This window comes from Paenibacillus sp. LK1 (assembly GCF_002750415.1).
Classification (GTDB): Bacteria; Bacillota; Bacilli; order Paenibacillales; family Paenibacillaceae; genus Paenibacillus; species Paenibacillus taichungensis.
Map to the genome: position 1 here is coordinate 115,344 of NZ_PEII01000006.1, position 57,671 is coordinate 173,014.

Consider the following 57,671-nt stretch of genomic DNA (forward strand, 5'->3'; position numbering starts at 1 on the left):
GGGATCGATCATTTGGCTGAGCTGGGAATTACTCATGTACATCTGCTACCGGTATTTGATTTTGCGACAGTGGACGAATCGAAGGCAGATGACGGGACTTCCGATTGCTCACGTTATAACTGGGGCTATGATCCGCTCCACTACAACGTTCCAGAAGGCTCCTATGCATCCCGTGCAGATGAACCGGAGACAAGAATTCGAGAGCTCAAATCGATGGTGCTCGCCCTTCATGAGAAGGGTATCGGAGTCATTATGGATGTGGTGTACAATCATACGTTTGATACGGCAGCCAGTTCATTTGAGAAGCTTGTTCCAGGGTATTACTACCGTCAGAATCCGGATGGCACGTACAGCAATGGATCAGGTACAGGCAATGAAGTGGCAACTGAGCGCCCGATGGTGCGCAAGTTCATTATCGATTCCGTACGATACTGGGCAGAGGAATACCATGTGGACGGGTTTCGTTTTGACCTGATGGGTCTGATCGACACGACAACGATGAAAGAGCTCGCAGCAGAACTGCATGCCGAGGTTTCTCCATCCATTCTCTTATACGGTGAACCTTGGGGTGCGCTGGAATCACCCCTTGGAGATCAAATGACACTTAAGGGAGCACAGCGTGAAGCTGGATTTGCTGTATTTAATGATAACCTCCGTGGAGCGATCAAAGGGGATAGTGATGGAACGGGAACCGGATTTGCTACAGGAGCGGAGGAAAAAGAAGACGATATATGGACAGGCGTACGGGGTGCCATTACCGATTTTACCGCTGGCCCATCTGAAACGATTAATTATGTAACTGTACATGATAATCTCAACCTGTGGGACAAAGTCGCCCAGACACAAGGATTGCACGATACGCTGGGATTTATCACATATAGCGAGGATGGTCGTGTGAAAGGCAGCGCCAACGTGGCAGAGGCTGTACAGCAGGCGAAGCCGTATTTGCACGTTGACCCGGATCACATACTGGAGAACGAATCGGTCCGGCGCTGTCTGCTTGCTAATGGCATCGTATTGACTTCCCAGGGGGTCCCATTGCTTGCGGCTGGAGATGAACTTCTGCGAAGTAAATTTGGCGATGCCAACAGTCATGAGAGTGGAGATTCAGTCAATGCCATTCGGTGGGAGCAAAAGCAGCAGTTTAAGCCTGTTTATGATTATTATCGTGGCCTGATCCGTCTTCGGCGCGAGCATCCTGCTTTTCGTCTTCGCACCCGGGAAGAGATTGAGCTCCATGTTCAATTGCTTGAAAAAGGAAAAGGGCTGTTGGCCTATGAACTGTCAGGAACGTCTGTGGGAGATTCATGGGGACGGATAATCGTTATCTACAATGCTTCCAAAGAAACCCGTACAATCTGCGTTTCTTCAGGTACATGGAATGTGGTTGTAGAGCAGGGGCAGGCTGGCACCGAGACGTTGCGTACAACCAAAGAAGGCCAGGTCAGCGTTCCCGCTATATCCATGACGGTTATGTATTCAGGTGAGTGAACTTATTGCACCCTTTCTCCATTGTGGAGCGAGGGTGTTTTTCTTTTTCCATCTTTTTTTCATCAGGACAGGTACAAATGCTGTCAATCTATGGCGCTTGTTTACATATGCTGTATCTTGAAAGCGATTGCTGTGAGGATTTACTTTACATTCAATATGCTAATTGAAAGCCTCTGCTCAACCGATATGTTGAGTACAGACAACCCCGGGTTGACAAATGACGTCTCGCTCCGTAACATCGGGACAACACGAAATCAATGGATATAAAGGCGGTGGGAACGATGCCGGAATGGACATCTTTTCGTTATGAAGGCAACGATCTTGGCTTAACATATACGCGTACAGCAAGCACATTCAAGCTGTGGGCACCTACAGCTCAGCAGGTTTCATTACTCATTTTTGATAATGAGGGACATTATGATACAACTGGTAAAGTAACCGAACATGATGACGGACAGAAACGGTCGATGACCCGTGATTCGGATGGAATATGGAGTGTACAGCTTGAAGGGGATTGGGCCGGACATTATTATATGTATCACATTACCCATGATGATCAACTTATTGCAGTGGCACCCGATCCTTACGCTCGTGCTGTATCGGCGAATGGACAGCGAACAGCCATCATTGACATGGATACAACCAATCCAGTGGATTGGGAAGAGGATGTGAAGCCCGTATTTCTGCGTCCGGCAGATGCAGTTCTATATGAATTACATGTGCGAGACTTCTCCTCCGACCCCCATGCTGATATTCCATATAAGGGCAAATATTTGGCATTTACGGCTTCCGGGTTGACGGACAGAGGTGGAAATTCCATCGGTGTAGATCATCTTGTCGAACTCGGCATCACGCATGTACATCTTCTGCCTGTAGCGGATTATCAGACGGTTGATGAATTGGCAGTGACAACGGACGTCGGCTCGAATGCCAAATTGCCATACAACTGGGGTTATGATCCGCAGCACTATAACGTGCCGGAAGGTTCCTATGCGACCAATCCGCGTGATCCTGCGATTCGAATCAGGGAATTCAAGGCGCTCATTCATTCCTTGCACCGACAAGGCATCCGTGTTGTGCTTGATGTGGTTTATAACCATACGTACAGCGTGGATGATGGACCTTTTGAACGGATTGTACCAAGTTATTATTACCGTTACCGTGAGGATGGCAAATTGAGCAATGGTTCGGGTGTAGGCAATGAACTGGCTACGGAGCGCCCTATGGTGCGAAAATATATTTTGGACTCTCTCCTGTATTGGGCAGAGGAATATCATGTGGACGGGTTTCGCTTCGACCTCATGGGGCTGATTGATACAGACACGATGAACGAAGTGACCCGCGAGCTGAGAGAACAGATTGATCCGGCTTTTCTGATCTACGGGGAGCCGTGGACAGGCGGAGATTCACCTCTGGATCGAAAAACGTTAAAAGGAACACAACGCGGTCAGGGATTTGCTGTATTTAACGATCATTTCCGCAGTGCTATCAAAGGGGATAGTGATGGGATCGGTAAAGGTTTTGTTACCGGAGCAGACGGTAAGGAGTACGAAATAGCCATGGGTGTAGCCGGAGCGCTAGATGATTTCACATCTTCACCAGTGGAATCCGTCAATTATGTAACGGCACATGATAATCTCAACTTATGGGACAAAATCGCAACAACGATGTACCTCAGGCATGATCTCGGTTACCCGGTATGGAGAGACGGGCAGCCTGTAGAAGGAGGCAGTGCAGAATCGGCGGTTAAAGCGGCGGACCCTTATCGTTATGTCGATGCGGATGATGTACTTGATCATGAGATGGTTCGACGTTCCTTGCTCTCAACAGGGATTTTGCTTACCTCACAGGGTATTCCATTTCTTCATGCAGGAGATGAGATGCTGAGATCCAAAGCAGGAGATCACAATAGTTATCGCAGCGGGGACGCCGTGAATACGATCACTTGGGCTAACAAAGCTCGATTCAGACCTGTTTTTGACTATTATCGTGGCTTGATTCATCTGCGTCGCACACATCCGGCCTTTCGCATGATTAACGCCGAACAGGTAAGGAATCATCTTCGCATGATGCGAGCAGAAGGAAATGTGGTTGCATTTACACTGGATCACGGAGCGAATCAGGATACCTGGAATCAGATCGTGGTAATCTACAACGGAACGGGTCAGCAGCAGCAAGTGAGTCTGCCGGAGGGTGATTGGCATATTGTTGTGAATGATCACCAAGCAGGTACAGACCTCATTGAGACGGTGAGCGGGAACGCAATGGTAGAACGGTGGTCGTTGATGGTACTATACGACACGGAATATGCTGGTGGTACTGAACCGGCTGTGATTGAGATTCATTCGCCGCGTCTTGTGTACAGTGCCGGAGAGATTGCTGGTTTGCGAGCATCAGTCAGAGACCGTTTTGGTAATGTAGTGGAAAATGCATCTGTGACCTGGAGCTCTTCGAACCCACAGATTATTGCGATTCAATCCGCCGATGGGACAATTCATATGGGGGAGATTGGGGAAGCCACGATCAGCGTCCAATGTGGCACGATTACCACAGAGTGTACGCTGCAGGTTGATCACCTCCATCCGGAACGAATTGAAATTATTGGGGAATCTGTAATGTACACGACACGTGTCAGTCGATTCCGCGCCTTGGTTCTGGATCAATTCGGCCAGCCTCTGCAAGGTATGAATATACGGTGGAGCTCGTCTAAGGTGGATCATGCAGTGGTTAGTACAGCAGGAATTGTGCGTGCTTTAACACCAGGGTCTGCCCAGATTACCGCGGAGGCTGGAGGGATTCAGGCATCGCTGAATGTCAAAATCCACAAACCAATTTCGCGAATTGTCACTCTCCGATATGAACGGGAAGATCAGCATTATGAGGGATGGGACGTCTGGGTATGGGGCACAGGCATGGAGGATGGAGCTGTCCCATTTGAGCGAGTGGGTAATGCAGCAGAAGCCCGTTTTCGGGTGGCTGCAGGACTGCATCATCTAGGCTTAATTATTCGGTTGAATGAATGGGAAGCCAAAGATACCTGCGGAGATCGTTATGTTGATATCGGTCCTGAAGACGGAGATGTGCACATTATCGTTCACAGTGGGTCGGATCAAATGCAGGTTATCCGTGAAAGTGATGATGAGGATGATCGTAACAGCGCATAGCTGGCTAAGTTATAACTTCATACAAAGGTTGAAAATTATAGGCTTAAAAAGCGGTCGGAAGGTATTCCGACCGCTTTTTTGTTCATTAGAAAGCCCCTTTTTCACCAGAAAAATAAAAAAACTGAACATGTTAGTGTTTGAGATGGTCTTTCATTGGGGTAAATATAGATATGGCCCCAGATTCGGCCACGCACGAAAAGGCCATTCTGGTCTAAGAGAGAAGCTTACGGCTTCCTAACAAATATAAGTAAGGATCCCTTGAAGGAGGATGTTCAATCATGAAATCCAACGGAAAAATGGCTCAACTTACGGCAACACCAAGAACTGAAAAGAAAGGTGCAGCATTGCGCCTGTTAAGACAAGGCGGACGTGTTCCGGCTGTCGTTTATGGCCCGGGATTAGAAGGTGCCGCAATACATGTAGATGAAAAAGAAGTGCTGAAAGTAGCACGTACAGGTCGCTCCGAGATGTTCAACCTCAATCTTGAGGGTGGCAAAACGGTTCCAGTGTTGATCAAGGATCAACAGGAACGCAACGGACGTCTGCTGCACGTGGACTTCCTGCAAATTTCGAAGAATAAACCGATCAGCGTTAGTGTATCGATCGACTTCCAAGGTACCGCAGCCGGCTCCAAGGCAGGCGGTGTGTTCCAGACACAGGAAACTCAACTGGAGGTCGAAGGACTTCCGGCTGATCTGCCAACCTCCATTGAGGTGGATGTTAGCGGACTGGAAATTGGTGATCGTTTGACAGCTGGAGATATCAAGCTCGATAAAGGTCTGACTCTGGTGACGTCAGGTGATTCCATCATCGCTTCCGTGATGCCGCCACAAGCGGCTGAGGAAGAGCCTACGGCCTCTGCTGATGAAGCAGCACCGGCAGCACCAGAAGAACCAGCTAAAGAAGAATAGGGAGTCAGAATATTTATTATTCTGTATCTCAACCAAGCCCGGTCATCACGACCGGGCTTTTTATATTGGAAATGGACAAGTGGAGTCGCAGGAGATGCGCGATAATGAATGTCGTTTTGACTTATGAAAGATTGCTACATAGTCGCGTTATTCGGTATGATGACGGGGAGCTGTTTGCGTGAAACAACGTTACAGTATACTATGTTTCGGAGCAGCAACAATTCATTTCGGAATAATTTGCATAAGAAAGCAGGTTTCACAACATGTTTGATCCGACGATTTATGACAATTTGAAAGTAGGCTTCGAAAATTACCTATATGATCTCGATAATTTGGATGAACTTATTTCCATAACGGATCGGAAGGATCAGATTGAGTTGGCCCGTATGTCCAGAGAGTTGGTGCTGCAATTCTGCCTGCGAGATTGCCCTGACGTAACAGCCGAAGTGGTACTGAACACATCGCTTGAGGATCTCGCGGCTGAGATTCTGGAGACACCAGGAGTTCTATCAGGTTGCCGTTTGCGGTTGCGGTTCAGAATGGTTGTTAGGGAGCCTGAGACTCAATGTCCTGCAATTAGCTCCATATTACAAGAGAGCTGGTCGGAACAACGAAAATTGCAGCATATTCATTATATATTTGAAGATCAGCCAGCAACTTATGCTATCACAGCTGAAGTACATTTTGACCGCAGTGTGAATGAAGATCAGATGGGAGATATCCCTGATCTGTGCGATCATATGGTCAATGTGCTGACTAAATTATTGCAATTGCACAAATAAACAAGCGAAAAAGTCTTGTCTCTGGTCCAAGAGACAAGACTTTTTTTATTTTTTTTGAATGCTAAATAGGCTATCAGGCGTAGGTATAAGGACTTGAAGTTAATATTTTACGCAAGCAAGTAAGAGAATGTATATTTAATAAGCCGAATAAGTGCGATTGGACTATATACATAAGGTGAAATTGCGAAAATAAGTTTGGGACTAAAGATTTAGTACCGGACTAAAGGAACTAGTTTTCCTTGCCGATAAAATATCGAAGGGGAGAAACTACATGACAGAGAAATTAATTCGTCTTCTGCGTATACTTCAGGCTATACAAGCGAATCCCGGAATTTCCGCCAAAGAATTGGCGTTGAAATGCGGTACAACTGTGCGCACGATTTATCGCGATCTCCGAATTTTGGACAGGGTTGCCCCTATCATGAATGAAGGTTATGGCAAGGGGTATCGGTTCATTGGTGAATTTGCCATGTATCCTCTGGATTTTACCGAACAGGAAGCGATAGTATTCTCCATGCTTCCATCCGTGGTGGATACTTCGCAACTCCCGGCTGAATTTGATTCAGCCTTTGACAAGGTGATGACAGCCCATACGAAAATGAAATCGAGAAACAGTGACATTGTAGAAAATATTGCAGGCATTATTCGTATGGGTACACCTGCATACCGGGAAGAAGGGAAGTATCCCAACTTGCTTATCCCGGTCATTGAAGCCATTCTGGATCAAAAAACGATTCGAACCCAATATCACACGCTTACGAAAAATGAAATAACGGTCCGCGACATTGACCCCTATTACCTCATTCCGCGCGATCAGCGTTTCTACTTAATTGGTTATTGCCACTTGCTGCAGAAAGTCCGTTTGTTTCGGATCAGTCGCTTTCTGGACGTTATACAGACCAATACCCATTTTGTTATGGGTGATTTCAACATAACGCAGTTCATGAAAAACACATGGTCCATTGATCGTGGGGATAAACTTATCCATTTCAAAGTAAGATTCACTGAGAAAGTGGCCCCCTACATAAAAGAAGAAGAAATGTTTGTTCGTCCACGAATGACAGATACGCCTGATGGCGGATTGTTATTTGAAGTTACGCTGAACAGTAGTCGTGAATTTCTGAAATGGTTATATCAATTTGGCCCCGAAGCGGAGGTCCTTGAACCCCGCGAATATCGTAAAGAAATTCGTGAACAACTCATAGAGTGGATGAAACATTATGAGGAAGATCAATAATTCAACCCAACTAAATTAAAAAAATGTGTAAAAGGAGCTTTTGTGATGAGTACCAAATTATTTGCAGCCATGTATGGAATGGAGCATTATCATGGTGTAGAAGCTTTAAACGTAGGCGATATCCTGTTTCTGGTCAAAGACCCCGACAATCGGGTAGACTCTCGAGCCATCAAGGTAGTAGTTCCCCCCATTGGGACGGTTGGATATATTGTTAATAATCCACTGCTCGCTCCTCACGGCTGCTGGACTGGCTCGGGAATTTATGATGCTTTCCGCCAACAAACATGCGCTAAGGTGAGATTTGCCATGAAAGATATGATTATTGTGGAGTTAATTGAAATGATGTATGTTCCTGTTCCGCATATGGATAGCTTTATTGCAGACTGGCAGTCACGTGAAAAAGCTTAACAAAAGCACAGCATATACAAGATTTATCCTCGGATAAGTTTTGTATAGGCTGCTTCAAGATGCATGGCTGTCCGGGCCCAACTGAACTGTTCAACTGCACTGGCACGGCCAGCTTCTCCAAGCGAAAGAGCGAGAGAAGGATTGTCTGCCAGTTTAGACAGGTAAGCAGCGAAACTTTGGGGGTTGTGATACTGTCTTACAAGGTATCCATTACTCCCCGATACAATGATTTCACGAATGCCTCCATTGTCTGAAGCAATGACGGGTAGTCCTGAAGCCATAGCTTCAACATTAACCAGCCCGAAGGCCTCATGTTGTTGGGAAGGACACACCAGGCAGTCCACAGCCCTGTACAAACGGTCAATGTGCTCATGGGCGATCTGACCTCGGAAGGTGGCATCAACCTTTAATTTTCGGACAAGCTGTCGCAGCTTGCGGACGTAAACTGGAGGTCCCTTACCTGCAATGATCAGTTGCACGGATACCTGCTGCTGAATAAGAGCTACGGCACGAATCAGTACATCCACACCTTTGCCGGGAATTAGTCGGCCTACATACAGAATGGAAAATGGGCCTGTGATACCGAACTGCTTCCGCAGAAGCTGCTGCTCTCCTTTAGCTGCAGGCAAAAAACGGCTTAGGTCCACGCCCAGTGGTACAACACCCATCCGTCGTTTTAAGGATGGGAATCGGCGACCCAGCCTTTGTCTGAGGGATTGACTATTAACGGCAATCCAATTCGCTTTTTTTAACAGCGCTAATCTTGCTGGTCCTGGTTGTGCAAAGGTTAACGAATGAAGATAGAGCACCACAGGTAACGTAGGGAAAGCGCGTTTAATTGCAGCCATACTATGAGGTCTGTTGTCTACCTGAATAAGATCGAAGGGTTGGATTTTCAGAAAACGGATCACTGCCCTTGTGTACTCGCTGGGGCTGGTTGATGGTACACGACGGATCACTATGCCATCTATTTGCTCTGTAATGGCAAGACCGGGCATCTGACGGCTTATGATCGTCACCTGGTGACGGAGAGCAAGTTCACGAGCAATGCCGAGGATACAGATTTCGACTGATCCGTTACCTGGGACTGGCAATTTTTCAGGCGCTATCAGGGCTATTTTCATCAACAGGTTCCTCCTTGTCCATATTCGCAACAATCTATCTTGGTCATATATCCTATGTGCATCGGGTGGATTTGGCTCCTGTAGAACTGCGCGTGAGGGTAAATTTCGTTTTTGTGATATACTGTACGGGATGCAATGAAATCGTTGCGCGTATTTAGAAGCAGGAGGAAAAAAATGTTACATTCAACACTCAGCCGCTTTCGACTGCTGTTGTGGTTGCAGGGGCTTTCATATGTACTTTTGTTATTTGTTGCTTTTCCATTAAGAGAATCAGGGATCATGCCAAAGGCAGTCACGTGGTTTGGCAACATCTATGGCTTTTTATTTCTGATGTATTTATTATTTATGGTGAGTCTGTATACCACTCAAAAATGGCGTTTGCGTCGTCCAATTGCTTTGTTTTTTATCTCGTTTATCCCACTGGGTAATTTCATCTATGATTTGCTGGTCTTTCGCAAGCTGCTCCGCAGACAGTCAAATAAAGCTTGACTTTGCTTATCGTTATGAATATGATGAGAACAGATTATTGAACCTGTTTCAACTTAAAACTAAATATTCCTGATGTTAAAGGGGAGTAGCTTTCACAGTAAAGTCGTCAGTTCGGGATTACATCCCCGGCTTTATTGGCAGCAATTTTGTTGTTAGCGAGACCTTTACCAAGTTTTCATGCTGGGTAAAGGTCTCTTTTCGTGAATATAAAGGACCTTACCAGCGATGGTAAAGGTCCTTTTTTTTGTACATCATAAGGATAAGGATACTAAGGAGGAGTAAAATTTGGAGTTATCGTTATTATTGGAGTATGGGTGGGTTCTTGTCGTCTTAGTAGTCCTGGAGGGGTTACTTGCCGCGGATAATGCATTGGTTCTTGCCATTATGGTTAAGCATTTACCTGATGATAAACGCAAAAAGGCGTTGTTTTATGGTTTAATGGGAGCGTTCATTTTCCGATTGGGGTCACTATTCCTCATCTCGTTCCTCGTGGACGTATGGCAGGTTCAAGCAATTGGTGCCCTGTATCTGTTGTACATCTCCATTAACCACATTGTCAAAAAGGTGTTGGGTAGCCGAAACAAAACAGATGAAGCGGCTGATTCCGCTCCAAAAAAACCAAAAAAACAATCTGGTTTCTGGATGACTGTATTCAAGGTGGAAGTGGCAGATATCGCGTTCGCGGTCGATTCCATTCTCGCAGCTGTGGCGCTGGCTGTTGCATTGCCACCAAGTGGTTTGCCTCCGATCGGCGGACTTGACGGTGGACAGTTTATCGTCATCTTCCTCGGCGGATTTATCGGCCTTGTCATCATGAGATTTGCGGCTTCCTTCTTCGTTAAACTGCTTCATTCCCGTCCAGGACTTGAAGTTGCAGCCTTCGTTATCGTTGGCTGGGTTGGGGTTAAGTTGGCTGTGATTACACTTGCACATCCTTCACTGGGCGTTCTGGATGAGCATTTCCCGGAAAATAAAATTTGGAAATTTGGTTTCTACATTGTGCTGATTACGATTGCGGTATGTGGTTGGTTCCTGTCCTCCAAGGTGCCTGAAAAAGAAGATGAAAATCCTGTGGAAGAATTGGAAAAACAAGCAGGGAAATGATAAGATACAAAGTCAAATCTGTCAAAACATGTACCATCAATAATCGATATATAATCTCATAATATGCTTGAGTAAGCAGGGTCTGTTCCTTACAGACCCTGCTTTTTTTATATACGTTATTAGCACGAATTTAAATCTAATGCATATGCAAAATAGGGAATTTTCCAAGAAAAGGGTTGACACATCGAAACGAGTCCGCTTAATATAAACATAATATTAATGAAGGGAGGCCGAGAGATATGATGGTTGGTTATGATTTGAAATCCACAAAGACCCTACGAAGCACAGACACAATTGTATATCCAGTTCATCGTCTCTTTGGCCTCATACGGGCGACATAGGGGAAGATGCATATCGTTTATCCTTGGAACGTTATTAATCGATATGCTACTCTCGGCGTATATTGCAATGGAGAACAGACGCGGCATGTTCATGCTGATTTTGTTTTCTGTTATTGTCATGAAGAAGTCACGGGCGAACTGTCCTTGGCTTCTTTTTTTGTTGTACTGAAGATGGATATGGAATTCGGAATAACGTTAGGTTCATTTTTGAAAGTGAACCGAAATAGCTGAACGTACAGGAAGGAATAATAAACATTTATGAATACACAACCTAATTTATTTACGAGTCAAAATGAACTCACAGGAGGCTACCGACATGAAGTCAAATTGCCTGCTGGTGATTTAACGGTATATGCGGCACAACAGCTGTTCTCGTCATTAGACTATAAGGTGTTCGAGATGGCGAACAATAATCTTCAAATCCCGGGAATTTCCTATATGAGCTATACGCCTGACGTGCATGTCGGTGTAGGTACCTGCATTGGCACAACAGCGGTATGGGATGCCAAGAGTGGTTATGTATCTCCATCCATCGTAGGCAGTGATATCGGCTGTGGTATGCGGGTACATATGACCAATTTGCATAAGGACGACCTGAAAGACGTGAAGTTGCGCCGTAAACTCGTAAAAGCCATTGAGAAAGTGCTGCCGATGGAGGCAAATCAGCGCGGTCATTACTCGGACATTCGTTTGGAGCATATTGTGCGAAAAGGTCTGCACGGATTACCAAAAAAATATATCCCGGATAGCTATACACCGAAAAAATCAACTTCCATTACTCATGTAGAGAGCAGCAAATTTGCCTTTGATGAGGAAGTGCTGAATCTGGTACCGGATATGACTTGGCATCGGGCTCATCGCCAGTTAGGAACTTTGGGTGGAGGCAATCATTTTGCCGAGATTCAAGCGATAGAGATTGCCGAGGAAAATCGCAAGATTGCGGAAGCTTGGGGTCTGTACGATGGACAAATTGTTGTCATGATTCATTCCGGCTCCCGGGCCTGGGGCGGGTATGTAAGCCAAACCAGTTCATCAGCCATTGCGAAAGTGATGCAGCGAAATGGTCTGGGGACATCCGATCCAAGACTGGTTTTTGCTCCGCTTGAACATGCGGAAGGTCGCCATTACGTCAATATGATGTATTCTGCGCTGAATTATGCTGTGGTGAATCGCCATCTGATTGCTTATGCTATTCGCGAAGCTTTTCGGGATGTGTTTGGTCCAAAATGCGAATTCCGTACCCTCTATGATTTGATGCACAACTATGCATGGGAGGAATCCCACGTGGATCAGGGCTCTGTCTTTGTACACCGCAAAGGAGCTACACGTGCATTACCTGCCGGTCATCCCGATAATCCGAAGCCGTATCTGGCAACAGGTCATCCCGCACTTATACCCGGTTCAATGGGAACGGCTTCGTATATCATGGTAGGTCAACCCGAGGGGAAGGATAACTATTATTCGATCTGTCATGGAGCAGGACGCATTCGGTCGCGCACAGCAACAAAGCGCCTGGTTACTGTGGAGGATTTTGCCTCGGCGCTGGGTGTGGGAACTGAAGATGAGATTGTGGTGAACCAGCGTTCACTTGAATCCATTATTGATGAATCACCGCAAGCTTATAAAAATGTCGATGAAATTATTGATAGTGTTACCGGCGCAGGTCTGGCTCAAGTTGTAGCCAAATGTAAACCACTTGCCGCTGTGAAGGGAGCTAAGTAATGACCATAGATAAAGAACAATTGAATCATAATAGAGTCATCTATTCCTACGAAGAGCAACAAGACAGTCAAATCCGAAACGAAGGCTATGCCATATATGCCCGTTTGATTCGCGGCATCATTGAAGCGCTTGGCAATCGATACGGTGTTCGTTATGAACTTTATGCCAGCGATGATCCAAACAGTGAATACTGGGATCTGCTAAAAGAAGTTCTGCAAAGCAACAGCACCGAAGTGGAATTGGTTGCCCGGATTTTCGAAGATCTGGAGCTGCGTACACTGCATTATGAGGATGATGGAGATGCACCGACATATGGTGTACATTATTCGATTCGCAACAATGTATTTGCCTATCCCCAGTGGGGCGTAGCTCTCGTCCGCATTCCTTTCTTCCGGGAGAACGGAATCTACAATGAGGATTTTGTTTTTGCTACAGGAGAAGATGAATTGAAGCAATTTCTGGGCAGTGTAAGGGAACGGGAACGGCAGCAAAATATGAAAAAAGTCACGGTGTACACGGATGCCCGCAATGGCAGTGACCGTCATGTCGAATCGATTACCCGCTCTGTCGGGCGGGATGAGGTCGTGCTTTCTCCGCAAATCAAACAGGATATTTTCCGTTCGTTGGACCAGTTTTTCGAGGCGGATCGTTCCTTTTATCGAGACTATGATATTCCTTACAAACGTGGCATCCTGCTGTACGGCCATCCTGGAAACGGAAAAACGACCCTCGTGAAATCCATTGCAGGAAGCATTCCGGGGCCAGCAGCATATTGGCAAATTACCGAATACACAAACAGTGAATCGGTGCGTGAAGTGTTCGAAGCAGCCAAACGTTTGGCTCCCATGGTACTGATTATTGAAGATATCGATTCCATGCCGGATGAAGTGCGATCCTTTTTCCTGAATACGTTGGATGGGGCAACGTCTAAAGAGGGCATCTTCCTAATTGGCACCACGAATTATCCGGAGAAAATAGACCCAGGGCTCATGAACCGTGCCGGTCGGTTCGATCGGGCTTATGAAATACCGCTACCGGACGAAGGACTGCGCCTGCAATATTTAAATCAACGCGGCTTTGCTGTCTTTGCAGGGGAAGAAGGTACGCTGGAAGCTGCACGATTAACGGATACCTTTTCTCTTGCTCAACTTGGAGAGTTGTATGTCAGTGCAGCGCTGGAATGGCACCAGAATGGCCGGACGGACATTGTGCAGATCATTCAGTCAATGCGAGGAGAGCTGGACAAGAGTCATAAGCATAACTGGCTGACCCAGCCAGGCAAGGGGCGTGCAGGTTTTTATTAATACCTAAATATTTTGGAGATCTTAAAAATTCTGGACAGATGAGGACGATGTAGTGGAGGGTACGAAATCGATTCTGAAGAAGCGAAGCTAAAAGATTTCTGCAAGAAAGCTACTTCGTAAGCATTATCTTGCCTTTATCAACGGATTTTCCCTTCTATAAAGGGAATGCAAAAAAAATCCGGGGATAACAGCGATCGGAAGAACGATTCGTAACCGGAACGGCTGTTTTGATGTACGCTAACTTTTTAAAATAGACCAAAAATATTCTCACCTCAATTGGTTATACTAAGGCTGTCTGAATCAACATACAATGACTTTCGGGAGGTACATAACGCAGTCTTGAACTGTGTAAAATGCCCGGAAGTGACGCACTCTGTTTTTAATGCCTTGTTATAGGCTGTTGAACAGAGAAACGGGCATATGAACAAAAGGTAATATACAACAATTTTCATGCCAATTGTTTAAATGCTTCTGTAGCGGTTAATAGTAGACAGACAACAACAAAAACTTTAATTAGAGGTGAATGATATGGGTTGGTTATGGTCATTAATTATCGGTGGTATCATTGGATGGTTGGCAGGTCTGATTGTTGGTCGTGACATTCCCGGCGGCGTTATCGGTAACATCATTGCCGGTTTTATCGGCGGATGGTTAGGTGGAGTAATCCTGGGAGACATGGGTCCAGAAATGGGCGGATTCTACATAGTACCGGCATTAATCGGTGCCATCGTACTTGTAGCGATCGTGAGCTTGATCTTCCGTTCTATGGGTCGAAGCCGCGGGTAACGAATTCAAGATTTCTTGAATGAACAGTTAGTCGGCAACAGAGGTATGAATAGCTGTTAATATAACAGATGTTTCTGAAGAGGTTGATGGAAGTCCACGGACGTGGCTTTCCATCAACCTCTTTTTGTTTTAAGATATAGGTACAACAGAAAGGGATGAGTGTGCATGGAAAAAGCTACATTTGCCGGCGGATGCTTCTGGTGTATGGTTACACCATTTGAAGAGCAACCAGGCATTCATGGTATTGTATCAGGCTATACCGGCGGTCACGTCGATAACCCAACATATGAGCAGGTCAAAACCGGGGAGACCGGTCATGTCGAGGTCGTTGAAATTACATTTGATCCAGAGGTGTTTCCGTATGAACGTCTACTGGAGCTATACTGGCCCCAGACGGACCCAACCGATGATGGAGGGCAATTTCAGGATCGTGGAAGTCAGTACCGTACAGCGATCTTTGTCCATAATGCACGTCAACGCGAGCTAGCAGAACAGTCCAAGCAGGAGCTGGCAGCAAGCGGGCGATTCAATCAACCGATTGTGACGGAGATTCGGGATGCAGTTGTGTTCTATCCGGCAGAAGATTACCATCAGGATTACCACAAGAAAAATGAGAAACATTACAAGGAAGACCGTGCGATATCTGGACGGGATGAATTTATTGAAGAAAACTGGAATAATTAATTTCATTTACAATAGACCGATTTCCATCAGATCTTATTGAAAAAGCCGGGAGAGTTCCAACAGGAACTTCCCCGGCTTTTTTGATTGTTCAATGATTAAGAGAATGTTATCTCAATGGCTTCAGAACTTATCTCTGTTTTCCCACCAGTATTTCTAATCAATCGTAATCTGCGATAAGGACTCTTGAACGCTGGCTATGGCTGATTCCGTCCCATGCCAGAAGAGTGGTGTCATATGAATGAGTGAATTCATCATGATTTCCGATACGGGCAGAGTGTATGTTAGCCGAATGCTGTCTAAGAGATGTTGATGCTTGGTAAATCGGTCCAATACATACTCTCTGCTGTCTAATTGATGAGATCGGCCCCGAAACAAAAGCTCTCTCATTTCCATTAGATATCGGTCACGGGGAATTACTTTGATGATCCAGCCATCCTTTTTCATCACTCGCCCGAACTCTTCATAATTCGAAGGGGAGAGGATATTCAGGATCACGTCCAGTTGCCCCTCTGCAAAAGGACTATAAGCAAGATCACCAACAAACCAATTCTGCTGGTCGTAAGTAGAAGAAGCCATGGCAATACCCTCTTTGGCGATGTCGATCCCCCAGCCCACAACTGGAGTGTTCTGTGTAATCTGATGCAAAAGAGATCCTTCTCCTGCACCTGCGTCCAGAATATGCAAGGGCTGAATGCTGCCATCGGAGTAATCTTCAATCCAATGGCGAATGATATCGGTCAGAGGTGTATAGATAGCCGTATGAGATAAAATATTCCTTTTGGCTGTAAATAAACGTTTGTCATAGTTTCCCTTGAAAAATCGTGTCATGAAATTGATATAGCCTTGTCTTGCCAAATCAAACGAATGCCTGGAACTACATTGAATATTGTCCCGACTAATCGTTGTCATTGTGTGATGACAGACGGGACATTTAAGCATATGGATGTATGGATAAATAAGCGCAGCACTACGTTCTCTGCGTTGGATTGACATGGAATAACACCCCATTCATTCAGATATGGATAACTGAAGAAAAGGGCATAACAAATAAACCTCTATCGAACATTTTGAAAAAAGAGGTTTATGTTATGCCCTAAGTTATCTGTATCGAATGAATTGAATAATCATGGGAGGGCTACGCTCCTTGCCAATCAAGAGTAGGGTGAAAAAGTGAACGATACTATTATACCAGTTTGCGCAGAGAGGATAAAAGGGAGAGGGACTCTCATCGTTGTGTGAAATAACAGAGCGCCCTGTTAACCGTTAGTCGGTCAACTAGAGCGCTCCATTTACTATTTAGCTGAGGCTGTCTTCAATACATACTTGGATAATGCATCGTCATTGATCTGATAAATAATATGATCATTGTACGTCGAATATCCATCGAGCAATCCAGGAGAGGATGCAAACTCATATTCATGTACCGTATCCAATGTTTGTGGATCGAGAATATAACCCTTTTTAGCGAAATCAAGTTTGTATTGCCCGTCCTGTGTACGATCAACCTGCATGAGAATAGGCTGCTCTTCCTTAAATGTACGTTCGGTCACTTTGCCTTTCATGGTGTACAGCTCCAGCTTTTGGCCTGTAAACAGGGTATAACTGTTGCCCGCGGTCTGAACATAGGCATCACCGGCAATCGCACGGCCCCAGGCCAGTTTGCCATCGGTGCCAAAGCCCATCAGCTTGTTACCCGTGTTCGCAAAATTGGCACGCATGATCACGGAGCCATCTTCCAGAATGACCAGCGATTCACCACCGCCGTCTCCCAGAGTGTTGGCATTGCTCGGGAACTGGTAGAAGGAAAGACGATTCAGCGTACGATCGTAAATCTCCACTTTGGGGTTAGCGGCAGGCTGCCAGAAGCTGCCCACTTTGGTTTGCTTGCTTGCATCGACTACGATTCGATCACTGCCTGCTTTGAGTACAGCACCGTTGATCGTTTTTTCCGTAATCAGTTTTCCCTTTTTGTCATACAGCGAGATGGCTGATCGAACGGAACCGTTTGATTGAACACCAGGGCTCGAAGCGATCAATAACGTATCGTCATCCAGAAGGTACATGGAAGATGAATTACTCACGTTTTTGACCCAGTTGGTTTTGCCGGAAGTATTGAACGAGTATACCTTTTTGGTTCCATCCGAATATTCCATATATACATAGGCTGTGCTGTTGCTGGTATATAGTGAATTGGAGTAGGTTGTATAAGGCCCACTTTTCTCATGGAAAATAACGTTCCATTTCAATTGTCCGGTCGTGGCATCCAGCGCCTGAAGCGAATCCAGCTGCCAATCCAACTTCGTATTGCTGCTTGTTTTGGTCACGGGCTGGGAAGAATGCACATACACCAGATTTTTCGCGGGTACTGCGTTCACTTCGTTGACGATAACGTCTTTCTCCGTATTCACTTGCGTGAGTGAGAGAGAAGATGATGTCCATGAAGGTTTAGGCAATGGTGCATTTTGTTCAGCGGCCGCGTAGCTTGGTGTATGCAGGCTGAAGAGGAGCGTGCCACTGAGAAGAAGCGCAGCCCATGTTTTGGACTTTCGTTTGTTGGATGTATGCAAGTTATAAACCACCTTTCTTCGATTCAAAATAGAACCGATTGTTGAATTCTACCATTTCATACATGTGAAATTCAACCTGAGTGTCTGTAACCTTTTATGATTGAGGTATAAAATTATTGTTGTTTGGAGAAGTTCGAGGGTTACAGGGAATTCATCTTCTTTCTGTTACGAGAGAAGTCTGCTATATTTAGTCGGGTGATGAGGGCTAAGAGGGGTACAAGCCTGCCAGATTAGAGGAATGACAAGGAGAACAGACATGAATTGGAATGAAAATATGACCACTGTGGGTATAGGCGTTATTGTCCTTCTACTACTCATTGCCTGGATCATTCGCCGTGTAATTCGGCGAGGGCAGCGCATACGAAGTGAGGCCAATCCGCGTAAGATTACGATTAAGGATATCGATAAAATGCAGGATGGATCGGAATTTGAGCTGTACCTGTATCATTTATTCCAGCAGCTCGGTTATGCCGAAGTACATAAGACTACAAGCAGCCGTGATTTTGGTGCGGACCTTGTGTTTGTGGATAGAGCAGGAAGACGAAATGTCATTCAGGCCAAACGTTACGGAGCGAATCATCCGGTTGGACTCAGCGCAGTGCAGGAGATTTACACTTCAATGCGTTATTATGAAGCAGATCGATCCATCGTGCTCACTTCAGCCAGATATACGGAAGCATGCCGGACGCTGGCAGCGGTTAACGGGGTGAAGTTGCTGGACCGTGAAGATCTGATGGACCTGATCCTGCTGTTTAAATCGAGAAGAATGGAAGAAGCACTGGAGTTGATTGAGGAAGACGATCAGGAACCTGTCGAAACATGGCAATCACGGCGGAAAAGAGTTCCACGTTAATCACCTTCACTTGTCCGCCTGCACATGATATATTGAGTGCATACCAATCAAGGGAGAGTGTTCTATTATTATGGCACGTACACAAACACAAAAAGCATTGCGCAAAGCAGAGCGGTCAGGACAATGGTGTCCGGAGCAAAGTCGGAGAGTAAATGGAGATTATGGAGCGTTATCCCAGCATGTTCGACTCATGCCCACGAAACAGGAAAAATTGCAAAAGGTCAAACACAAGAAGCGGACCCAGGATGGTGGTGCTTCTTTTTATTTTGTCTTTGGTGTGCAGAGTGCTGCATAAGCTCAAAAATTTAATAAAAGATCTTCCTTCGATTGGTATGACATCCCTTGGACTGTTAAAATCAATGTATCTCTTTTGAATTGGATCAATTATAGCTATACATTCTCCTATCTTCGATGAAGGGAAGAATTCTACATATGACAACAGCGCTTCGCATGGATAAAAAAATCGTTCGGCGTTTTTTGCTGCAAACGCAATCTTTATTGGGACGTTGGCCCGCTGCTTCCTTGCCTTCGGGTCCTGAACAGGTCATGCAGCTGATTCGCACCCTTGGCTGCGTACAGATTGATCCTGTCGCTGCCGTAACCGGGAATCAGCATTTGGTGTTGGGCGCTCGTGATCCGGGCTATACCTCTGAGTACTTACATACCTTGCTAAGTGATCATAAAGTGTTCGAATATTTTGCCAATGCTGCATGTGTCATTCCGATCGAAGATTATGCGATGTTCGAACCTGTGCGTGCCCGATTACGGGAGCGTCTGGCTCCTTCCCTGCAAGGGCTGGAGAATACAGTGCAGCATGTGCTGAAGCGTTTGGAAGATGAGGGACCGCTCCCGTCAAGGGCTTTTCGTGCCGTCGAACGGGTGAGTGGATATTGGGACAGTGCAGATGTGCCTAAAACGAAGGACACCTCGTTAGCGTTGAACTTGCTACTGGATTCGGCTGCCATTCGTGTCGTGGCAAGGCGGGGGAATGAACGTTATTTTCATATTACTGAATCCGGACTGCTGGAGCAGGGCCAATCCATGACAGCGGAAATCGATATCTTGGCTCAGAGGCAAGCTTTGATGGACAAGTACATTTACGCATATCGGGTCGTGGATGCCCGAGATCCACGATTAGGTTGGATGAAATCCACGGCTGCTGAACGTCGGAGTGATCTGGCTGCACGTGTCGCAGATGGTCGCATGATTCCGCTGGAGGTAGAGGATGTTGCGACGCCTTATTATATCCGTGCAGAAGATGAGGGTTTGTTGCGTGAGATGGAAAGGGAAGAGCCGCATTATGATCCATCAGGTCCGGTACGATTCCTGCCTCCGCTGGACAACCTGCTGTGGAGACGGGAACGGATTGTGGATTTATTTGATTTCCATTATAAGTGGGAGATATACACACCAGAGGTGAAACGAACTTACGGATATTACGCCATGCCCATTCTTCACGGCGATCGGCTGATTGGACGCATGGACCCGCGACTTGATCGCAAAACGGGCGTGCTAACGGTTCGGTTGTTATCGATGGAAGAGACTGCTCCGCCTGTGGAGGAATGGATCACGGATTTTCGGGAGGGACTCCAGTTCTTTGCAACGATGCATGGAGCGCGATCCATCACGGTAGAGAAGACGGTGCCGAAGGGGTTGAAAAAGCAACTCAAGTCGATTTTATAGAAGCGGTTGACGTCAAAAAGGGGAGCGAAAGCTCGCTCCCCTAAGGCTGAATTTGGACCTGTAATAAGCTTGTTATGCCAGTCCCACAGCAATATTGCTTTTCAATTAACGCAGATGAGGTACTTCAACATTTGGATCAACATCTGCTTCATAATCCACGCCGTCGGTTTCGAAACCAAACAGTTGGAAGAACTCCTGACGGTATCCGACCAAATCGGACAGATCGTAGATATTATCTGTGGTCAGCTCGTCCCAGAGCTTCGCCACTTCTTCCTGAACGTCCGCTCTCATCTCCCAATCATCAATACGAATACGCCCTGCTTCATCGGTCGGAACTTCTCCTCCCGCATAGAGGCGATCAGCGAACAAGCGTTGCAATTGCTCGATGCATCCTTCATGCAAGCCTTTTTCCTTCATGACTTTGTACAACGCAGAGATATACAACGGCACCACTGGAATTGCGGAGCTTGATTGGGTTACGAGCGCTTTGGCTACGGTTAGGTAAGCACGTCCACCCTTTGCACTCAGACGATCATTCAGCTTGTGGGCTGTCGCTTCCAGATGTTTTTTGGCCTGGCCGATGGAGCCATCACGATAAATGGCATGTGTTAGTTCAGGACCGATATAAGAAAAGGCAATGGTTGTTGCATTGTCGGCGAGTACGCCACCTTGTTGCAAGGCACCCATCCACAGTTCCCAGTCATCTCCGCCCATCACGGCTACGGTCTGGCGAATTTCTTCATCGGATGCCGGATCAATCGTAACGGACGTTACTTCTCCCGTATGGAAATTGACTGTTTTGTTCGTATACGATTGTCCAATCGGTTTGAGCACGGAGTTGAATACTTCACCAGTATTCGGATCGGTACGGCGTGCTGACGCTACGCTGTAGACAACCAGGTCAACCTGACCGAGTTCACTGCGAATCAGTTCAACGGTCTTTTCTCTGGTTTCGTTGGCAAAGGCATCACCTGTGATGCTGTATGATTTCAGTCCTGCTTCTTCCGCAGCCTTCTCAAATGCAGCGGAGTTGTACCAGCCTGCTGAAGCCGTACGTTTTTCAGTGGAGCTGCTGGGGCGGTAAATGCCAATAGTGTTGGCTCCGGCACCGAATGCGGATACGACGCGCGAAGCAAGTCCATATCCAGTAGAAGCTCCGATAACGAGTACGTTCCGCGGTCCGTTCAATTGCGGTTGGGATTTTACATAATCAATTTGCTCCTGGACTTGTGCAGCACAGCCTACAGGATGGGAAGTTGTACAAATAAAACCACGTGTTCTTGGTTTAATAATCATTCATTTGCATCCTTTCATATTCAACTCTTGTTCTTCATTATTGGATAATGCTCTTGTACATACCACCTTATTGTAAAACAATTGCCTCCGAAACGGAAACCGTTTCGATGGATTTGGCTAAAAGACGGTATCCGGCTTCGTACCCTGGATGATATTATATAGTTTGAACTAAACATTTACACAACAACGGAGAGGACAGAACAGATCTGGAGAAGCGAAGCGTTCGCCTTTATCACCGGATTTTTGTGATTCACAGGATCGAAACGAAAGGAAGACTAGCCATGCTGAAGGAACGGATTGAATTTCTGAGCAAAAGAAAGCAAATCTCCCGCAAAGACCTCGTGGAAGGTTTGGTTACGCAGGCTCACTTTGCCAATATTCTGGCCGATCGTTATCCACTCCCTGAAGATCTGGCAGAGGTTATTTTTGAACAAATGTCAGTTCCAGCTTCAGTGATAGCAGAAGATATCGTGCACGCACTTGAGGATCGGGATGATGCGCTGACAGTAGAGCTGACCACGGCTTTAATGAAGGCGGTCTATTACCAACAATTAAATGATGCATCGGCTCATGAATATATACATACATCCTATCTGAATTTTTATCTGGAGAAATACGGCCGTCCTGACGATGTAGATCTGCCGCGTCCGCTAGCGAAGGCGTTATTATATTACAAAGTGCAGTACTATCGTTCCAAGCTTGCTTCTGTGGATGTGTTAACGCATGCAACCAGGCTAAGTGAATTGTCCCTTCCTGGAAGTGAATTCTGGCTGTCTGTGCAAAATATCAAGATGGAAGCCTACATTCAGGTCAAACAGTACGAAGAGGCCAAGCAGGTATTCGATCTCACCATGAGACATGTCTATGATCAGCGGCTGTTTCATCGGTTGTCCGGTTTATATGTGGCGTACAGCGGATATTGCTTTGCGATGGGACTGGTACAGGAGGCGCTCTCGGCATTGACCATGGCAGAGGCGAATCTGGTGTATGCTGGTAATCAGGGCGATCTGGTCACTGCCATTGCGAATAATCGGATTGTCATGTTAACCATGACGGGGGAGCTGGATCAGGCGCAGTCGGAGATCGAACGATTCGAATCCCTGTTGCAGCAGGAACCCGAAGAAACCCAGCAGGCCATGAAGCCATTAGTGAGTGTGTATCGGTGTGAAGTGGCACTGGCACGAAAAAACTGGGGGGTACTTGCGCAGAGTGTGGATCAACTGTTGAATAGTGCAACAACTCAGGATCAGCAGATGAGTGCAACCTTCTACCAGAGCCATCTTGCTCTTGCGCATGGAGATCGTGAAGTGTTCATGGAGAGAGCGCTCGCATGTCTGCCTTATTTTGAGTCCGTGCAGCATGTCATGCGTCTTGAACCTTTATATGAGGGAATGGCCGTGGTGTCCGAGGATCAGCGAAAATATAAGGAAGCCGCCATGTATTATCGGAAGCTGGTCTACCTGTTACGCAAAAAATAGATCGAAAATCGGCGTGGAACCGCCGTTTTTTTGCATGATTTTGTTCAATACCGGTGCATTAGGCACAAAATATGCCTCCAAACCTTTCATTTAAGAGTCGTTTTCGGCTTTTTTTTTGCGGAATCCATCAAAAAGCATGTTAAAGAAACGAGAATTCAGTGGTTCAATCACCGGATTTTTCGTTTCTTTTGTATGCAGTCAAAAGGGTATTCAAGGACAAGCCCTCCTGTTTATACTTTAACTATAACCAAAAATAAAAAAACGAGGTGTTCATTATGGGATGGTTTGGTAAAAAGAACAAGCAGGAAGATGCGATTGCGAAGGCAGATAAAATGATGAATAAAGGACTTAGCGGCATGATGATGAAAGGTTTTGTATCAAAGGAGCATCGGGAAGCCATCAACCAGAGTCTGGATTCGGCTAAACAGGCACAACTGGCGGCAAGTGGTTCCCTTCCCTTAACTGCAACAGCCACGGTAATCACGATTACCGATACGGGCAAGCTGATCAATTTTGATCCAATTGTTGTGCTTGTGCTGGATGTAACAGAGACGAATGGCAATCAGTATCAGCGAACATTGGAAACACTGGTGTCCAAGATGCAGATTCCACGCGTGGGAGATCGAGTGGGATTGGGGCAAAATCCGGCGAATCCGACAGAGCTAATTTACATGGGGCTGTTGTCCGTCTAGAAGGTGTTCGAACTACAAACGAGCATTCTATCATTTAATAAAGACAACTAACAACGAATAATAGAGATATAGAGAGGGTGGGGCAGATGGTAGGTTTCCTGAGATTGGTCGGTGTGTTGACTGTGTTTGGGGTGGGATTCTCCCCATTTCTGGCACAGCAGCTGTGGAATGATCCTTTTATCATTATGCAGGCATGGTGGTATACACCAGCGATTTTTGCCGGATTTGGGCTGATCTTTATTCCCTCCATTTTGGCTAATATCTTCGGCGTTGGGAGAGTGAAGTCAGGATTACCAGCGGTTGGTGTCATTAAAAGCATCCAGCAGACGGGTACGTATATTAATGAGCAGCCGGAAGTTCGACTGGGCCTGACCGTCTCGCGTAAAGGACGTGAGAAATACGATACCGAGTTGAGAACGATCATACCGTTGATTTCAATGTCTCAATTCCAGCCGGGCAGTTTAATTCCCTTAGTGGTCTCTGTGACGGATGAACACAAGGTAGGGCTTGATCTGAAGGGGAGGCTATCGCAGGAAGATATACAGCAATTGCTGGATGAGAAGATGGTGCAGCATGGCGTGGCACCTGAGATGATGGATATTGCACGAACGGGCGAGAAAGCGATGGCCAAAATTTTGGATGTTACTCCACTTGGAAGCGGAGGTAATGGCAAAATCAAACTTCAGCTAACGCTTAGTGTAACGAAGTCAAATGGAGAGACATTTAAGGTCACTATACCAAAGGAAATTTATCCATCTACCCTACCTCAGGTTCAGCAAGGTCATATTATTAACGTGATCTACTCGAAGCAGGACCCGTCAAAAGTAGTGTTGGCATTGAATGTACAGGAAGAACAACTAAGTAATTTGTTCTCATCCTGATGGCTATATAAACAAAAGAAACCTGCAACATCACTGTGTTCGTGATGGGCAGGTTTCTTTTGTGAATTATGTTTTGGAGATTCTGGATGAGATTAGATTAAGATCAGACGATGCCCAAACGCATCCGATATGAGAATAGAACTTGTCTCGATTCACCGGCAAATATACGAGTAGCCAGCTGTCTAAATTCGTCTGCTACCTCAAGTAGATCAGTCGCTCCGAGTTTCACTGCCGTTTGCAGGCCGCCTTGGCTTAGTGCCAGATTGACGTATCGGTCGGCATCGAATGTTTCCCGATGATGAAACACAATTTCACGCGAGTAACGGAACAAGCCGGACTGCTGAATCTGCTGCAAATGTCCGTCTTTACTCCATTTATGTGCTTGATTCTCCTGGGGAGCCAGACTGGCAGCTCGATGATCTGCCTCCGTATTCAAATGCAGATAGGCTTGTTCCAGCTGCCAATCGACCACTGGTGGCCAGTCACAGTCGTAGGCAGCAAATATGCATCCTGGACGCAGTACACGCGCAAATTCGCGCAGTGTGGATTGGGGCTCCATCCAGTGGAACGACTGTGAGCAGGTCACGATATCCACACTGCCATCAGGTAGTCCCAGTTCGTGGGATAGGCCGGAGACAAAACGCAGATGGTCCGGTTTGCCTGCTGCTTCCCATTTGGACTCTGCGACAGCTCTCATATCATCGCTTGGTTCGACGCCAATAACACGTTCTGCCTCATTTAGCCAAATCCATGACGATAAGCCCGTACCACAGCCAACATCCGCGACCAAGCGAGGTTTGCTGCCCAAATAATTCGTCAGAATATCTACGACCTCGGTGGGCGCAGCAGGCCGGTTCTGGTCATATAACGTACCGAAACCTTTGAATCGTTCCACATTGTTACGTCTAATGTCTTGCATGGACAAACCTCCTTCAGGAAATGGATAGATAGCAAAAAAGTAAAAGAATCAACAGATGATCAGAGCTTCATTATATCATTCATTTTCCAACCTGTTGTTAACGACCTGTTGTAAATGTTCTACCGCGTTGATATGTCGCCTAAGCAGTTCCTTTCCAACGTGTGGAGGCTTGATTACGGTCAGGTCAGATCCAAACGACATCAGGAAGGAGTACAGCCATTCTCCCTCATTCAGTTCAAGGGCAACGCGCAGCCTGCCGTCGGAATCTTTTTCAACGCGTGACGGTTCAAAAAAATCATACACTCTATAAGCAATGGAGTTGGAGAACGACAGTTCCAGAGCGATTTGGTTGATTGTGACGTGAGTCTCATTTTCCGGTGATCCGATGTTTATATTGTTTCGGGGAACCCTCGGCAGAAATTTCAACTGCGTAATTCGTTTCATTTTGAACGTCTGAAATTCGTTTCGGTCTTGCTCGTCGTGAATGTGTCCCTTGAAATACCAAGTACTGTTCTTGAACAAAAGTTTGAGAGGTTCAACCGTCGGAACACTCTTCTCTCCATCCGAATTGACATAGTGAAACGTAATCCATTGATTGGTGAGGATCGCCTGTTTGACCTGATTGAACAGTTCCCTCTCCTGCTGTGGAATGCTGCCCCATGGTGAAAAGTCGAACTCGATCCAGTCCAGCTTGTGATCAAACAGGGCGGTTAAACGTTTGAGCATATGGGCAGTGTTAAGGTGAGGGATGGCGCTGACGCTATATAATCCAAGCAAAATTTCATTCTGATCATCTTCGGACAACAGGGATTTGTCCATGACAAAGTTGTCCATCAGATGGATGCCGCCATGCTTGCCGGTTGTCGTGTATACGGGAATACCCGCGGCACTCAGTCTGTCGATATCACGGTACACTGTGCGCACGGATATCTCGAACAAACGCGCGAGCTCGGGGGCGGTAGCTTTCTTTTTCTCCAATAACAGCAATAGCATTCTGAATAATCGGTTATTTTCCATGCCGACATTATACCATGACAATAGGTGTCAGGGTATGGGTGGTACACTGGATGTATAGTGTTAGAAAGATCATGAAGGAGGAATTGATGATGTCGATGAAAGACGGATTTTTCTGGGGTGGCGCTACGGCTGCCAATCAGTTTGAAGGTGGATGGGACAAGGGTGGTAAAGGCCCAAGTACTTCCGATATGATGACAGGTGGAACGCACACAACACCACGGCGGATTACGCCTGTACTGGAAGAGGGCACGTATTATCCGAGCCATGAAGCGGTTGATTTTTATGGTCATTACAAAGAGGATATTGCCCTGATGGCCGAAATGGGTTTCAAAATGTTCCGCATGTCCATTAACTGGTCCAGAATCTACCCGAACGGTTATGATCTGGAGCCAAACGAAGAGGGATTGCAGTTCTATGATAACGTCTTTGCCGAGTTGAAAAAGTACAACATTGAGCCGCTCGTGACCATTTCTCACTACGAGACACCATTTGGTCTGACCCAGAAATATAACGGTTGGGCTTCGCGCGAAGTGATTGATTGTTATATCCGATATTGTACAACTCTCTTCAACCGATACAAAGATCAGGTGAAATACTGGCTGACCTTCAACGAGATCAACTGTCTGACGATGCCAATGGGGGCTTATATGGCTGCAGGTATCCTTTTTGAAGGCAAAGAGACTTTGATCGATGGTGTTGATGATCCTCAGACCCGCTTCCAGGCGCTGCATCACCAATTTGTTGCAAGTGCAAAAGCGGTGAAGCTGGGACATGAAATCAATCCTGATTTCCAAATCGGCTGTATGGTCGCTTTCATGACAACATATCCGAATACATGCAACCCGGACGATATTTTGCTCGCGCAGAAGAAGGACCAGCTGTCCAACATGATCTGTGGAGACGTACAGGTTCGTGGAGCATACCCTGGATTCGCCAAACGTTTCTTCGCCGAAGAAGGCATCCAGATCGAGATGCAGCCGGAAGATGCACAGACTCTGCGTGAAGGCTGCGTGGACTTCTATTCCTTTAGCTATTACATGTCCTTGGTCGAGAGTGCGGATGAGTCGTTGGATAGAGCAGAGGGAAATCTGCTGGGCGGCATCAAAAATCCGTATCTGGAAGCTTCCGACTGGGGCTGGCAGATCGATCCTAAAGGATTGCGTTACACGCTGAATCACCTGTATGACCGTTATCAGATTCCATTGATGGTTGTGGAGAACGGATTGGGTGCAGTGGATGTAGTAGAGGAAGATGGCTCCATTCAGGATGACTATCGCATTGATTATTTGAGAGGTCACATCGAACAAATGAAAGAAGCCGTTGCCGACGGTGTGGAGCTTATCGCTTACACGATGTGGGGATGTATCGATTTGGTCAGCGCATCCACAGGCGAGATGAAGAAGCGCTATAGTTTCATTCATGTGAACAAGGACAATGATGGCAATGGTGATTTGAGCAGAACACCCAAGAAGAGCTTCCACTGGTACAAAAAAGTCATTGAATCCAATGGCGAGGAGCTCTAGGTTGCCACTGTAAAATAGATTCATAATGACGTAAAAGAACCTCATTGGTGCCTGATGCACCCATAAGGTTCTTTACGTTTGGTTTGTTTTCAAGCATGGGTTGGATCGTTGCATGGTGATCGAAAAAGCCTAAGCGAGAGGTTTGGACTGTAACAGGGAAAGGCGTTCCAGATGTCGCTGATAGAACCATATGCATACGGCAAGCCAGCATCCACTCAGAAAGTACCCACCCACGACATCACTGGGATAGTGCACCCCCAAATAAATTCGGCTCATTCCAATCGTCAGGATGAAGATCGCACTCACGATAATCATGAGTACGCGTCCAGTCGCTGTCGGTACATGCTTCCAGATTAAGAAGGCCAGGCCGCCATACAAGCTGAACGCTGCCATGGAATGGCCACTCGGGAAGCTATAACCACTCACCTCAATAATCCGGTTAATCGTAGGTCTGGCGCGCTGGAATACCAGCTTAATCAATGCATTGAGCAGAGTCGAGCCCGCAATAACACAGGCGAGGAAGAGCAGCTCGCGTTTGTGCCTGAGGTAGATATACAGCACAAGCATGGCGAGAATGGTAATGACAACCACAGGCACCTCGCTGCCAATCCAGGTAAAGAGCTGCATCAATCGTGTCATTCCGGGTGATTCCATGCCCTGAATCCAACCAATCAAGGTATCGTCAAAGACGTGGATCTGGTTGTCGCTGATGGACAGGGCGATGCTTACAAATGCAATGAGACATAACGCTGCAACGAGCAGCGGGATGGAGATATTCTTTTTCAAAGTCTGATTCAAGTGACGGTTTCCTCCAAGGTGTCTGAATTCTGATGATGCTCAATACAATATTCGTATTATGCTATAATCTTACAATAAATATAGCTTCAAACAAAATGTGAACGATTACAAGATGGGTTTTGCAATCTGAGCCGGGGGTGAAAGGATGAAGCGCTTAGTATGGTTTGCATTGATTTTGTTGTTGGTTGGATTGGGTTACACGGTATTTCCTGGGGAAAAAGCTTATGCTTGCAGCTGTGTAGAATCGAATGCTCAAGAGAAACTGAAGACGTCCACATCGGTTTTTACAGGTAAAGTGGTGAAAAGGGGTGGGGTGCAAATATTTAGCACTGACCAAGTGAGAGCATATACCTTTGAAGTGGATACCGCATGGAAGGGTGTTTCTTCTAAACGAATGACTGTCATGGGTAATGATGCCGGTTCGGAATCTTGTGGGATTCAATTGGATAAGAACCAATCCTATCTGATCTTTGCTTATCAGAATAAAATGGACGATAAGTTGCATACGAATCTTTGCAGTGGCAATGTTTCCATTGATCAAGCTGGAGACTCCTTAAAGCTGCTGGGAGCAGGGAAAGTAGTGAGTCAGGCTGATTTTGAAGAAACCGATCAAGGCCGAAGTTGGTCATTTTATCTCATAATATATGGTGGGGTTATTCTATTGCTTGTATTGGTAAGCGGCTGGATCTGGAGAAGAAAGAGGCGCGCCTGATGTTAGGATCTGATTTAAGGGAGAATGGTAGTACGGCAACGGAAGGGAAAAGAAAATCCCCGTGTGGAACGTTGAGGTAAACTCGCGTTCCATGCGGGGATTTTATACATTTGGTCGGATAATCGTACCGATTCAATTAGTTTAACTGCAGCATATATTCATAAGCCGTGATACCGAATACTCGTTTAAAGTGTCTGTTCAGATGAGTCAGGTCGACAAAACCACATTCGGCTACAGCGGAGTAAACATCCTTATGCGTTTCAATGGACTGTCTGGCACGCTCCACCTTGCAATTCAGAAAAAACTGGTAAGGCGATATGCCAGCATGGGACTTGAACTCGCGGATAAATTGAAACTTGGACATGTTGAATTCCGCACACAGGTCGTCCAGTTTCAGCACATCTTCAATACTGCAAAACATCATCTCTTTCGCTTTTCGAACCAGATTGTCCTGAGGCCGCCACAACTTGGTGTCCATTTCCGACTGGGAGAGTAATTGCAACAGGCCCAAGAGCAGTTCACTGCATTTCGCTTCATCCTGTCCTTTTTGAATAGCATCATTCAGCATCAGGATGCTTCGTGCAAGCACAGGGTCATAGACGATGGGGCTATTAAAACGCAATTCCTTTTTCCCTAGAACCTCTTCGACCAAATCCGGCTTCAGATATAGCATGACATAGTCTATGCCGGCTTTGTCATAGGAACTTCCATCGTGGGACTGCTCCCGGTTGAATAACATCACGCCGTTTTTGTGGGAGGCCTGATAATGTCCGTCCAGATGGTATTGCTGAATACCGCGAAGCGTGACTCCTACTGCATATTCCTCGTGGCAATGCTTTTTATAGGTGAAATCCGTAAAGCTGGCGGATAGAGCCAGTACGTCCTGTGATTTCTTATAGTTAAACAATTCCATGCTGCACACACCTCCCGCGCGTTAGATGATTCCCGATACCATAATGGCTGAGTATAACAAAAAAAGGGCCATTAGGATACTCACTGCTTTTTGATGACGATTAAGTAAGGTTCTGAAGATGGAGCCAAACACGGCCCAACTGGAATAGGCCAGGAAGCCGATGATGGTAATAATGATCACGAACAGAAACGTTGACATGGTGCTATCGTAGTACGGCAGAACATAACTGGGAATAACTGTGAACGTGAACAGAACTACTTTTGGATTCACAAACTGCATGATTAAACCGTTTAGAAACCCCGTAACTTGCTTCGATCCCGTCTCGGTGGAACCCATTTTATAGACTTGATAAGCCAGATATATCATATAAACACTACCCACGATCTGCATCACTTGGAGAATGCCAGGCAATACCTCAGCAAGTACATGATTGAGAAGAGCAGAAGCAGCAAGTAATAAGCCAAATGCAACGGTGGCACCCCACACATACTCCATCGTTTTCCGGGGACCAACCTGTCCGACGGAAGTGAGAATCACAATATTGCTGGGGCCTGGTGTGAAGGTAACGACAATACAATAGATGAAAAAAGATGTAAGATTCATAGGGCCTCCCCGAGTTGTAGTTACATGATCATACTCCGGGGAGGCATTGGCTTATAGTACATTATTGCAGCAGATTGCACATGAGCAGGAAAAAAAACATAACTTTCCAGCTAATAGAAACGTCATAGAAGTAACTACTTTGATATCGAGGTGATTAATTGAAAACTGTAAGTAAGTTGCTGTTCCTATGTATGATACCTCTTTTATTGTCTGCTTGCTTTAAAAATGGGGAAGGTGACCAACCAATCAATAATTTGGATCTGAGTCCTCCAGTTGAAATTTCATTTGAAGAGGCTGAAGCTAGGACCCCTTTTGAAATCAAACAACCGTCAGTTCCTTTCCAAGTTACTCAAAAATCAGCGAGGATTTTAGATACCAATGGTACATTTGAAGCAGTCGAAATCACGTATGCAAATACCGACGAAGGATTGAACCTGATCACTATGATTACAAACTCAAAGGTGGATACGCCTCCGAAGGGGAAGAAAGGTTTGAAATTATCTAATGGCTCTCAAACATGGGACCAAGGAGACGGAAATGTAAGTGCCATCTATTGGAGAAACGAGAGTTTAACGTACTCTCTTATTTCAGGGAAAAACAACAATCTTGAACCGTTATACGATTATCAAACATTAGTTGAAATAGCAAATACATTAAAATGAAGCATAAGGCAGTTCTCTTTTAGATTGAAAATAACACCAAAAGACTCAACCTCACTGTATGTACAGAGGAAGTTGAGTCTTTTTACTGTATTAAAGTACCTGTTCAATGAATAAAGACTGAAAGGTTAATTTACATTAAGGCATCCAGAAAACGAGTAGCGATGCCGAAATAGATAAACAACGACAATATATCATTCAACGTTGTGATTAATGGGCCGGAGGCAACCGCAGGGTCCACTTTGAAACGACTGAGCAGAAGAGGAATACAAGTACCGGTCAGTGTTCCGATAACCAGGGTGAAGAATAGTGATACTCCAATAATCGCTCCGAGCAGCCAGTCACCTTGCCAGAAATAGGCGATGACCGTGATCAGCAAACCGCATACAAGTCCAATCATTGTGCCTACTTTAATCTCTCGGCCAATAAGCGCGAGCACTGTGGCCTTGTCCAGCTTGCGTCCAATCAAGCCACGTACAACCACTGCAAGGGATTGTGTACCCGTATTCCCCGTCATACCGGCTATCATGGGCATGAAGAACGCCAGTGCCACAACCTGATTCAGCGTGTCTTCGAAAAAATCCACGATGCTACCTGAGATCAATCCGATAAATAACAATAAAATCAGCCATGGAAGGCGACGTCTGACGGCAACCAATGGTTTGGTATCAAAATCGATGTCTTTACTGCCGCCACCCATCTTGGCGATGTCTTCACTGGCTTCGTCCATAATAATATCAATGACATCATCCATTTGGATAACACCGCATAATCTGCGGTTTTCATCCACGACAGGTAAAGCCATAAACTCATAACGTTGCAACAGCTGTGCAGCTTCTTCCTGGTCCATATCAACTGTTGCATGGATGACACGCCGAGTCATCAGCTCTTCTACTTTGGTGTTATCATCTGCCTGAGCAAGGGATTGATAACTCACGACTCCGACCAGTTTGCCTTCATCATCGGTGACATACAGATAACTGGTTGCAGGAATGTGCAGCGTAGCCTGCGATTCTCTAAGTGCTTCCTTTGCGGTTTCATGCGATAACAGCGTACGGTAACGATCGGTCATGATCCGTCCAGCCGTTTCCGGTGGATAGTTCAGCACGGAGCGGATAATGGCGGAATGATCGAGATTCATATTGGACAGCAGTTCTTCTCTGCGTTGGAGGGGCAGATCATGCATGAAGCGAATCAGATCACTTTTGTCCATTTGCTGCATGACTTCAAGAGTGCGCTCTGGGCCTAACTGTTCGAATAGATGCACCTGTTCGTGAAGCGTGAGCGCTTCTGCCATGTCGGCGAGCACGTCCGGTTTGAATAAGAGCAAGAAGCGTTTCGTCTCTTGTTCAGGGAACTTTTTATATACGAGAGAAAGGTCATAGGGATGAAGTTCTTTGGCCCATTTATAAAACTCGGTCAGGTTTTGGGTTTGCACGAATTGCACAAGGAGCTCCGTAATCTCTTCAACCGAAAAATCTTTTTTGGGATGGGATCGATTCATATGTAGTCTCCTTTCTAAATGGATACAACTCCGTATTCTTAAACGAAATGGAATGAAAGTTAAACAGTGACCACGAGAAATGGATATTGTAATCTTGCTAAAACATTCGATATGGGCTTACAAATGGATGCTGCCGGGATATACTTGTTGTAGAAAACCCGATGAGGAGGAGACATGTGGAATCGGTTGTAAGAACACAATTGTTATCTCTGGTCGAACCGGAATATCAGAAATTCTCGGCTGCGCTCATTCCGAATATCACGAATCTGTTAGGTGTGAGACTGCCTGAAATACGCAAGATGGCGAAACAAATCGTCAAAGAGGACTGGCGTGCCTACCTGAAAACCGCCGATGATGATTATTTTGAAGAAGTGATGTTGCAAGCGATGGTCATCGGTCATGCCCAAGCAGATATCGAGGAACTCCTGCAGCATATTGCCTGGTTTGTTCCCAAAATAGATAACTGGTCAGTATGCGACAGTTTCTGCGGTGGTTTGAAATATACAAAGGCACATCTGGATCAAGTGTGGCAGTTCTTGCAGCCCTATCTGGTATCCAACCAGGAATATGACATTCGCTTCGGGGTTGTGATGCTGTTGAACTTTTATATGGAAGAAAAATATATCAGCAGAGTGCTTGCTTCATTAGATACCATTCATCACGAAGGGTACTATGTGAAAATGGCAGTGGCCTGGGCAATTTCCATTGCGTATGTGAAACAGCCAGAAGCCACGATGCGTTATTTGCAGGAAAATACCTTGGACGACTTTACGTATAATAAGGCTCTTCAGAAAATAACGGAGTCCTATCGTGTTGATCCGGAGACGAAGCAGATCATCCGCAGCATGAAACGAAAAATGAAAAAAACGGTTCGTGTGTAGTATGTGTGCATAACGAGAAAAGAAACCAGATAAAAAACCTACGAGGGGAAAGGACGATTGACGTATGAGAAAGAGCATCATGTGGACCAAAATGGAACTGGACGGTCGTCCGTGGGTATTGCTTGCCACCGAAAAAGGGTTATGCCGGGTCATCATGCCCAATGAAACGCTGGAAGATTGGAGTAGTTGGATTGGCCGGATTGCTCCTGGAGTGGAGCTCGAAGAGAATCAAGCAGCGTTGAAGCATACGGGAATGATGGATTGGCTGCAATCCTATTTTGCCGGAGACAAGGTGGCATTCACAGACGAAATTCCACTTGATTTGATCGGAACGACATTCCAACAGCAGGTATGGGCGGAGTTGGGGAATGTTCCATATGGTGAGACAAGAACCTATGGCGACATTGCTGCTGCGGTGGGAAGACCTTCAGCGGTACGAGCTGTTGGGGCAGCCAATGGAGCCAACCCCATTCCGGTGCTGCTGCCGTGTCATCGCATTATCGGTGCCAACCGCAAGCTGACCGGTTTTCGCGGAGGACTGGAGATGAAGCGAAGACTGCTGGATATTGAACAGATTGAAGGCGTGACGGATGGCGGCCATGCGCGGTTTAATTTCTGATCATCATATTTTCATATAAAAAAGAAGCAGTGAACTATTAGCTAAGTACTTAGCTCGGTTCTAAATATGTACAGGCACTTCCCTAGTGCCTGTTTTTTTGCATTCTCTAATGGTAGAAGAAGGAAGATGAACGGAAATATTGCGAAAGTAAAGTTTTTGTCTTCCTTCTGGGTTCACGCCGCTATTTTCGCATATACCACATTTTGGGTTATGATGGACGTGTATTACTAGGAAGGCGGAGTCACAGTTCGTTTATGAAATCGATGATCAGGTTATCAGGGACTGCACTTGCATACCACCAAGGAAAGGGAAATCGAAACGAAGAAATGAACAATAATAAAAATACGATTTATTTAAAAATGAGTAGTGTTTTAATCGTTGCTACCATAGGTTGTCTACTTGTTGCTGTCTACTTACGTACCAAATCAAACACGAACATGTATCAATTTTTAACGTGGGACATTTTTTTAGCATGGGTTCCATTCATCATTTCATCAACGATTAGTTATATAAGCAATAAGAAACTTACAAGATCGAGCATCGCACTAGTCGGGGTAATGTGTGCAGGCTGGTTGTTCTTTCTACCGAATTCGGCATATCTTTTCACAGAAATTTTGCATGCATTCAGATACTTTGATCCTCAGGGGGAAACTAAATTCTGGGTTAATATTGATTTCTGGTATAGCCTCAGCCTAACATTTGTCTTAGCCATACTGGGTTTACTTCTATCCATTTGCTCGATACATCAAATTCACAAATTGTTAAATAAACGATTAAACCCATTTAGCGGTATGGTAGTTGTAGGCGTTGTTTTACTTCTGAGCAGTCTAGGGGTATATATCGGGAGATTTAATCGGTGGAATAGTTGGGATGTCTTGAAGCAACCCGGTCTAATTTTGAAGGATATCATGACTGATTTAAATGCAGGCAACAGCATTCTGGTTGAATTTGTGGCTATGGTATTTGTGATTCAAGTTTTGGGATATATTACACTTCGTATACTAATGGGGAAGTCCAATAATATCTAGACGATAATCGTATGGAACACCAACGTTTTAACTATTTTTGCTGAATGAGGTCCTATGGTACCATTGACCACAGAAGATGAATCGGTACTCGATGCTAGATAGACCGAGTGGAAAGAGGGAGTGACCATGTTGAAGCAGGAATACTGGTTAACCAACGTATCATTGGAGCAAAGTTATGTGATGGAAGATGGGCAGGTAACTGGCACCCGGACGAGCCTTGGTCATCTGCGGATTGAAGATGGAGTCATTGCAGCCATCATGGACGGGGATACGGAATTAACAAGCAAGTTGCCGCAGGTTGAGGGTAAAGGATTGCTGCTGCTGCCTTCGTTCGAGGAAGCCCATATTCATTTGGATAAAACGTATTATGATGCACCATGGAAAGCGGTTCGACGCATCTCCAGCATTTTCGAACGTATCGAAGAAGAGAAAGTGTTGCTTCCCAAGCTATTACCCGATGCAAAGCGTCAGGCGGAGAGCATTCTGAGCCTGATTCAGGGATATGGTTCCACCCATGTGCGCAGTCATTGCAATATTGAACCGGTCAGTGGGTTGAAACGGCTGGAAGCTACAAAGCAGGCATTGGAGTCATTTTCGGGCAAAATATCCTCTGAAATCGTCGCTTTCCCGCAGCATGGACTTCTCCGCTCTAATTCGGTTGAACTCATGCGTCAAGCCATGGCGGAAGGGGCTACTCATGTAGGTGGACTTGATCCTCACACTGTGGACGAGCATATTGAGAAATCGCTAAATGTAATGGTCGAACTGGCTGTCCAGTATCAGGCAGGCATCGATATTCATTTGCATGATTCTGGAGAACCGGGTAAACAAACGTTGCTACAATTGGCTGACCTGACCGAAGAAGCAGGACTTCAGGGTAAAGTTACCGTAAGTCATGCGTTCTGGTTCGCTCGTGCGGAGCAGCAAGAAGCGGAAAATATGGCCATGCGGATGGCTTCCCTTGGTATGAACGTTGCTTCGACCGTGCCTATCGGTAAAATGATGATGCCCCTTCCGATGCTCCATAAACATGGGGTGAACGTGAAGCTGGCGACAGACAGTCTGACGGATCATTGGTCACCGTTTGGCAATGGAGATCAACTGGAGAAAGCCGGCCGTTTCGCCGAACTGTACGGGTATAACGATGAACGCTCCTTGGCTCAGTCTCTTGCATTTGTCACAAGTGGTATCACTCCACTGGATTCAGAGGGCCAACAGGTATGGCCGAAGGTAGGGGATACAGCTAGTTTTGTACTGGTAGAAGCCAGCTGCTCGGCAGAGGCGGTTGCCAGAAGGTCTGCGCGACAAGCGGTATGGTTTGAAGGAAGACTGGTAAGTGGATCAGTAGAATAGAGCATACTCGAATGGATGGACCACGGGAAACCGTGGTTTTTTGTTCTGATCTGTAAGGAAAGAACTGCTAATCAGCAGGTGAAAAAAGAGGAAGAAACTGTTCGCATATAGCACTTTTGGGTTATGATGGATCTAGTCATCATTTGAGCGCAAGGAGAGATTGATGTGTCAACAGAGCAAGTGAATCTACAACTTATAACCCCAGAAAATGAATTAGAGTGTATCCAGCTTAAACCGCGTGAAGACCAACTGAATTTGGTAGCAAGTAATGCAGACTCCTTAATACATGCGACGAAGGAGATCACCTCGAAGCCATATGGAATTTTTGCAGAGGACCGCATGGTGGGTTTTATTTTATTTGATAATGAGATATATAATGACGGGTTTTATTGGATACTTCGATTCATGATTGATGAGAAATACCAGGGGAAAGGATACGCCAAACTGGCGATCAAGGAAGTGATTCATAAGTTAAAAGAGAGAACCGATTGCAAGCAAATCAGGGTATCTCATGTGCCGCACAACATGGTGGCAAACGCTTTATATAAGAAATCCGGGTTTCAGGAGACGGGTGAATTCGAGGACAATGGTGACATCATATTAAGTTATTATATAAGTTGAGGAGTGGTACCTGATGATCAGAGAGGCCGAAGCAAGGGATGTCGAGGTTATTGAAAGGTTGTACAAAGAATTATTACCGAACAACCTGAATACGAAGGTACTGGCGGAGCGGATTGAAGAAGTAAGGGATAATCCCAACAGTTTCTTATTTGTTTACGAAGTCGATGATCAGGTTATTGGGACTGCGCATTTACATATTTGTCTGGATGCTTTAGTGGAAAATAGACCGTTTGGCGTGGTTGAGCGGGTTATCATTACGGAGCATGTGCAGAGCAAGGGTCATGGATCTGAACTTATGAAGTATATAGAGGATGTATGCATACAGAAAAATTGTATAAAGGTGTTTCTCACCAGTGGTTCATCCAGGTACGAAGCACACGGCTTCTACACGAAGTTAGGGTACGATGGGGAATCCAGCAAGGCTTTTAAGAAATATTTATAAAACAGCTCAAGCTTGATTGTATATTCGTATCCATATTTTTTTTGAATAGATGGGAGGATATATAGATGAAAGACATGAACTATTATGAAACTTTTATTGCAGCAGCAGAAGATTGTCCTGTTAAAGTGGCAGAGATCCCCAAAGCCAAAAACGGCGGCAAAACCGTTCCAGTTTTACAATATGAAATGATAACAAACCACCCTTATCAATATACGCAAGAGGATGTCATGTTTGAAGTGTTCGCGCAGCGCAATGATATACCCGACGAGCAAAGATCCATAGAGAGAACCAAGTTTTTCTCTAAGGGACAACCCTGTCTTCGTACTTCTTCGTTGGGTAAGCGTTACGGTTGGGGTATTCATCATAACTCACAAGGAAAAGTGGCGATCTACGCCGTTGAATCCGAAGCCTATAAAGAGTTCTTAAACGACAGCAGTTTAAAACATGTAAAGGCGATGCGTTCGAGCCGTCAATAGCTCTATCCGTTGGAGCACCAAGTACAAAGAATAAAAACAAACATAGGGCCACATTGAAGGGACTTCAAGACAACCGTTACAAGCAGGAGGTAAGAGATGCACGCTTTAACCAAAGAAACAACAGATACATTATTGGAAGCGATGGACACATACAAAAGAATCGCACAAGAACTGATCGACAAATTGATTTCAGAAACCAGCCAGGCTGAAAAGGAAGAGATCATCAATGGAGCGTACCACTTGCTTTCTAATGAAGAAGTATTAAACGGTGAAGAATATCTGAGTGGAAACTGGCATTTCGATGTCCATGGAGAGCATTGCATGTTCGAGAATGCAGAAACAGGGCAAACGTTGGAGGTTTCCCTCGGCAGTAAAAATGATGTGGGTAACATGGACCCTTATTTTTTTTATAACTTTTTGAAATCTACTGCAAATTATGAATACCTGATTGCCTATTTCGAAAATCCCTTTGGGGATATGTTGGATTTATTTGAAAGATTGGCAGCCCAGAACGTGTTGATTCATGTTCATGGTGTTGAATATAGAAAGCTTCTTTAACTACGTAAAGCAGTATCCCGTTCATTCAAAGGAATACGTTTGAAGAGAAGAACGGGATTATTCGTTACTACATTAAGAAAGATTAGCGTTGTACGCGTATGACAATATCCTGGTCATGATTGCCGAACCCGGAACCATAAAGTGTTAATCCTCCGACGTTAGCCCCCTCCTCGTCAACCGTGAAACGAAGCGTCCAGAATGGCTGCTCCAGTTGGATATCCTCGATCGTCACGTCTGACATCCGCTCTCCATCCATATACGTACCCGAGCTATCAACACGAATTGTCTTTAATAATCCATATTGATTCACATTACGATGCCACCATGTTGGTGTATATTTGCCTCGGGCAGCTCTTCCGAAGTCAGCGGGGCTTGTCCACGTTCCAAGCGAAATGCCGTTAAACGTAAATTGGATATCCGATGGCCAATGATCTCTTAAACCCGGGGCTTCAGAAGCCAGTTCCACTGAAATCTCAATGGAGTTAGCAGTCTCGTCAGGAAGCATATAGTTAGGTGTTTTGTATTCGACATAACCTCTTCCAAACCAAAGGATGGCAGCGTGAACCCGCTCAGGATCAAGAAAGTAGCGTGGGTCGTCCCAAACACCGATTTCTTTCTCATGCGTCCCAAGACCGCAGGTAGGATAGACTTCAAATGCAGTATAGTGTCCTACCGAAATCGTCTGCTCTCTAATCCTTGCTGTCCGGCTGGCGGATGGTAGTTCGATCTCGATGTTATTTTGTTTGAGGAAACACAATTTGTGCGTGCCTCCATTCAGGCGTATCCGACGGCTATCGATCAGTCCGGCTTGCTCAAGCTTTCGTATGTGCATGGTGACGATGGAGGGGCTAAGTTCTAACGCTGCTGCAATATCCTTCACATTCATTTCGCTAGGTGCAATCATATCCATGATCCTCCATCTAACCTCGCTTGCCAGCGCTTCGTATAACGGTATGAATTTTGGATCTCCGTTCGCTTTGATCATCCTTAACAATCTCCTAACCAGATCTATTGAAATCATATATATATTAATTTAACGAAATTAACTTGACTCTTCAACTCTAACGCATTGAAAGAATGATTGCGATAGTGTTTAATTTTTTTATCTGCTTATGAAGTTGGATTCTTAAAAATGTAAATTAGAGAAAAAGAGGTGGCTCAAGTGAAATACAATAATCCCGTCATTAAAGGGTTCTATCCAGATCCGAGCATCTGCAAGGTGAATGACACTTATTATCTGGTGTGCAGTTCTTTTCAGTATTTTCCGGGTGTCCCGCTTTTTGAAAGCAAAGATTTATTGAACTGGACGCAAATCGGTCACTGTTTAACCCGAAAAAGCCAGATTCATCTGGAGACCGTAAGCAGCTCCGGCGGAGTTTTCGCCCCCACAATTCGATACAACAACGGGCGATTCTATATGACCACGACGAACGACACCACGCGTCAGAATTTCTATATATGGACTGATGATATATACGGGGAGTGGTCAGAACCGATTATTGTGGATCAAGGGGGAATCGATCCGGATTTGTATTTTGAAGATGGTAAGGCCTTCTTTATGAGCAACGGAACCGACGATGAAGGAATTGGGGGAATCATTCAGTGTGAAATTGACATTGAAACAGGTAACAAAAAGACCCCAAGTCGTTCAGTATGGCAAGGATCAGGCGGACGTTATCTGGAAAGCCCACATTTGTATAAAATGAATGGTTACTATTACCTCATGGCATCTGAAGGCGGAACCGAATACGGTCATATGGTCACGTATGCGCGGGGAGATTCTCCTTCCGGTCCTTTCGAGCCCTATGCCAAGAATCCTGTTCTGACCAACCGTAATCTGGGTGGTTATGAACTGCAGGGGGTTGGCCATGGCGACCTGATTCAGGACGAGGCAGGCAACTGGTGGATTTTCCATTTGGGATTCCGTCAGAGTGGACAGTGGCTCACCTATCATCATCTGGGCCGGGAAGTATTCCTTACGCCAGTTACCTTTGACGAAGAAGGCTGGTTTACGGCAGGACATAATGGTACGACGCTTATGAGTTTTGACACTGATCTTATCTCTGACACAGTTGTTCAACAAGAGAAAAAAACCTATACGTTCGAGAACACGGATTGGAATCTGGACTGGTGTTATCTTCGTCATCCCAATACAGAAAATTACTTGTTAGAGCAAGGCAACATAAAGTTAAAAGGAACTGAAGTGACACTGGATGTTCCAGCATCCCCGACATTCATTGGCCTACGTCAAAAAGACTTTGACGCGACCATCTCTGTTGACGTTAGTCTTACGAATGGCGAGGCAGGCATCACCATCTACATGGATGAACAGCACCATTATGACTTGGCCATTCGCAAAGAGCAGAGCGGGTATAAGGTAATTGAACGTCTGAATATTGGGGATATCAAATCAGTCGAAAATGAAGTGGAACTGGGAAGTAATCATCATGCCACATTGGTTATACAGGCAAGCCATGAACGCTACAGCTTCCTGATTCATGCAGATGGCAAGGACACCCTCTTAGGTACAGCACAAACGAAATACCTTTCCTCGGAAGTTGCCGGGGGATTTACAGGGGTGCTCATTGGTCTATATGCGAGCGGAGAAGGTTCTGTAGCTGAGTTTTCTAAATTTAAGTGTGATTATATCTGAAAAGGTAAGGGGAGGGACATTTGTTCCTCCTCTTTTTTTTGCTTGCGTTAAAATATAGAATAAGAATGGTATTAGTTGTAAATCTCCCAACGCCTCTCTTAATCTCATCCCGGTTTCGAGGAACATTGGCCTCCAGGCAGGATCATACGTTGCAATTCTCCATTGATCTTCCATGTAGTCCTCCCTTTGTTATCTAATCCATCTATATAAGAAACAACAAGTCTTTCTTTACTTTTGTCGCATTCTAAATTATTAAATCCACTAGACTACACCTGTCATCCGAAAACTAAAAATCATCATAATATATTTCTAGTTTTATTTGTTTCTTTAACTCAGTAATGTATTCGTAAGGCTGTGCGGATTGACCATGTCGGATCAACTTCCATCGTCGGAATGGATGCCAAACCGATCATAGATATACAAATTTCCGTATCCAATTACGAAGAATTACCTAACTACAGACAAGACATCGAAGCGGCCGGCTTCGTATTTAGAGAAGAAAATCCCGATAAAACCAAGCGATATTTCCGTGAAGTGTCCGGAAGCAGGAGAACACATGTACATGTAAGACAAACAGGGAGTTTCTCTGAGCAGATGAACTTGCTTTTTAGAGATTATTTGAGGGAACATCCAGAGGATCGATTGAAATATGCAGAAGAGAAGCACCGGCTTATGGCTTTATGCAAGGACCAGCGTCCAAAATACGTGGAAGGCAAAGGACCGATGGTGTGGAGCATTTTAGAGAAAGCTCATATATGGTCCCAAGAAATCGGGTGGCAACCGGGAGAATCTGACGCATAGGAAACATTCATTGTAGATGGATAAACTTATGGGAGTGGTGAGATGAACATTGGAAGAAAGCTTCTGACGACCGTTCTAACCATCATTAGTTTTACTTTAATTGCAAGTATCATATCCATGAATGAATCTTACAGCTTTGATTTCTATATTCTTGTTTATCTTGTATATGCGACTCCCCTGATCACATTGATCGGGTTACCGTTATCCCTGTTGCTGGATTATCTGTTGAGCAGATCTCGTTTCGCAAATTATGTCATTTATCTAAGTTTGAGAATACTGGGTTATGCATGTGCTGGAGTCTTAGGTATGTATATCTATTATTTGCTCATGGGCGCGGAGAAGAAATTTTAAATTTTAAAGAAACGATAGTTTTGACCTTATTTGGCGTTCTAGCTGCTATACTATTTGTGTTGATCGATCTGGGATTGGAAGGTTTGTTAACGGCGCGAAAAAGGAAGAAGGAGTCATAACAAGTGCTGATTTAATATTATTTTTCAGGAGGATATAAGATGCCAACTCATTGTGCACTTCTTGTAATCGATGTTCAGGTAGCCATGTTCGATGAATCAGATCCCCTATATCAGGGGGACTTATTGCTTCAGAGAATACAACATGTCATTTCCAAGGCTCGGCAAAAAGGTCACTCTGTTATCTACATTCAGCACAGTGAAGGAGCAGGCAGTCCCCTCGAGCGTGGAACGGCAGGGTGGACGATCCATCCGTCCATTGCGCCGATCACGGGTGACCTTATTATTGAAAAGCAGACACCGGATTCGTTTCACGAAACAGATCTGAATCTGAAATTGCAAGAAAACGGAGTGACGGATCTTATTCTGACTGGTATGCAGACGGAGATATGCGTGGATACGACTTGTCGCAGAGCAAGTAGCCTTGGGTATGCAGTAACCTTGGTTCGTGATGCTCACAGCACATGGAATTCCAACATTCTTCAAGCTGAGCAAATTATAGATCATCACAATTCGGTTCTGAGCATGTTTGCGAATGTGGTGGATACCGAAAATGTAATGAATGGATGAGATGAATTGACGTTTAATAAAAGAATATTTAATCTTTCAGCTTGCCTTGCTGTATTAGCATTGATCTTTATTCCAGGAACAGCCTACACGGAGGGGACTTTGCGAACAGAATATGGTTTTCCATTGCGGTTTTTTACTGATTATCATTATAAGAGACCTGATGATACGATCTGGTTCCTTTCCAATGTTTATGTAAATGCTCTTCTTTATCTGTTTAATGTCCTGTTTATATACGCTGGAATTCACGTTTTACTCTATGTAAAGAAGAGAATGACGAAGCCAAAAGAGTAGGGAGCTGCGACGATCGCGGCTCTTTTATTTTTTCCATATCATGGGTTATGATAGAAGGCACGAATAGATTGGGGATGATGATATGAAACAGATTCCAACAGCATGGAATTCAGAGCGACTTTTCATTTCCGATTTGAAAGAATCTGAGATTTCCGATATCCAATCCATTGTTGATACGAGTAACTATGTGCAGGAATGGGACGGACGAGATCATGAGCCGGATTATGTGAGATCATGCTTTGAGAAAGGCAATCTGCCTCCAGGGGGAAGGATGGAGAACTACCGAATTCAGACCATTCGTACGATTCAGGAAAACGAAAATATAGGTGTGTTGAGCCTATACCATGGCTACCCCATGGAGGATTCAGTTTATCTCGAATTTTTGTATATTCATAGTGAGACCCAGAAGCAGGGTTATGGACAAGAAATGATGCATGCGTTAACCGGATTATTTTCCGAACTTGGTTATGTGGAAATCAGAATTAACGTAGCGCTCAAAAATTGGCCTGCATTACGATTTTGGACCAAGTCGGGATTTGATCAGATTAGCGGGATTTACGGAGACCTTGAATATTCAGATAAGACTTTTGCCAATATGGAACTGATCAAAACACTTAAAAAGCATGATATATAAATTGAACTAAACATTTACACGAGAACGTAGAGGGCAGAAATAACCTGAAGAAGCGGAGCGTTCGCCTTTATCCCCGGATTTTCCCCTTTGAAAAAGGGATTCCAAAAAATCTGGGGATAACAGCGATCAGAAGGTTGTTCTGTCATCGGAGTGGCAAGTGTAAATATTTTTTAGTTCAATTATATAGAAAAGGAGAATGGCTAAATGGAATCTTTCTTTCGTTATAACTGGATCGTGCGTGAGCAATGGTTTCAGTGGTGTGAGGATGTACCGCTGGAAGAGCTGCTTCGACCTCGGACGGGGGGAGTAGGCAATATTTTGCAAACGTTTTTTCATATCATCGATGTAGAGTGGAGCTGGCTTCAATTATTGCAGGGCAAACCGGATGGTATGGAGAATTTTGATGATTATAAAACACTGGAAGCCGTACGACAATTCGACCGCAAGCTGCGACCTGATGTGGAGGCATTTGTTCTATCCTGGGATTCCGACATGGAAAAGAGACCCTACATCGATCCTGAATTGGATAGCACCGTCGTCAAGGAATCGTGGGGAGAAGTGATGCGTCACGTGATTGCTCATGAGATTCACCATATGGGGCAAATATCGGTATGGTCCAGAGAACTGGACAAGAAGCCCGTGTCTGCGAATTTCATTGGTAAAGGACTTATTACACCTGACAACTAGAGTGAAAAGGAGACACTATGATTCATAGCAGAGAAGCTAGAATTGGGGATGGCGAGGGGATTAGCCAATTATCCCATCAACTGGGTTACACCAGTACAACAGAAGAGATCATCGAAAGGTTGAATCGACTAAGCTTAATGACTGATCATTATGTTTGCGTAGCTGAGATTGATTCCCTTGTTGTGGGTTGGGGGCATGTACAGGGAAGACATTCTATCGAAAGTGTACCTTTTGCCGAGATTGCTGGTTTGGTTGTTGATGAGCATCATAGAGGTGCGGGAATTGGCAAAAAGATCATGAGTGAATGTGAGAAATGGGCACGGATGAACGGGTTTAACAAGATTCGCGTGCGATCAAGCGGGAAAAGGGAAGCTGCGCATCGGTTCTATATTGCCATCGGATATAATGAGAAGAAGTGGCAGAAGGTTTTTGATAAATCATTGTAAAGATCTATGGAGTATCAAATGCCGTTATTTCTTCTAATTTCACAGAGAAGGGTTGGGCAAAATGAGGTTAACGCTGGAAAGTATCCGTTGGATGGAGTTGAGCGAAGAAACTCGCTGTCTGCTTGGGAAACCATACAAGATGCTTCCCCTGTCACCAGGGCTGGAAGCAGACGTTGTGAAGATAGAATGCGGTGATCACTCTTATGTATTAAAGATATGGAACAAGGACTCCAAACCCAATATTCGCAACCAGTATGAACTATTATCTGAACTATACGAGAGTGGAATACAAGTCTCCAAGCCGTACGGTTGGGGCATGGATGTGGATTCTAATCAAGTCCTGTTAACGAGTTATGACGGGGAGCCTATAGCCAAGTTAAGCAAAACCAAGCTGGAGCAATTAGCTCAAAAGTTAATTCAAGTCCATGGTTATGATGTAAATGATACAGGTAACGCGGATGCCAATTTCATACCACAATATGATTTCGTTGGATATTTTTTCCCCTCCATTGAATTGCATGAGGATATGCATCAGATCCTGACGAGCCTTCTTCAACGGACTGAGTTTAGGCAGGATCATTTGATCCACGGTGATTATAACCTGGGAAATGTTCTGGAGGCAGGTGATCAATATGCGATTATCGATTGGACAAATGGGCAGCGCGGTGATCCCAGGTACGATATAGCTTGGTCCATTTTTTTGATGACGATCTATACAGGGGAACGAAACGGTAAGATATACAGTGCTCTATTCAAGAGTCTGACGGAATACACACCAGACGATGCGGAGATTTTTGAAGCGATGGCTTGTTTGCGCTGGATTCTATTAAAGCGAGTGTCTAATGTTCCTAGGGGTCCGGGCGTGATGCAGCGGATTAAAAAGATTATTGGCAATAATTCATATTTAAATGATGAACTGCTGTAGTATTGTCCTAAACTGTCCTTCACTGCATACCTATGGTATAGAGGAGCGTGATAGGTATGGAACAGAAGGTGCAAACCTATTTTGAACTGAAACAGCAGCAAAAAGAAATTGAACAACGACTATCTGTGTTACGAGATGAGATTGTCGGGTATTGTGAGGAGCAGGGCGTCTATGAGACGCAAGTTGGCGGATACGCTGTGAAAACGGTGCTTCAGCACCGCAAGGAATATGATGATCAGAAGTTGTACGCATCCCTTCCCGATCCGGACATCTGGCGACTGCTGTCCAAGGTGGACAGTCATAAGCTGAAAAGCCTCATTAAGCTAAACATTCTCACTGAGGAGCAGATTAGTCCAGCTTGTACGGTGAAGCAGGTAACATTATTACAGGTGGACAAGTTGTAACCCTTCACACGCATTAAGCAGTTTCAATTATAGGGCCCGTGTCATTCGCACTTATATCCCAACGCTCCCCGAGGAGCTGATTAAATCGGTCACGAGGTGACCGGTTTTTTTGTTGTATGCAAAGTTGTGTGCCAATTTCAGCTGTGTGTTTTAAGTCATTTGTAAGCATAGGCCTGATTCCGTGCCGTAATGAAAGTAAGCGAATTGCTTTAAACCGTTATGCGAGTAGTTTATATGTTATAATTTGTAATTAATTCATATACCATCTTTGATAGGAGGGAGAATGAAGACTTTCCAATCCCTGTCCATATTCAATGGAATGAAGATCAGGAAGAGACAGTATATCTTCAAAAGTTGTAGACCGATGAGTTGAGGAGTTGGACCATGAAGAAAAAAATCATTTCGATCGTGCTTGCCATCTGGGTATTGATGATTGTAATCAGTGTGGTTCTTCTATTTCTGCCCAGAACGATCCATCTTGATGGAGTGGGTGTAAAATATCGGCTGGGAGAAGACAACAGGGAGTCAGAGCAAACGGTTCATATCAAGATGGATGGCAAGCGTTATCTAACGACCTCGGGTGACTACATATTCAGAGGAACTATTGATATTGAAGATGAATCTTTCCCTGTACCCGAAGATCAAAAGAGTCTCGAAATTCGTTTTCATAAAGGATACGGATCGATGGCATACATTAATTTTGGAAATGGGAAAACGGGTATCTTCCTATACGGAACACTATTCGTTGATCGTGCATTCAGCAAACTCACCATCGCCATTTCGGAGGAGCATCCAAGCGGAGAGCAGAACAGTAAAAGGTGGAGCTCCGAAAATGGGCTTATGCTCTCGATGCCCGCAACGAATCGTTCGGAAGCCATTCAGCTCTCTAATGAACTGATGGAAACCTATCTCGGGGGCTATACATTAAAATGAGAAACAAAATCATAAACATAAACAGGCATGCATTTACGTTGAGGGCCTTCTCCCTTCATGTAAACGACATGCCTATTTTTTTAATTATGCTGCAAATCTCTAGAGATCTTGCGTTCAGTTTCCAAGCAAAGCTTGTTCTACCTCATCCAGAACCTGACCATAGGCAATCGGTCCAAATCCAGCTACCCAAACCGTGTTGTCCACCATGTAAACCTGGTCGCTTTTCACAGCTTTCAGGCCTTTCCAGACTGCATTGTCACGCAGCTTAGTGAGCGCTTGTTCGTTATCTGTTTCACTACCGGAGATGATCATGAAAATACGATCCGGATTCAATTCAGGCAACAATTCGAGCGACACATTCTCAATAACTTCATTCATGACGATGCCTGCTTTGGCAAGATCAGGTGCATGGAGTCCGGCTATATCGTACAGCAGGTTCGGAGAATAGAAGGCGTTAGGTGATTTGTCACTTGGAGCAAATACCTGAATCTGCTTATCGGTCAAACGAAAAATCAGAATGGTATCATCCGCCGCATCGCTGGCAGCAACCTTGGTGCCAAGATCCTTCGCCTTTTGATACAACTGATCCACGATTTCGTCTGCCTCTTTTTCTTTGCCCAATACTTTGGCTGTATCCTTGAACCACTCAAGCGAATTGCTGAAGTAGCTGCTCATATATACCGGTCCAATTGCGCTGATCGCGTCGTATTCATCAACAAGTACTTCATTGGACAGAATGAGATCCGGCTCTGTGTCCAGAAGTGCTTCCTTGTTGAATTCATTGACGGAACCGAGCGGTACGACACCTTCGAGCTTGTCCTTCAGATAGGCAGGCATCTCCTGGCCGACTTGGGTCACCATGGCGTATGGTTTCATGCCCAATGCCACGAGGTGATCGGCATACGCATAGGTCAAGCCAGCGATACGCTTGGGTTCAGCAGGAATATCAACAGGACCCTTAATACCCTCAACGGTGCGTGTCTCCGTATTGTTTGCCTCGCTATCCGACGATGAGGTGCCGTTGGTGCTCTCTGTTGACTCACTTGCTGCGGAAGTGGATTCACCCGTAGAAGCCTGTTCGGCCTTGGAGCACCCGGCAACCATAATAAGCAGCAGCATTAGTATGATGCCTGCCTTCAAATTGGGTTTAAATCCTCGTTTGTTTCTTATATCTGTATTCATATGTGCATGTTCCCCTTTACTGATTATCATTCTCAATTACTAGTATAGGAGAGAAGATTCAGTGCGTCGAGGCACAAAAGGAACCATTCACATGCACGATAGTGACCGAAGGCGCTCGGGAATTTCCCGTAATAACAGATCATGCGAGAAGGCATTATAGCTGCCGAATACATAATTCATCTGATCCCAATAAACCCGCCCTCGCCTCACAGCTTCCCGCGCTTTCCACCACGGTGAGTTCAACCATCTCTGCTGCTCGGCATCACTGACCGAAGGGTGGAACACCAGCATGATGTAATCGGCGTCCAGATCGTCCATTTTCCAATCCTCAGCAATATAGTGGCTCTGCTGTTCATGGATTAGGGAAGGAGTGGACAATTGCAGATCCTGATACAGGACCGCACCCATATGGCGGTAGCCGGCAACAAAACAATCCTGACTGCGAACGAGTAATGACACGATTGAAGCAGAGCCAATCTGCTGACGAAGATGGGTTGCAGCCTGATGGGATTTCTCATCATATTCATCCAGCCAGCTATAAGCTTGTTGATTTCGTCCGGTCGCCTCAGCAATTTCGAGGAACTGACTGCGCCAGTCCTGGGATTGAAAAGCAATCGTCTGTGTAGGTGCAATCTGGTTTAGCTGCTGAACATATGTATCGTCTGTATATTCACTGGTCAGAATCAGATCCGGTTCAGCCCGGAGCAATGTAGTTGAATCGGGCGCTTCTCCTTCATAGGCATTCATGAAAAGCGTATGATCGAGCAAAGAGGTTTCGGCTTTGAAAGCAGGTCCCGTTGCGGCGCAAGGCTCCAGTCCCAGTGCTAGCAGATGCCCTGTATATTGATTATTCATGGCGGCCACTCTGATCTGACGTGGATTCGAATGAATATAGACGGTGGGCGAGAGGCCCACGGTTTTTTTGAATATGCGACTGAAGTATAAAGGGTTGTTATAACCCACTTGGGCGGCTACATCCTGTATGGAGCTTTGTTGCCTAGTGAGCAGCCGTTTGGCGTGATGCATTCGAATGTCGGTTAGATATTCCTGCGGACTTTTGCCCACGTTTTTCTTGAAAAAACGGGAGTAGTACCCCTCGGAGAAACCAGCCCGTTCGGCAAGCTGTTGGCGTGTAATCGGCGTCTGATAGTTCTGCTCCATGTAACGCAGCGCGTCCAGTACAAGACTGGCCGAGTCATAATCGGAGGTGGCTTCAAGCCGTTCTCCTACATCTGCGGCCCACTGCAGGAATCGTCCTTGAATACGAATACGCTCCCATTGATTATGCTTCTGCCAGAGAATGTGCAGTTCTTTGATTAACTCGCGTTCATGGGATTGCAGAATACCAACACGGTTATGCTCAAAAAGGGGAGGGAGAATAAGAGCCTCTTCGGAATCCTCTCTATTCGAGACTTGCCCCTCTATCTCCAACGCGATGATGCGTAAAGGATCTTCGGAAGTCTGCCTAATCTGCAGCTGTTTGCCATCTTGGAGAAAAATAAAATGCCCTGCCTTGAGATCGCGATGCTGACAATTCACGGTTAGACAGATCTCTCCATCCTCCAGCAGCAATAACAGTTGTCCTTCTGTATGTGTGAACGGGTTGCCGTTAGAGGGCAGCCTGGTGTGGTGCTCAATGGATGTAAGATTATACATCGGGATGTCTCCCCTCTATGAAGCCGATTTCAGTGTGTGTTAAAAGGCATTGGAGTCAAAGCCTATGTATTATCTTATCATTCTAGCGAGTAACAGAAATGCTATCAATCATCTTCGTCATCTTCGATGTTCCCTTCGTTGTTTTCCCGTCCTCTTTAATGATCCAGTACGCGATGATAATTGCTTTAATAGCGTTTACATTGAAATTCGAAGTGAAACACCAAAATTAAATGGATTATCCTTATAAAACGCTCGATCTGCCGTTGATTATGTATGCCAAATGTGGGTTCGATTTTATAAGCTTATTCTGTAGGCCAGAGGCTTCTGGACTATACAAAATAAAGGATAAAGGAGAGTCTTTGTGAATCCGAACACAATCGCAAAAGAACGCCTCCCCTGGTCAGCACTGCTCGCTTTGGCCATGGCTGGATTCATATGCATTCTTACAGAAAGCCTGCCGGCGGGGCTGCTGCCGCAAATAGCGCAAGATCTGAATATCAAAGAGAGTCTTGCTGGACAGCTCGTCACTTTGTATGCGGTGGGGTCTCTTCTGGCGGCAATTCCCCTGACGACAGCAACTCGTGGATGGAAACGCAGGCCGCTGCTGCTATTATGCATCTTCGGTTTTCTGATTTTCAATACGATTACGGCCGTATCTTCAGTATATGGTTTGACCCTTGCTGCACGCTTCATGGCGGGTGTATCTGCTGGAGTGTTGTGGGGGATGACTGCAGGTTACGCACGCCGGATGGTTTCAGACTCGTTAAAGGGAAAAGCGATGGCTGTCGCCATGGTAGGCACACCACTCGCGCTTGCATTGGGCGTTCCCTTGGGTACCTTTTTGGGCAATTACGCAGGATGGCGTCTTATTTTTGGAACAGTTTCATTATTGACGGTAGTGCTTGTATTGTGGGTGCTCTGGAAAGTACCTGACTATGAGGGAGAGCCTGCACGTGATCAGCTTGCGCTTCATCGGATTTTTGTTATACCGGGGGTTCGTCCCATATTGTTTGTTGTTCTGACCTGGGTACTGGCCCATAACATTCTGTACACGTACATCTCACCTTATCTGGGCGAGACGATGCTGTCCGAAAGGGTGGACCTGGTTCTTATGATCTTTGGAGTGACTTCGGTAATCAGTATATGGATTATTGGGCTGTTGATTGACCGTTACATGAGATTATTGATTCTGGTTAGCCTTGTTCTATTTGCGCTGGCCTCGCTGGTGATGGGGATCTTTATCCATCAACCGATAATGATCATTCTGGGAGTAGTCGCTTGGGGGCTTACATTTGGCGGAGCGGCTACGTTATTACAGACTGCAATTGCGCAGGCCGGAGGCAAAAGTGCCGATGTTGCCCAATCCATGCTGGTGACAGCATGGAACCTGGGGATCGGAGGGGGAGGGATCGTCGGAGCTATCCTGCTGGACCAGACAGGCGCTCGTTTCCTGCCCATTTCCCTGATCCTGTTGATCGTTATGGCCTTACTCGTCGCCTGGTCCGCCAGTAAAAATGGTTTCCCAAGATAGGTTATTGAACTATGATCGATGAAACATTTACACCGGATTCGTTCCTTCGATGAGATTTTTGGTTGCAATAGGTGAGGACATCGCGATGAGGGTGGTGTAGGTACCGTATTGATCGCATCGGTCTCCAAATGCTTCAAGACCAGCAATCGAATCTGTCATGATCTTCAACAGGTAATTATGCTCTCCGCTCACGCGATGACATTCGATCACTTCGGGTGACGAACGGCAGAAATCAAGAAAGGCATGACAATCCCGTGTGCGAAAAAGAAGATAGGAAGTACTCGACCTCCCTATTTTCTGCGGGGAAATGATAGTACGGTACTCTTCGATTACACCGCTTTCTTCTAGACGCTTCACGCGTTCCGTTACGGCGGGTTGAGATAAACCGACCAGCTTGCCCAATTCCGTCATGGATAGCCTTGCCTGGTTTTGCAAATGAAAGAGGATATTAGTATCGATTTGGTCCATAAGATGGCCTCCTTTTAAATTATAGGAAATGTTTTATAAATGCCTTTATATTCATCGCAAATTAAAGCAGATAACTTGGTTGTTTTATGTAATATGAATGAGATCATTTATATAATAAGCACACTTACTTAAATAATCAAGCACGTGGCACATGGAGGGGAAGAGTAAGATGGGAGACAGAAATATGAAGTTTAATCCTGCATTTGTAGAAGAAGTGATTCACCGTACGTTGGCAGAAAAAAGAATTGTGGGTTCCGTTGTTCAGATTGCGTGGAAAGGGGAAGTGGTCTATAACAGCGCGGATGGCCTCGCCGATCGAGAACAGAACAGACGCATGCAAGAAAATGCACTGTTCAGGTATGCTTCTGTAACCAAACCGATTGTATCCACCGCCGCCATGGTATTGATATCCCAAGGTAAATTAAAGCTGGATGACCCGGTTATGAAATGGCTACCTGAATTCCGTCCCGAACAGCCAAATGGGGAAGTGGCCTCCATGACGGTTCATCATCTGATGACACATACGGCGGGTTTAACGTATCGTTTTTTTCAGGAAAACGGAGGAACGTACGAACTTGCCGGAGTATCAGATGGGATGGATATCGCTGATATTACGCTGGAAGAGAATTTGCAGAGGATTGCTTCTGCTCCACTTCTGTATGAGCCCGGGAAGATGTGGAGATATTCGATTGCAACAGATGTACTCGGTGCAGTTATTGAGAAAGTGACCGGGCTGACACTGCGAGAGGCCGTACAACTGCTCGTGACTCATCCGCTGGGCATGAAGGATACAGATTTTGTCGCTGTGGACTCGGAGAGAATGACAGCTGCCTATGCGGACAGTTCCAACAATTCGGGGCAAACTCGTCGCTTGCGCGATGAGGACCATGTACCTTTTATTGAAGGAACGGCAGGCTTCCAACTCGCATCCGAAAGATACCTTGATCCATCGGCCTATCTTTCGGGTGGTGCGGGCATGATAGGAAGTGCAGGAGACTTTCTAGCATTGCTTGAAACGCTGCGTCAAGGTGGAGGTTCGCTTCTTCCTAAAGCGCTGGTCGCCGAAATGACGACTAATCAGATTGGCGATCTGGAGATGCCTTATTGGCCGGGAAGAGGATTTGGGCTGGGATTCACGGTGCTGAAAGATCCGGTTGAGGCGGGTACTTTGGAATCTATTGGGACGTGGCGCATGGGTGGAACCTATGGTCACTCGTGGTTTGTTGATCCAACAGAAGAACTGAGCGTTGTCGCATTTACGAATACGGCTCTGGAGGGCATGTCAGGCAGATTCACAACTGAACTTTGCGAGGCGGTCTATGAGGGGATTGAGCGAAAGAGATAAGTTGTATTATGGATTTATATGGAAAATTATGATAAGGTAGAGCAGCAGATTACAGTGAAATCTAAATTTGATTCCGAAATGAGATGAGAAGATGGATGGCATCCGCAATTACCTGTTTGTTTTCGCAGGCAATTTTCTAGCTGCCTATATGATCTTTCCTGAAAGAACCATTGGTAAATCCGTGATGTTTGCTGCACTGATGCTGTTGCTGAGCATGGGGATGGATTTCATGAAAAGCAAACGGAAAGCAAATCCAGTTCAGTAATTCCGCATCGATCATCGAAAAAGGTAAGCTGTCATCATAGATCGGTTCCGGTGGGGACTTGAAGTGATGCTGTGGTGAATTAATCTCGACAATAGTTAAAGAGGGAGTAAGTATATTTATATGCAGAAAAGCAACTGATTAATATCAGTTGCTTTTCTTTGTAGTGAATCTTATTCTACTGACGAACGTTTCAGTACGAGACTAAGCTGTCGTACATAAGGTGCTAACTCGCTAACTGAATCCAAAAAGTTGATATATACCCGTAGAAGAGTACCATTAGGCTTGGGTTGTCCTAACTCTAGCTTTAGCCATTCGATAACCTCAAGCAGTTCATTCTGAATGGGCTCTGGCCGTGGTAGCTCGCGGATTTTATCGGCAAGAAACTTCAGAAGATCATCTAGATTGTCCTGCCGGGTCTGGTCATCTGGTGGATTGATTTCGTTGAAAAAGGCACTTGATGCCTTGAGCACAGGTTGGGCTTTGCTTGCGATCAAATCTCCGATAACAACATCCAGCCGATCCACAATAAATCCAGCCAAATTAGCCATGGGTGCAGCAATCACCGCTTGAAAAGTGTGAGACAAATATTCTTTGACCATGCCGCGGAAGATAGCGACAACATCCCCGAGATATGGGAGAATAGGCTCGCCGTATGTATCATAGAAGCAATCCTGATGTAAGGTCAGCAGAGAGGCACGTTTTTTTCTCCATTCGATTAGAAAGTTCTCATTACTTGTGATCGGCAGCTCTTTAAACTCACTGGTAAAAAAATAATTTTCAAGCATATATTGCAGCTGAAATTCGATCTTTTGGCGCAGTACTTCTTTTGGTGGAAGCCCCTCCAGTCGAAGTCTCCGATCAAGCTCCCTTGCCTCTTCGAACAGGATTCTGTGTACCTCGACAAATACCCCGGTAAATAGATCTTCCTTAGAGGAAAATACTTTATAGATGCTCGCCTTGGCCATGCTACAAGCTTCTGCGATGTCCTGCATGGAGGCTGAGAAATATCCTTTTTCTCTAAAAATGCGCATTGCTGTATCGACGATTAGTTGTCTTTTGAATTGTTCCATTTTAACCACCCCTTCACATTCTGACATGTCTTCTTATTGTGGTCAATAAAGGAAATTGACGAAAAAACTACAAAGTCATATAATGAACTTGTGAGTTTTTTTTGATTTATTTCTAGGGAGGTGAGCCAGAGCATTCGCTTTGGCACAATATGAAAATTAACGAACAGATTGAAATGCTAGTGCTTACTCTTAAGATGGGCGAGCATGATTTTGTTATTAACCCGGTGGCAATCCGTGACGAGCAATCTTATGTATTGGTGGATACCGGGATGCCTGGTTCTTACGGCCAAATTACGGAGCTTTTGATCCAAGCGGGAATTGACCCTGCGGCCTCTCATTCCATTATTCTTACCCATCAGGATATCGATCATGTAGGCAGCCTGCCGCAGTTCAAAGGCGAAGGTATAGAGGTGTACGCCCATGCGGATGACCAGCCTTATATCGATGGCCTAAAGCCGATGATTAAATTCAGCGGGGAACGCAAGGAAGGGCTGATTGCCTCACTTCCGCAGGATCTTGCTACTGCATTTGAAGCTACTTTTTCTGGAAAGGAAAAGAATGTGACCACGTTGCTGGCAGACGGAGAGAAACTGCCTTTCGGCGGCGGACTGACTGTAATCCATACACCAGGGCATACGCCGGGTCATATCAGCTTGTACCATGAGCCTAGTAAGACACTCATTGCAGGTGATGCATTAAATGTTGAGGATGGTAAGTTGATCGGTCCTAATCCGACAGTTACGCCAGATATGACATTGGCATTGGAATCACTCCGCAAGCTGAAGGCTTATCCAATAGAGACTGTAGTTTGCTACCATGGAGGCATTTTTAAAGGCGATGTTCAACAGGCCCTAGATAAAATAACGGAGAACCTGTAATGGACGGTACCGACGAAGCCCGGGCTGCGTTGTGGAAAAAGAGTAAGTGGGTCCGTTTTGTGATAACCTTTGCCATTGCTGTCCTTGGTGGATTTGTTTTCCAACTGATCCATATGCCAATTCCCTGGCTACTTGGATCCATGGTGTTCCTCGTGATCGGCTCCAGATTGTTTAAAGGAATCACCTTATACTGGCCTGGACAAGTCCGCGATACCGGCATGGTTATCATCGGCTATACCCTAGGGCTTTCGTTCACCTTGTCGACCTTAACGCAGATCGGACTTCAGTTGCCGACGATGATTCTGTTCACATCTCTGCTGTTGTTATGTGCCGGGGCCATTGCGTATTTAATTTCGAAATTATCCGGTATTCCTTTCCCAACGGTGCTCATGGGTAGCATTCCCGGAGGACTCAGCCAGATGATTACGTTGGCCGAAGAAGTGAAGGGTATTGATATCACTGTCGTCACCTTTTTGCAGGTATCCCGCCTGATGATGATTATTTTCTGTGTGCCGCTGCTGATCTTCAGCCCATTGTTTCATGTCAGTGGCAGCCATAGCGCCGTAGTTGCTGCTGCGAGCGGATCTGCTGCGTTATTTCCGCATACTTTGGTCTTTGCCGCAGTATGCGTACTTAGTGCGTTCATCGCCAAGAAGATCAAGATGCCAACGGCCTTTCTGCTTGGACCAATGATTGGTACGATCCTGCTTAATTTGACCGGGTATGAGGGTCATGCGTTGCCACCAGTCGTACTCAGTCTTTCACAACTGATGATCGGGGGCTACATTGGGCTGCTGCTGGATCTGGAGAGTCTAAAGAACAAGGCAAAAATCGTTTTGCTC

General features: G+C 45.4%; 59 protein-coding genes (2 of these 59 cut by a window edge). 44 read left to right on the forward strand and 15 right to left on the reverse strand.

Going from position 1 to position 57,671, the window contains the following annotated elements:
- The 6 genes from pulA (CS562_RS15170) to CS562_RS15195 form a co-directional block, all read left to right on the forward strand.
- Nucleotides 1-1,491, forward strand: the 3' portion of a protein-coding gene (gene pulA, locus CS562_RS15170) for a type I pullulanase (RefSeq protein ID WP_099856856.1). It extends 561 nt beyond the left edge of the window; only the last 1,491 of its 2,052 coding nucleotides appear in the window; the start codon falls outside the window, past its left edge; its stop codon occupies nt 1,489-1,491.
- 281 nt (nt 1,492-1,772) lie between these two features.
- Complete coding sequence (pulA, locus tag CS562_RS15175) at nt 1,773-4,655, forward strand: type I pullulanase (RefSeq protein WP_099856859.1); 2,883 nt, start codon at nt 1,773-1,775, stop codon at nt 4,653-4,655.
- 278 nt (nt 4,656-4,933) lie between these two features.
- The gene (locus tag CS562_RS15180; RefSeq protein ID WP_076287804.1) at nt 4,934-5,566 is read left to right on the forward strand and encodes a 50S ribosomal protein L25; all 633 of its coding nucleotides are present in this window, start codon (nt 4,934-4,936) and stop codon (nt 5,564-5,566) included.
- A 263-nt stretch (nt 5,567-5,829) separates the two neighbouring features.
- Nucleotides 5,830-6,348 carry a hypothetical protein gene (locus CS562_RS15185; RefSeq protein WP_099856861.1) on the forward strand — a complete coding sequence of 173 codons (519 nt, stop codon included), beginning with the start codon at nt 5,830-5,832 and terminating at the stop codon, nt 6,346-6,348.
- A gap of 271 nt (nt 6,349-6,619) precedes the next feature.
- The gene (locus tag CS562_RS15190) at nt 6,620-7,585 is read left to right on the forward strand and encodes a helix-turn-helix transcriptional regulator (protein WP_099856864.1); all 966 of its coding nucleotides are present in this window, start codon (nt 6,620-6,622) and stop codon (nt 7,583-7,585) included.
- A 45-nt stretch (nt 7,586-7,630) separates the two neighbouring features.
- Complete coding sequence (locus CS562_RS15195; protein ID WP_063566897.1) at nt 7,631-7,993, forward strand: HIRAN domain-containing protein; 363 nt, start codon at nt 7,631-7,633, stop codon at nt 7,991-7,993.
- A 23-nt stretch (nt 7,994-8,016) separates the two neighbouring features.
- On the opposite strand, the gene CS562_RS15200 is transcribed toward CS562_RS15195, so the two are convergent.
- Nucleotides 8,017-9,117 carry a glycosyltransferase family 4 protein gene (locus CS562_RS15200; protein ID WP_099856867.1) on the reverse strand — a complete coding sequence of 367 codons (1,101 nt, stop codon included), beginning with the start codon at nt 9,115-9,117 and terminating at the stop codon, nt 8,017-8,019.
- Between the two features lie 174 nt (nt 9,118-9,291).
- Between CS562_RS15200 and CS562_RS15205 the strand changes: the two genes are divergently transcribed.
- The 6 genes from CS562_RS15205 (at nt 9,292) to msrA (ending at nt 15,547) form a co-directional block, all read left to right on the forward strand.
- Complete coding sequence (locus CS562_RS15205; RefSeq protein WP_180287147.1) at nt 9,292-9,606, forward strand: DUF3817 domain-containing protein; 315 nt, start codon at nt 9,292-9,294, stop codon at nt 9,604-9,606.
- A gap of 285 nt (nt 9,607-9,891) precedes the next feature.
- Nucleotides 9,892-10,710, forward strand: a complete 819-nt coding sequence (locus CS562_RS15210; protein ID WP_076287809.1) for a TerC family protein — start codon at nt 9,892-9,894, stop codon at nt 10,708-10,710.
- A gap of 599 nt (nt 10,711-11,309) precedes the next feature.
- Nucleotides 11,310-12,773 (forward strand): RtcB family protein, encoded by a 1,464-nt coding sequence (locus tag CS562_RS15220; RefSeq protein ID WP_180287148.1) that lies wholly within the window; start codon nt 11,310-11,312, stop codon nt 12,771-12,773.
- The gene (locus CS562_RS15225; RefSeq protein WP_099856876.1) at nt 12,773-14,077 is read left to right on the forward strand and encodes an AAA family ATPase; all 1,305 of its coding nucleotides are present in this window, start codon (nt 12,773-12,775) and stop codon (nt 14,075-14,077) included. The genes CS562_RS15220 and CS562_RS15225 overlap by 1 nt, the downstream gene beginning before the upstream one ends.
- A gap of 528 nt (nt 14,078-14,605) precedes the next feature.
- Nucleotides 14,606-14,863, forward strand: a complete 258-nt coding sequence (locus CS562_RS15230; RefSeq protein ID WP_017686880.1) for a GlsB/YeaQ/YmgE family stress response membrane protein — start codon at nt 14,606-14,608, stop codon at nt 14,861-14,863.
- Between the two features lie 165 nt (nt 14,864-15,028).
- Nucleotides 15,029-15,547: a peptide-methionine (S)-S-oxide reductase MsrA gene (gene msrA / locus CS562_RS15235; RefSeq protein WP_076287813.1), complete on the forward strand. Its 519-nt coding sequence runs from the start codon at nt 15,029-15,031 to the stop codon at nt 15,545-15,547.
- Between the two features lie 153 nt (nt 15,548-15,700).
- On the opposite strand, the gene CS562_RS15240 is transcribed toward msrA, so the two are convergent.
- Nucleotides 15,701-16,540 carry a putative RNA methyltransferase gene (locus tag CS562_RS15240; protein ID WP_180287149.1) on the reverse strand — a complete coding sequence of 280 codons (840 nt, stop codon included), beginning with the start codon at nt 16,538-16,540 and terminating at the stop codon, nt 15,701-15,703.
- Nucleotides 16,541-16,839: 299 nt separating this feature from the next.
- Nucleotides 16,840-18,114 (reverse strand): hypothetical protein, encoded by a 1,275-nt coding sequence (locus tag CS562_RS15245; RefSeq protein WP_099856882.1) that lies wholly within the window; start codon nt 18,112-18,114, stop codon nt 16,840-16,842.
- A 256-nt stretch (nt 18,115-18,370) separates the two neighbouring features.
- On the opposite strand from CS562_RS15245, the gene CS562_RS15250 reads away from it, so the two are divergent.
- From CS562_RS15250 to CS562_RS15260, 3 genes are all read left to right on the forward strand, one after another.
- The gene (locus CS562_RS15250; RefSeq protein WP_099856885.1) at nt 18,371-18,967 is read left to right on the forward strand and encodes a restriction endonuclease; all 597 of its coding nucleotides are present in this window, start codon (nt 18,371-18,373) and stop codon (nt 18,965-18,967) included.
- A 70-nt stretch (nt 18,968-19,037) separates the two neighbouring features.
- On the forward strand, nt 19,038-19,262 hold the full coding sequence (locus CS562_RS15255) for a hypothetical protein (protein WP_076287817.1): 225 nt from the start codon (nt 19,038-19,040) through the stop codon (nt 19,260-19,262).
- 137 nt (nt 19,263-19,399) lie between these two features.
- Nucleotides 19,400-20,650, forward strand: coding sequence for a DNA glycosylase AlkZ-like family protein (locus CS562_RS15260; protein ID WP_099856888.1), 1,251 nt, complete (start codon nt 19,400-19,402; stop codon nt 20,648-20,650).
- A 105-nt stretch (nt 20,651-20,755) separates the two neighbouring features.
- On the opposite strand, the gene fabV is transcribed toward CS562_RS15260, so the two are convergent.
- On the reverse strand, nt 20,756-21,946 hold the full coding sequence (gene fabV, locus CS562_RS15265; RefSeq protein ID WP_099856891.1) for an enoyl-ACP reductase FabV: 1,191 nt from the start codon (nt 21,944-21,946) through the stop codon (nt 20,756-20,758).
- Between the two features lie 281 nt (nt 21,947-22,227).
- Between fabV and CS562_RS15270 the strand changes: the two genes are divergently transcribed.
- The 3 genes from CS562_RS15270 to CS562_RS15280 all read left to right on the forward strand — a co-directional run bounded on the left by CS562_RS15270 (nt 22,228) and on the right by CS562_RS15280 (nt 24,997).
- Entirely contained in the window at nt 22,228-23,424 is a 1,197-nt protein-coding gene (locus tag CS562_RS15270) for a transcriptional regulator (RefSeq protein WP_099856894.1), read from the forward strand.
- Nucleotides 23,425-23,696: 272 nt separating this feature from the next.
- The gene (locus CS562_RS15275; RefSeq protein WP_180287156.1) at nt 23,697-24,116 is read left to right on the forward strand and encodes a hypothetical protein; all 420 of its coding nucleotides are present in this window, start codon (nt 23,697-23,699) and stop codon (nt 24,114-24,116) included.
- An 86-nt stretch (nt 24,117-24,202) separates the two neighbouring features.
- Entirely contained in the window at nt 24,203-24,997 is a 795-nt protein-coding gene (locus CS562_RS15280; RefSeq protein WP_099856899.1) for a hypothetical protein, read from the forward strand.
- Between the two features lie 103 nt (nt 24,998-25,100).
- On the opposite strand, the gene CS562_RS15285 is transcribed toward CS562_RS15280, so the two are convergent.
- Both CS562_RS15285 and CS562_RS15290 read right to left on the reverse strand, forming a co-directional pair.
- Nucleotides 25,101-25,916 (reverse strand): class I SAM-dependent methyltransferase, encoded by an 816-nt coding sequence (locus tag CS562_RS15285; RefSeq protein WP_099856901.1) that lies wholly within the window; start codon nt 25,914-25,916, stop codon nt 25,101-25,103.
- Between the two features lie 75 nt (nt 25,917-25,991).
- Nucleotides 25,992-26,933, reverse strand: coding sequence for a helix-turn-helix transcriptional regulator (locus CS562_RS15290; protein ID WP_257219494.1), 942 nt, complete (start codon nt 26,931-26,933; stop codon nt 25,992-25,994).
- Nucleotides 26,934-27,004: 71 nt separating this feature from the next.
- On the opposite strand from CS562_RS15290, the gene CS562_RS15295 reads away from it, so the two are divergent.
- On the forward strand, nt 27,005-28,456 hold the full coding sequence (locus CS562_RS15295; RefSeq protein ID WP_373561741.1) for a glycoside hydrolase family 1 protein: 1,452 nt from the start codon (nt 27,005-27,007) through the stop codon (nt 28,454-28,456).
- Between the two features lie 129 nt (nt 28,457-28,585).
- Here the strand turns inward: CS562_RS15295 and CS562_RS15300 are convergent, their stop codons facing one another.
- Nucleotides 28,586-29,254 (reverse strand): phosphatase PAP2 family protein, encoded by a 669-nt coding sequence (locus CS562_RS15300; protein ID WP_072734714.1) that lies wholly within the window; start codon nt 29,252-29,254, stop codon nt 28,586-28,588.
- Between the two features lie 145 nt (nt 29,255-29,399).
- Here CS562_RS15300 and CS562_RS15305 point away from each other — a divergent pair, with 145 nt between their 5' ends.
- Nucleotides 29,400-29,966 (forward strand): hypothetical protein, encoded by a 567-nt coding sequence (locus CS562_RS15305; RefSeq protein WP_099856905.1) that lies wholly within the window; start codon nt 29,400-29,402, stop codon nt 29,964-29,966.
- Nucleotides 29,967-30,102: 136 nt separating this feature from the next.
- Here the strand turns inward: CS562_RS15305 and CS562_RS15310 are convergent, their stop codons facing one another.
- Together CS562_RS15310 and CS562_RS15315 are read right to left on the reverse strand one after the other, a co-directional pair.
- The gene (locus CS562_RS15310) at nt 30,103-30,879 is read right to left on the reverse strand and encodes an AraC family transcriptional regulator (protein WP_076287826.1); all 777 of its coding nucleotides are present in this window, start codon (nt 30,877-30,879) and stop codon (nt 30,103-30,105) included.
- A gap of 21 nt (nt 30,880-30,900) precedes the next feature.
- Entirely contained in the window at nt 30,901-31,482 is a 582-nt protein-coding gene (locus CS562_RS15315; protein WP_076287827.1) for a LysE family translocator, read from the reverse strand.
- Between the two features lie 158 nt (nt 31,483-31,640).
- Here CS562_RS15315 and CS562_RS15320 point away from each other — a divergent pair, with 158 nt between their 5' ends.
- The gene (locus CS562_RS15320; RefSeq protein WP_099856907.1) at nt 31,641-32,144 is read left to right on the forward strand and encodes a hypothetical protein; all 504 of its coding nucleotides are present in this window, start codon (nt 31,641-31,643) and stop codon (nt 32,142-32,144) included.
- 130 nt (nt 32,145-32,274) lie between these two features.
- Here the strand turns inward: CS562_RS15320 and mgtE are convergent, their stop codons facing one another.
- On the reverse strand, nt 32,275-33,645 hold the full coding sequence (mgtE, locus tag CS562_RS15325) for a magnesium transporter (protein WP_064635927.1): 1,371 nt from the start codon (nt 33,643-33,645) through the stop codon (nt 32,275-32,277).
- A 176-nt stretch (nt 33,646-33,821) separates the two neighbouring features.
- Between mgtE and CS562_RS15330 the strand changes: the two genes are divergently transcribed.
- From CS562_RS15330 to CS562_RS15365, 8 genes are all read left to right on the forward strand, one after another.
- Nucleotides 33,822-34,526 carry a DNA alkylation repair protein gene (locus CS562_RS15330; protein ID WP_099856909.1) on the forward strand — a complete coding sequence of 235 codons (705 nt, stop codon included), beginning with the start codon at nt 33,822-33,824 and terminating at the stop codon, nt 34,524-34,526.
- Nucleotides 34,527-34,590: 64 nt separating this feature from the next.
- A complete protein-coding gene (locus CS562_RS15335) occupies nt 34,591-35,145 on the forward strand; it encodes a methylated-DNA--[protein]-cysteine S-methyltransferase (RefSeq protein ID WP_099856911.1) in 555 nt (184 codons plus the stop codon).
- 254 nt (nt 35,146-35,399) lie between these two features.
- Nucleotides 35,400-36,173 (forward strand): DUF1361 domain-containing protein, encoded by a 774-nt coding sequence (locus CS562_RS15340; protein ID WP_099856913.1) that lies wholly within the window; start codon nt 35,400-35,402, stop codon nt 36,171-36,173.
- A gap of 126 nt (nt 36,174-36,299) precedes the next feature.
- Nucleotides 36,300-37,526, forward strand: a complete 1,227-nt coding sequence (locus tag CS562_RS15345) for an amidohydrolase (RefSeq protein WP_099856914.1) — start codon at nt 36,300-36,302, stop codon at nt 37,524-37,526.
- Nucleotides 37,527-37,691: 165 nt separating this feature from the next.
- Nucleotides 37,692-38,147: a GNAT family N-acetyltransferase gene (locus CS562_RS15350; RefSeq protein WP_099856916.1), complete on the forward strand. Its 456-nt coding sequence runs from the start codon at nt 37,692-37,694 to the stop codon at nt 38,145-38,147.
- Between the two features lie 13 nt (nt 38,148-38,160).
- Nucleotides 38,161-38,589 (forward strand): GNAT family N-acetyltransferase, encoded by a 429-nt coding sequence (locus CS562_RS15355; protein ID WP_063565270.1) that lies wholly within the window; start codon nt 38,161-38,163, stop codon nt 38,587-38,589.
- A gap of 65 nt (nt 38,590-38,654) precedes the next feature.
- Nucleotides 38,655-39,065, forward strand: a complete 411-nt coding sequence (locus CS562_RS15360; RefSeq protein ID WP_076287834.1) for a DUF6157 family protein — start codon at nt 38,655-38,657, stop codon at nt 39,063-39,065.
- Between the two features lie 96 nt (nt 39,066-39,161).
- Complete coding sequence (locus CS562_RS15365; protein ID WP_099856918.1) at nt 39,162-39,623, forward strand: DUF6896 domain-containing protein; 462 nt, start codon at nt 39,162-39,164, stop codon at nt 39,621-39,623.
- An 82-nt stretch (nt 39,624-39,705) separates the two neighbouring features.
- Here the strand turns inward: CS562_RS15365 and CS562_RS15370 are convergent, their stop codons facing one another.
- A complete protein-coding gene (locus CS562_RS15370; RefSeq protein ID WP_099856920.1) occupies nt 39,706-40,608 on the reverse strand; it encodes an ArsR/SmtB family transcription factor in 903 nt (300 codons plus the stop codon).
- A 177-nt stretch (nt 40,609-40,785) separates the two neighbouring features.
- On the opposite strand from CS562_RS15370, the gene CS562_RS15375 reads away from it, so the two are divergent.
- The 10 genes from CS562_RS15375 (at nt 40,786) to CS562_RS15430 (ending at nt 48,434) form a co-directional block, all read left to right on the forward strand.
- Nucleotides 40,786-42,276: a glycoside hydrolase family 43 protein gene (locus tag CS562_RS15375; protein ID WP_099856922.1), complete on the forward strand. Its 1,491-nt coding sequence runs from the start codon at nt 40,786-40,788 to the stop codon at nt 42,274-42,276.
- A gap of 354 nt (nt 42,277-42,630) precedes the next feature.
- Nucleotides 42,631-43,077 carry a GrpB family protein gene (locus CS562_RS15385; RefSeq protein ID WP_257219495.1) on the forward strand — a complete coding sequence of 149 codons (447 nt, stop codon included), beginning with the start codon at nt 42,631-42,633 and terminating at the stop codon, nt 43,075-43,077.
- Nucleotides 43,078-43,119: 42 nt separating this feature from the next.
- On the forward strand, nt 43,120-43,428 hold the full coding sequence (locus CS562_RS15390) for a hypothetical protein (RefSeq protein WP_099856928.1): 309 nt from the start codon (nt 43,120-43,122) through the stop codon (nt 43,426-43,428).
- 158 nt (nt 43,429-43,586) lie between these two features.
- Nucleotides 43,587-44,114, forward strand: a complete 528-nt coding sequence (locus tag CS562_RS15395) for a cysteine hydrolase family protein (RefSeq protein ID WP_099856930.1) — start codon at nt 43,587-43,589, stop codon at nt 44,112-44,114.
- A 373-nt stretch (nt 44,115-44,487) separates the two neighbouring features.
- Nucleotides 44,488-45,039, forward strand: coding sequence for a GNAT family N-acetyltransferase (locus CS562_RS15405; RefSeq protein WP_099856934.1), 552 nt, complete (start codon nt 44,488-44,490; stop codon nt 45,037-45,039).
- A 204-nt stretch (nt 45,040-45,243) separates the two neighbouring features.
- Nucleotides 45,244-45,726: a DinB family protein gene (locus CS562_RS15410; protein ID WP_076287844.1), complete on the forward strand. Its 483-nt coding sequence runs from the start codon at nt 45,244-45,246 to the stop codon at nt 45,724-45,726.
- Nucleotides 45,727-45,743: 17 nt separating this feature from the next.
- Nucleotides 45,744-46,172, forward strand: coding sequence for a GNAT family N-acetyltransferase (locus CS562_RS15415; protein WP_099856936.1), 429 nt, complete (start codon nt 45,744-45,746; stop codon nt 46,170-46,172).
- A 61-nt stretch (nt 46,173-46,233) separates the two neighbouring features.
- Nucleotides 46,234-47,097: an aminoglycoside phosphotransferase family protein gene (locus tag CS562_RS15420; RefSeq protein ID WP_257219496.1), complete on the forward strand. Its 864-nt coding sequence runs from the start codon at nt 46,234-46,236 to the stop codon at nt 47,095-47,097.
- 56 nt (nt 47,098-47,153) lie between these two features.
- On the forward strand, nt 47,154-47,501 hold the full coding sequence (locus tag CS562_RS15425; protein WP_076287846.1) for a hypothetical protein: 348 nt from the start codon (nt 47,154-47,156) through the stop codon (nt 47,499-47,501).
- 384 nt (nt 47,502-47,885) lie between these two features.
- Nucleotides 47,886-48,434, forward strand: a complete 549-nt coding sequence (locus CS562_RS15430; protein ID WP_076287847.1) for a hypothetical protein — start codon at nt 47,886-47,888, stop codon at nt 48,432-48,434.
- A 114-nt stretch (nt 48,435-48,548) separates the two neighbouring features.
- Here the strand turns inward: CS562_RS15430 and CS562_RS15435 are convergent, their stop codons facing one another.
- On the reverse strand, nt 48,549-49,616 hold the full coding sequence (locus CS562_RS15435; protein WP_076287848.1) for an ABC transporter substrate-binding protein: 1,068 nt from the start codon (nt 49,614-49,616) through the stop codon (nt 48,549-48,551).
- Nucleotides 49,617-49,703: 87 nt separating this feature from the next.
- Nucleotides 49,704-51,272, reverse strand: a complete 1,569-nt coding sequence (locus CS562_RS15440; RefSeq protein WP_076287849.1) for a helix-turn-helix domain-containing protein — start codon at nt 51,270-51,272, stop codon at nt 49,704-49,706.
- A gap of 421 nt (nt 51,273-51,693) precedes the next feature.
- Between CS562_RS15440 and CS562_RS15445 the strand changes: the two genes are divergently transcribed.
- Nucleotides 51,694-52,803: an MFS transporter gene (locus CS562_RS15445; protein WP_083678804.1), complete on the forward strand. Its 1,110-nt coding sequence runs from the start codon at nt 51,694-51,696 to the stop codon at nt 52,801-52,803.
- 27 nt (nt 52,804-52,830) lie between these two features.
- On the opposite strand, the gene CS562_RS15450 is transcribed toward CS562_RS15445, so the two are convergent.
- Nucleotides 52,831-53,271: an Lrp/AsnC family transcriptional regulator gene (locus CS562_RS15450; protein WP_063565290.1), complete on the reverse strand. Its 441-nt coding sequence runs from the start codon at nt 53,269-53,271 to the stop codon at nt 52,831-52,833.
- A 169-nt stretch (nt 53,272-53,440) separates the two neighbouring features.
- Here CS562_RS15450 and CS562_RS15455 point away from each other — a divergent pair, with 169 nt between their 5' ends.
- A complete protein-coding gene (locus CS562_RS15455) occupies nt 53,441-54,616 on the forward strand; it encodes a serine hydrolase domain-containing protein (RefSeq protein WP_099856938.1) in 1,176 nt (391 codons plus the stop codon).
- A 91-nt stretch (nt 54,617-54,707) separates the two neighbouring features.
- Nucleotides 54,708-54,881, forward strand: coding sequence for a hypothetical protein (locus tag CS562_RS32965; protein ID WP_180287150.1), 174 nt, complete (start codon nt 54,708-54,710; stop codon nt 54,879-54,881).
- 170 nt (nt 54,882-55,051) lie between these two features.
- Here the strand turns inward: CS562_RS32965 and CS562_RS15460 are convergent, their stop codons facing one another.
- Nucleotides 55,052-55,951 carry a TetR/AcrR family transcriptional regulator gene (locus CS562_RS15460; protein ID WP_180287151.1) on the reverse strand — a complete coding sequence of 300 codons (900 nt, stop codon included), beginning with the start codon at nt 55,949-55,951 and terminating at the stop codon, nt 55,052-55,054.
- 173 nt (nt 55,952-56,124) lie between these two features.
- Between CS562_RS15460 and CS562_RS15465 the strand changes: the two genes are divergently transcribed.
- Together CS562_RS15465 and CS562_RS15470 are read left to right on the forward strand one after the other, a co-directional pair.
- Nucleotides 56,125-56,829, forward strand: coding sequence for an MBL fold metallo-hydrolase (locus CS562_RS15465; RefSeq protein ID WP_257219497.1), 705 nt, complete (start codon nt 56,125-56,127; stop codon nt 56,827-56,829).
- Nucleotides 56,829-57,671, forward strand: partial view of an AbrB family transcriptional regulator gene (locus tag CS562_RS15470; RefSeq protein WP_099856944.1) — the 5' portion only. It continues 273 nt past the right edge of the window; only the first 843 of its 1,116 coding nucleotides appear in the window; the start codon lies at nt 56,829-56,831; its stop codon lies beyond the right edge, outside the window. The genes CS562_RS15465 and CS562_RS15470 overlap by 1 nt, the downstream gene beginning before the upstream one ends.

Excerpts from the sequence above, each read along its gene's own strand:
- CS562_RS15260 (WP_099856888.1), top strand. The coding sequence starts at position 19,400 with ATGACAACAGCGCTTCGCATGGATAAAAAAATCGTTCGGCGTTTTTTG.
- CS562_RS15270 (WP_099856894.1), top strand. The coding sequence starts at position 22,228 with ATGCTGAAGGAACGGATTGAATTTCTGAGCAAAAGAAAGCAAATCTCC.
- CS562_RS15185 (WP_099856861.1), top strand. The coding sequence starts at position 5,830 with ATGTTTGATCCGACGATTTATGACAATTTGAAAGTAGGCTTCGAAAAT.
- CS562_RS15200 (WP_099856867.1), bottom strand. The coding sequence starts at position 9,117 with ATGAAAATAGCCCTGATAGCGCCTGAAAAATTGCCAGTCCCAGGTAAC.
- CS562_RS15285 (WP_099856901.1), bottom strand. The coding sequence starts at position 25,916 with ATGCAAGACATTAGACGTAACAATGTGGAACGATTCAAAGGTTTCGGT.
- CS562_RS15205 (WP_180287147.1), top strand. The coding sequence starts at position 9,292 with ATGTTACATTCAACACTCAGCCGCTTTCGACTGCTGTTGTGGTTGCAG.
- CS562_RS15220 (WP_180287148.1), top strand. The coding sequence starts at position 11,310 with ATGAATACACAACCTAATTTATTTACGAGTCAAAATGAACTCACAGGA.
- CS562_RS15435 (WP_076287848.1), bottom strand. The coding sequence starts at position 49,616 with ATGAATACAGATATAAGAAACAAACGAGGATTTAAACCCAATTTGAAG.
- CS562_RS15355 (WP_063565270.1), top strand. The coding sequence starts at position 38,161 with ATGATCAGAGAGGCCGAAGCAAGGGATGTCGAGGTTATTGAAAGGTTG.
- CS562_RS15420 (WP_257219496.1), top strand. The coding sequence starts at position 46,234 with ATGAGGTTAACGCTGGAAAGTATCCGTTGGATGGAGTTGAGCGAAGAA.
- CS562_RS15465 (WP_257219497.1), top strand. The coding sequence starts at position 56,125 with ATGCTAGTGCTTACTCTTAAGATGGGCGAGCATGATTTTGTTATTAAC.
- pulA (WP_099856859.1), top strand. The coding sequence starts at position 1,773 with ATGCCGGAATGGACATCTTTTCGTTATGAAGGCAACGATCTTGGCTTA.
- mgtE (WP_064635927.1), bottom strand. The coding sequence starts at position 33,645 with ATGAATCGATCCCATCCCAAAAAAGATTTTTCGGTTGAAGAGATTACG.
- CS562_RS15370 (WP_099856920.1), bottom strand. The coding sequence starts at position 40,608 with ATGATCAAAGCGAACGGAGATCCAAAATTCATACCGTTATACGAAGCG.
- CS562_RS15230 (WP_017686880.1), top strand. The coding sequence starts at position 14,606 with ATGGGTTGGTTATGGTCATTAATTATCGGTGGTATCATTGGATGGTTG.
- CS562_RS15410 (WP_076287844.1), top strand. The coding sequence starts at position 45,244 with ATGGAATCTTTCTTTCGTTATAACTGGATCGTGCGTGAGCAATGGTTT.
- CS562_RS15280 (WP_099856899.1), top strand. The coding sequence starts at position 24,203 with ATGGTAGGTTTCCTGAGATTGGTCGGTGTGTTGACTGTGTTTGGGGTG.
- CS562_RS15340 (WP_099856913.1), top strand. The coding sequence starts at position 35,400 with ATGAAATCGATGATCAGGTTATCAGGGACTGCACTTGCATACCACCAA.
- CS562_RS15360 (WP_076287834.1), top strand. The coding sequence starts at position 38,655 with ATGAAAGACATGAACTATTATGAAACTTTTATTGCAGCAGCAGAAGAT.
- CS562_RS32965 (WP_180287150.1), top strand. The coding sequence starts at position 54,708 with ATGGATGGCATCCGCAATTACCTGTTTGTTTTCGCAGGCAATTTTCTA.
- CS562_RS15250 (WP_099856885.1), top strand. The coding sequence starts at position 18,371 with ATGAATTGGAATGAAAATATGACCACTGTGGGTATAGGCGTTATTGTC.
- CS562_RS15345 (WP_099856914.1), top strand. The coding sequence starts at position 36,300 with ATGTTGAAGCAGGAATACTGGTTAACCAACGTATCATTGGAGCAAAGT.
- CS562_RS15445 (WP_083678804.1), top strand. The coding sequence starts at position 51,694 with ATGGCTGGATTCATATGCATTCTTACAGAAAGCCTGCCGGCGGGGCTG.
- CS562_RS15405 (WP_099856934.1), top strand. The coding sequence starts at position 44,488 with ATGAAACAGATTCCAACAGCATGGAATTCAGAGCGACTTTTCATTTCC.
- CS562_RS15315 (WP_076287827.1), bottom strand. The coding sequence starts at position 31,482 with ATGAATCTTACATCTTTTTTCATCTATTGTATTGTCGTTACCTTCACA.
- CS562_RS15395 (WP_099856930.1), top strand. The coding sequence starts at position 43,587 with ATGCCAACTCATTGTGCACTTCTTGTAATCGATGTTCAGGTAGCCATG.
- CS562_RS15430 (WP_076287847.1), top strand. The coding sequence starts at position 47,886 with ATGAAGAAAAAAATCATTTCGATCGTGCTTGCCATCTGGGTATTGATG.
- CS562_RS15290 (WP_257219494.1), bottom strand. The coding sequence starts at position 26,933 with ATGGAAAATAACCGATTATTCAGAATGCTATTGCTGTTATTGGAGAAA.
- CS562_RS15450 (WP_063565290.1), bottom strand. The coding sequence starts at position 53,271 with ATGGACCAAATCGATACTAATATCCTCTTTCATTTGCAAAACCAGGCA.
- CS562_RS15195 (WP_063566897.1), top strand. The coding sequence starts at position 7,631 with ATGAGTACCAAATTATTTGCAGCCATGTATGGAATGGAGCATTATCAT.
- CS562_RS15225 (WP_099856876.1), top strand. The coding sequence starts at position 12,773 with ATGACCATAGATAAAGAACAATTGAATCATAATAGAGTCATCTATTCC.
- CS562_RS15190 (WP_099856864.1), top strand. The coding sequence starts at position 6,620 with ATGACAGAGAAATTAATTCGTCTTCTGCGTATACTTCAGGCTATACAA.
- CS562_RS15240 (WP_180287149.1), bottom strand. The coding sequence starts at position 16,540 with ATGTCAATCCAACGCAGAGAACGTAGTGCTGCGCTTATTTATCCATAC.
- CS562_RS15455 (WP_099856938.1), top strand. The coding sequence starts at position 53,441 with ATGGGAGACAGAAATATGAAGTTTAATCCTGCATTTGTAGAAGAAGTG.
- CS562_RS15415 (WP_099856936.1), top strand. The coding sequence starts at position 45,744 with ATGATTCATAGCAGAGAAGCTAGAATTGGGGATGGCGAGGGGATTAGC.
- CS562_RS15425 (WP_076287846.1), top strand. The coding sequence starts at position 47,154 with ATGGAACAGAAGGTGCAAACCTATTTTGAACTGAAACAGCAGCAAAAA.
- CS562_RS15335 (WP_099856911.1), top strand. The coding sequence starts at position 34,591 with ATGAGAAAGAGCATCATGTGGACCAAAATGGAACTGGACGGTCGTCCG.
- CS562_RS15460 (WP_180287151.1), bottom strand. The coding sequence starts at position 55,951 with ATGGAACAATTCAAAAGACAACTAATCGTCGATACAGCAATGCGCATT.
- CS562_RS15390 (WP_099856928.1), top strand. The coding sequence starts at position 43,120 with ATGAACATTGGAAGAAAGCTTCTGACGACCGTTCTAACCATCATTAGT.
- CS562_RS15305 (WP_099856905.1), top strand. The coding sequence starts at position 29,400 with ATGAAGCGCTTAGTATGGTTTGCATTGATTTTGTTGTTGGTTGGATTG.
- CS562_RS15180 (WP_076287804.1), top strand. The coding sequence starts at position 4,934 with ATGAAATCCAACGGAAAAATGGCTCAACTTACGGCAACACCAAGAACT.
- CS562_RS15310 (WP_076287826.1), bottom strand. The coding sequence starts at position 30,879 with ATGGAATTGTTTAACTATAAGAAATCACAGGACGTACTGGCTCTATCC.
- CS562_RS15365 (WP_099856918.1), top strand. The coding sequence starts at position 39,162 with ATGCACGCTTTAACCAAAGAAACAACAGATACATTATTGGAAGCGATG.
- fabV (WP_099856891.1), bottom strand. The coding sequence starts at position 21,946 with ATGATTATTAAACCAAGAACACGTGGTTTTATTTGTACAACTTCCCAT.
- msrA (WP_076287813.1), top strand. The coding sequence starts at position 15,029 with ATGGAAAAAGCTACATTTGCCGGCGGATGCTTCTGGTGTATGGTTACA.
- CS562_RS15295 (WP_373561741.1), top strand. The coding sequence starts at position 27,005 with ATGAAGGAGGAATTGATGATGTCGATGAAAGACGGATTTTTCTGGGGT.
- CS562_RS15255 (WP_076287817.1), top strand. The coding sequence starts at position 19,038 with ATGGCACGTACACAAACACAAAAAGCATTGCGCAAAGCAGAGCGGTCA.
- CS562_RS15440 (WP_076287849.1), bottom strand. The coding sequence starts at position 51,272 with ATGTATAATCTTACATCCATTGAGCACCACACCAGGCTGCCCTCTAAC.